The 57,671-nt window shown below is 71.4% G+C and carries 37 protein-coding genes and 15 tRNA genes (1 of these 52 running past the window's edge); 35 read left to right on the forward strand and 17 right to left on the reverse strand.

Annotation, left to right across the window (positions count from 1 at the left end; all coding sequences use genetic code 11):
- The first annotated feature begins 467 nt into the window (after positions 1 to 467).
- Entirely contained in the window at positions 468 to 1,421 is a 954-nt protein-coding gene (locus Aru02nite_RS33145; protein WP_203664258.1) for a phosphotransferase family protein, read from the forward strand.
- A gap of 82 nt (positions 1,422 to 1,503) precedes the next feature.
- Here the strand turns inward: Aru02nite_RS33145 and Aru02nite_RS33150 are convergent, their stop codons facing one another.
- Both Aru02nite_RS33150 and Aru02nite_RS33155 read right to left on the reverse strand, forming a co-directional pair.
- Entirely contained in the window at positions 1,504 to 1,947 is a 444-nt protein-coding gene (locus Aru02nite_RS33150) for a hypothetical protein (protein WP_203664260.1), read from the reverse strand.
- 334 nt (positions 1,948 to 2,281) lie between these two features.
- Entirely contained in the window at positions 2,282 to 2,719 is a 438-nt protein-coding gene (locus Aru02nite_RS33155; RefSeq protein ID WP_203664262.1) for a hypothetical protein, read from the reverse strand.
- A gap of 994 nt (positions 2,720 to 3,713) precedes the next feature.
- Between Aru02nite_RS33155 and Aru02nite_RS33160 the strand changes: the two genes are divergently transcribed.
- From Aru02nite_RS33160 to Aru02nite_RS33175, 4 genes are all read left to right on the forward strand, one after another.
- Positions 3,714 to 4,721 (forward strand): hypothetical protein, encoded by a 1,008-nt coding sequence (locus Aru02nite_RS33160; RefSeq protein WP_203664264.1) that lies wholly within the window; start codon positions 3,714 to 3,716, stop codon positions 4,719 to 4,721.
- A 326-nt stretch (positions 4,722 to 5,047) separates the two neighbouring features.
- A tRNA-Lys gene (locus Aru02nite_RS33165) sits at positions 5,048 to 5,120 on the forward strand.
- 889 nt (positions 5,121 to 6,009) lie between these two features.
- Complete coding sequence (locus tag Aru02nite_RS33170) at positions 6,010 to 9,498, forward strand: LamG domain-containing protein (RefSeq protein WP_203664266.1); 3,489 nt, start codon at positions 6,010 to 6,012, stop codon at positions 9,496 to 9,498.
- Between the two features lie 428 nt (positions 9,499 to 9,926).
- Positions 9,927 to 15,890: an RHS repeat domain-containing protein gene (locus Aru02nite_RS33175; RefSeq protein ID WP_203664267.1), complete on the forward strand. Its 5,964-nt coding sequence runs from the start codon at positions 9,927 to 9,929 to the stop codon at positions 15,888 to 15,890.
- Positions 15,891 to 17,765: 1,875 nt separating this feature from the next.
- Here Aru02nite_RS33175 and Aru02nite_RS33180 read toward each other — a convergent pair.
- Positions 17,766 to 18,353, reverse strand: a complete 588-nt coding sequence (locus Aru02nite_RS33180; RefSeq protein WP_203664268.1) for a TetR/AcrR family transcriptional regulator — start codon at positions 18,351 to 18,353, stop codon at positions 17,766 to 17,768.
- Between the two features lie 48 nt (positions 18,354 to 18,401).
- Here Aru02nite_RS33180 and Aru02nite_RS33185 point away from each other — a divergent pair, with 48 nt between their 5' ends.
- Both Aru02nite_RS33185 and Aru02nite_RS33190 read left to right on the forward strand, forming a co-directional pair.
- Positions 18,402 to 19,457, forward strand: a complete 1,056-nt coding sequence (locus tag Aru02nite_RS33185; protein ID WP_203664269.1) for a hypothetical protein — start codon at positions 18,402 to 18,404, stop codon at positions 19,455 to 19,457.
- A 263-nt stretch (positions 19,458 to 19,720) separates the two neighbouring features.
- The gene (locus Aru02nite_RS33190) at positions 19,721 to 24,301 is read left to right on the forward strand and encodes a DUF5979 domain-containing protein (RefSeq protein WP_203664270.1); all 4,581 of its coding nucleotides are present in this window, start codon (positions 19,721 to 19,723) and stop codon (positions 24,299 to 24,301) included.
- 424 nt (positions 24,302 to 24,725) lie between these two features.
- Here the strand turns inward: Aru02nite_RS33190 and Aru02nite_RS33195 are convergent, their stop codons facing one another.
- Entirely contained in the window at positions 24,726 to 25,715 is a 990-nt protein-coding gene (locus tag Aru02nite_RS33195; RefSeq protein ID WP_203664271.1) for a LacI family DNA-binding transcriptional regulator, read from the reverse strand.
- Positions 25,716 to 25,926: 211 nt separating this feature from the next.
- Here Aru02nite_RS33195 and Aru02nite_RS33200 point away from each other — a divergent pair, with 211 nt between their 5' ends.
- The 4 genes from Aru02nite_RS33200 (at position 25,927) to Aru02nite_RS33215 (ending at position 31,006) form a co-directional block, all read left to right on the forward strand.
- Complete coding sequence (locus Aru02nite_RS33200; RefSeq protein WP_203664272.1) at positions 25,927 to 26,925, forward strand: hypothetical protein; 999 nt, start codon at positions 25,927 to 25,929, stop codon at positions 26,923 to 26,925.
- A 99-nt stretch (positions 26,926 to 27,024) separates the two neighbouring features.
- Positions 27,025 to 29,754: a sugar-binding protein gene (locus Aru02nite_RS33205; protein WP_203664274.1), complete on the forward strand. Its 2,730-nt coding sequence runs from the start codon at positions 27,025 to 27,027 to the stop codon at positions 29,752 to 29,754.
- 104 nt (positions 29,755 to 29,858) lie between these two features.
- Positions 29,859 to 30,392, forward strand: coding sequence for a PadR family transcriptional regulator (locus tag Aru02nite_RS33210; RefSeq protein WP_203664275.1), 534 nt, complete (start codon positions 29,859 to 29,861; stop codon positions 30,390 to 30,392).
- Entirely contained in the window at positions 30,389 to 31,006 is a 618-nt protein-coding gene (locus tag Aru02nite_RS33215; protein WP_203664276.1) for a GyrI-like domain-containing protein, read from the forward strand. The genes Aru02nite_RS33210 and Aru02nite_RS33215 overlap by 4 nt, the downstream gene beginning before the upstream one ends.
- 211 nt (positions 31,007 to 31,217) lie before the next feature.
- Here the strand turns inward: Aru02nite_RS33215 and Aru02nite_RS33220 are convergent, their stop codons facing one another.
- The gene (locus tag Aru02nite_RS33220; RefSeq protein WP_203664277.1) at positions 31,218 to 31,817 is read right to left on the reverse strand and encodes a CGNR zinc finger domain-containing protein; all 600 of its coding nucleotides are present in this window, start codon (positions 31,815 to 31,817) and stop codon (positions 31,218 to 31,220) included.
- Positions 31,818 to 31,907: 90 nt separating this feature from the next.
- Here Aru02nite_RS33220 and Aru02nite_RS33225 point away from each other — a divergent pair, with 90 nt between their 5' ends.
- A complete protein-coding gene (locus Aru02nite_RS33225) occupies positions 31,908 to 32,654 on the forward strand; it encodes a metallophosphoesterase (RefSeq protein WP_203664278.1) in 747 nt (248 codons plus the stop codon).
- Here the strand turns inward: Aru02nite_RS33225 and Aru02nite_RS33230 are convergent.
- The 3 genes from Aru02nite_RS33230 to Aru02nite_RS33240 form a co-directional block, all read right to left on the reverse strand.
- Complete coding sequence (locus Aru02nite_RS33230; RefSeq protein ID WP_239077107.1) at positions 32,636 to 33,259, reverse strand: ATP-dependent endonuclease; 624 nt, start codon at positions 33,257 to 33,259, stop codon at positions 32,636 to 32,638. The genes Aru02nite_RS33225 and Aru02nite_RS33230 overlap by 19 nt on opposite strands.
- A gap of 52 nt (positions 33,260 to 33,311) precedes the next feature.
- A complete protein-coding gene (locus tag Aru02nite_RS33235; RefSeq protein ID WP_203664279.1) occupies positions 33,312 to 33,773 on the reverse strand; it encodes a GNAT family N-acetyltransferase in 462 nt (153 codons plus the stop codon).
- Between the two features lie 296 nt (positions 33,774 to 34,069).
- A complete protein-coding gene (locus Aru02nite_RS33240; protein WP_239077108.1) occupies positions 34,070 to 35,416 on the reverse strand; it encodes an MFS transporter in 1,347 nt (448 codons plus the stop codon).
- A gap of 80 nt (positions 35,417 to 35,496) precedes the next feature.
- Here Aru02nite_RS33240 and Aru02nite_RS33245 point away from each other — a divergent pair, with 80 nt between their 5' ends.
- The 19 genes from Aru02nite_RS33245 to Aru02nite_RS33330 all read left to right on the forward strand — a co-directional run bounded on the left by Aru02nite_RS33245 (position 35,497) and on the right by Aru02nite_RS33330 (position 41,894).
- Positions 35,497 to 37,917, forward strand: a complete 2,421-nt coding sequence (locus Aru02nite_RS33245) for an ATP-binding protein (protein ID WP_203664280.1) — start codon at positions 35,497 to 35,499, stop codon at positions 37,915 to 37,917.
- A 149-nt stretch (positions 37,918 to 38,066) separates the two neighbouring features.
- Positions 38,067 to 38,522 carry a carboxymuconolactone decarboxylase family protein gene (locus Aru02nite_RS33250; protein ID WP_203664281.1) on the forward strand — a complete coding sequence of 152 codons (456 nt, stop codon included), beginning with the start codon at positions 38,067 to 38,069 and terminating at the stop codon, positions 38,520 to 38,522.
- A gap of 216 nt (positions 38,523 to 38,738) precedes the next feature.
- Positions 38,739 to 38,861: a hypothetical protein gene (locus Aru02nite_RS37380; RefSeq protein WP_275408778.1), complete on the forward strand. Its 123-nt coding sequence runs from the start codon at positions 38,739 to 38,741 to the stop codon at positions 38,859 to 38,861.
- Positions 38,862 to 39,036: 175 nt separating this feature from the next.
- Positions 39,037 to 39,104, forward strand: a tRNA-Pro gene (locus tag Aru02nite_RS33255).
- A 137-nt stretch (positions 39,105 to 39,241) separates the two neighbouring features.
- Positions 39,242 to 39,313: transfer RNA gene (locus Aru02nite_RS33260), tRNA-Glu, on the forward strand.
- A 1-nt stretch (position 39,314) separates the two neighbouring features.
- Positions 39,315 to 39,387: transfer RNA gene (locus Aru02nite_RS33265), tRNA-Gly, on the forward strand.
- 37 nt (positions 39,388 to 39,424) lie between these two features.
- A complete protein-coding gene (locus Aru02nite_RS33270) occupies positions 39,425 to 39,868 on the forward strand; it encodes an HNH endonuclease (RefSeq protein ID WP_203664283.1) in 444 nt (147 codons plus the stop codon).
- 39 nt (positions 39,869 to 39,907) lie between these two features.
- Positions 39,908 to 39,979: transfer RNA gene (locus Aru02nite_RS33275), tRNA-Gln, on the forward strand.
- Positions 39,980 to 40,007: 28 nt separating this feature from the next.
- Positions 40,008 to 40,081 (forward strand) — tRNA-Leu (locus tag Aru02nite_RS33280).
- Positions 40,082 to 40,176: 95 nt separating this feature from the next.
- A tRNA-Leu gene (locus Aru02nite_RS33285) sits at positions 40,177 to 40,250 on the forward strand.
- Between the two features lie 29 nt (positions 40,251 to 40,279).
- A tRNA-Ile gene (locus Aru02nite_RS33290) sits at positions 40,280 to 40,357 on the forward strand.
- A 1-nt stretch (position 40,358) separates the two neighbouring features.
- A tRNA-Arg gene (locus tag Aru02nite_RS33295) sits at positions 40,359 to 40,432 on the forward strand.
- A gap of 5 nt (positions 40,433 to 40,437) precedes the next feature.
- Positions 40,438 to 40,512, forward strand: a tRNA-Pro gene (locus tag Aru02nite_RS33300).
- Between the two features lie 92 nt (positions 40,513 to 40,604).
- Positions 40,605 to 40,680: transfer RNA gene (locus tag Aru02nite_RS33305), tRNA-Met, on the forward strand.
- Positions 40,681 to 40,703: 23 nt separating this feature from the next.
- A tRNA-Asn gene (locus tag Aru02nite_RS33310) sits at positions 40,704 to 40,779 on the forward strand.
- Between the two features lies 1 nt (position 40,780).
- Positions 40,781 to 40,853: transfer RNA gene (locus Aru02nite_RS33315), tRNA-Val, on the forward strand.
- Positions 40,854 to 41,027: 174 nt separating this feature from the next.
- A tRNA-Arg gene (locus tag Aru02nite_RS33320) sits at positions 41,028 to 41,100 on the forward strand.
- A 10-nt stretch (positions 41,101 to 41,110) separates the two neighbouring features.
- Positions 41,111 to 41,188, forward strand: a tRNA-Cys gene (locus Aru02nite_RS33325).
- Between the two features lie 136 nt (positions 41,189 to 41,324).
- Entirely contained in the window at positions 41,325 to 41,894 is a 570-nt protein-coding gene (locus Aru02nite_RS33330) for a hypothetical protein (RefSeq protein ID WP_203664285.1), read from the forward strand.
- Here the strand turns inward: Aru02nite_RS33330 and Aru02nite_RS33335 are convergent.
- The 3 genes from Aru02nite_RS33335 to Aru02nite_RS33345 form a co-directional block, all read right to left on the reverse strand.
- A complete protein-coding gene (locus Aru02nite_RS33335) occupies positions 41,792 to 42,856 on the reverse strand; it encodes a GlxA family transcriptional regulator (RefSeq protein ID WP_203664286.1) in 1,065 nt (354 codons plus the stop codon). The two genes, Aru02nite_RS33330 and Aru02nite_RS33335, sit on opposite strands and share 103 nt — an antisense overlap.
- 66 nt (positions 42,857 to 42,922) lie before the next feature.
- Entirely contained in the window at positions 42,923 to 43,831 is a 909-nt protein-coding gene (locus Aru02nite_RS33340; RefSeq protein ID WP_203664287.1) for a M56 family metallopeptidase, read from the reverse strand.
- A complete protein-coding gene (locus tag Aru02nite_RS33345) occupies positions 43,828 to 44,202 on the reverse strand; it encodes a BlaI/MecI/CopY family transcriptional regulator (RefSeq protein ID WP_203664288.1) in 375 nt (124 codons plus the stop codon). Before Aru02nite_RS33345 ends, Aru02nite_RS33340 begins: the two co-directional genes overlap by 4 nt.
- Positions 44,203 to 44,572: 370 nt before the next feature.
- Between Aru02nite_RS33345 and Aru02nite_RS33350 the strand changes: the two genes are divergently transcribed.
- Positions 44,573 to 45,082: an anthrone oxygenase family protein gene (locus tag Aru02nite_RS33350; protein WP_239077109.1), complete on the forward strand. Its 510-nt coding sequence runs from the start codon at positions 44,573 to 44,575 to the stop codon at positions 45,080 to 45,082.
- A gap of 126 nt (positions 45,083 to 45,208) precedes the next feature.
- On the opposite strand, the gene Aru02nite_RS33355 is transcribed toward Aru02nite_RS33350, so the two are convergent.
- Complete coding sequence (locus tag Aru02nite_RS33355; protein WP_203664289.1) at positions 45,209 to 45,853, reverse strand: FMN reductase; 645 nt, start codon at positions 45,851 to 45,853, stop codon at positions 45,209 to 45,211.
- The gene (locus Aru02nite_RS33360; RefSeq protein WP_203664290.1) at positions 45,850 to 46,941 is read right to left on the reverse strand and encodes an LLM class flavin-dependent oxidoreductase; all 1,092 of its coding nucleotides are present in this window, start codon (positions 46,939 to 46,941) and stop codon (positions 45,850 to 45,852) included. The genes Aru02nite_RS33355 and Aru02nite_RS33360 overlap by 4 nt, the downstream gene beginning before the upstream one ends.
- Before the next feature lie 134 nt (positions 46,942 to 47,075).
- Here Aru02nite_RS33360 and Aru02nite_RS33365 point away from each other — a divergent pair, with 134 nt between their 5' ends.
- Positions 47,076 to 47,792, forward strand: a complete 717-nt coding sequence (locus Aru02nite_RS33365) for a YqjF family protein (RefSeq protein ID WP_203664292.1) — start codon at positions 47,076 to 47,078, stop codon at positions 47,790 to 47,792.
- Positions 47,793 to 47,952: 160 nt separating this feature from the next.
- Here Aru02nite_RS33365 and Aru02nite_RS33370 read toward each other — a convergent pair whose 3' ends face one another.
- From Aru02nite_RS33370 to eccCa, 3 genes are read right to left on the reverse strand one after another with little or no spacing between them, the layout of a single operon-like run.
- The gene (locus Aru02nite_RS33370) at positions 47,953 to 48,690 is read right to left on the reverse strand and encodes a nucleotidyltransferase domain-containing protein (protein WP_203664293.1); all 738 of its coding nucleotides are present in this window, start codon (positions 48,688 to 48,690) and stop codon (positions 47,953 to 47,955) included.
- Complete coding sequence (locus tag Aru02nite_RS33375; RefSeq protein WP_203664294.1) at positions 48,687 to 49,205, reverse strand: GNAT family N-acetyltransferase; 519 nt, start codon at positions 49,203 to 49,205, stop codon at positions 48,687 to 48,689. Before Aru02nite_RS33375 ends, Aru02nite_RS33370 begins: the two co-directional genes overlap by 4 nt.
- Positions 49,206 to 49,258: 53 nt before the next feature.
- Positions 49,259 to 53,209 carry a type VII secretion protein EccCa gene (eccCa, locus tag Aru02nite_RS33380; protein ID WP_239077110.1) on the reverse strand — a complete coding sequence of 1,317 codons (3,951 nt, stop codon included), beginning with the start codon at positions 53,207 to 53,209 and terminating at the stop codon, positions 49,259 to 49,261.
- A 171-nt stretch (positions 53,210 to 53,380) separates the two neighbouring features.
- Here eccCa and eccD point away from each other — a divergent pair, with 171 nt between their 5' ends.
- Positions 53,381 to 54,778 (forward strand): type VII secretion integral membrane protein EccD, encoded by a 1,398-nt coding sequence (gene eccD, locus Aru02nite_RS33385; RefSeq protein ID WP_203664296.1) that lies wholly within the window; start codon positions 53,381 to 53,383, stop codon positions 54,776 to 54,778.
- Positions 54,779 to 54,922: 144 nt separating this feature from the next.
- On the opposite strand, the gene Aru02nite_RS33390 is transcribed toward eccD, so the two are convergent.
- A complete protein-coding gene (locus Aru02nite_RS33390) occupies positions 54,923 to 56,782 on the reverse strand; it encodes a type VII secretion protein EccE (RefSeq protein WP_203664297.1) in 1,860 nt (619 codons plus the stop codon).
- Positions 56,783 to 57,042: 260 nt separating this feature from the next.
- On the opposite strand from Aru02nite_RS33390, the gene eccB reads away from it, so the two are divergent.
- Positions 57,043 to 57,671: the 5' portion of a type VII secretion protein EccB gene (gene eccB / locus Aru02nite_RS33395; protein ID WP_203664299.1), read on the forward strand. It continues 790 nt past the right edge of the window; the window shows 629 of its 1,419 coding nt (coding positions 1–629); its start codon is at positions 57,043 to 57,045; its stop codon lies beyond the right edge, outside the window.

A 57,671-nucleotide genomic window follows, 5' to 3' on the forward strand; every position in this document is an offset into this window, starting at 1 on the left:
GGGCGTCCAGGCCGGTCGCGTACCGCATCCCCGGTGTGGTCGCCGTCCTGGCGGCCACCGCACCCACCCCGACCAGCGCGGCCAGCGCGGCCGTTCTCGTCGGGCGGGGTGGGACGGCGGTCGTCAGGCGATGACCAGCGCGGTGACCAGAGCGAACAGCAGGTGCAAGGACTGGTCCAGGTGGGCCAGGCCGCCGTGCTCGTGCAGCCAGGTGGGGTGCTTGCGTAGCAGCCGGGCCATTGTCGGCAGGTTCGGATATTCCTGTGTGCGGAATAGCCCCGATGGCGACTGATGACTGAGGCAGGACCGGATCGGCGGCGCACTTCGGGGTGAGAATCCGACAGTGCTCCAGGGGCTGGAGGCCGGGATACTTGGTGCTGCTGGTGGATGATCCTGCTGTGCAGAGACTGTTGGAGCTCTCCTGCATATACTTTCGCGCGTGCCACTCCGGATGATGAGGTGGCTCGGTGACCAACCACGATGGGGCGGCGGCTGTCCTACCGTTGACACTGGTTTGGGTGAGTCGGCACTTGGAGGCCGGCGAACGGATCGTCAGGACCGAGGTGCTGCACGGCGGCATCACTGCCGAAATGCGGAGGCTTGCCATCGGCACGCGGGATGGAAGCACCCGTGACCTGGTGCTGCGGAGCTTCGTCAACATGAAGCACGCCGGGGACTGGCTGAACAGGGAGGCCGGCGCCCTGTCCCTGCTCACGGGCACCGGCGTGCCGGCTCCTGGACTGGTCGCGGTTGATCCGACCGCCGCGCATTGCGAGTATCCATCGCTCCTGATGACACATCTGGCAGGCCGCACGGTCCTCGACAATGAGGGCTTGGAGACGCGCGTTCCTCTGCTGGCCCGTCAACTCGTGGCGATCCACGCGCTGCGACCCGCCGAGCGGCCTCAGGAGTTTGTGGCGTTGACGACCGCCGACACCGTCGTGACTCCTAAGGGCGGCGACGCGGCGGCATGGGCTGCGGCGATCGACGTGATCCGCAGGCCCGCGCCGCCCTATGAAGGGCGATTCCTGCACCGGGACTTCCAACCCGGCAACGTGCTGTTCGACGTGCCGCCCTCAAGCCCGGCAGATGCCCGGATCACCGGCGTCGTCGACTGGGCAGCGAGCTCCTGGGGCCCGGCGGATCTCGATGTGGCGCACTGCTCCACCAATCTCGCGCTGCTGCACGGCCCGGCGTGGGGTCTGCGGTTCGCTGAGGCGTATGAGGAGGCCGGCGGGGTGCTGGCCGCGGCTGCGAGCGAGCGGCTGTACTGGCAGGTGCGGGACGGGCTGGCGTGCTCAGAAGAAGTGGAGTTGGTGGCGCAGCCATGGCGGGAGGCAGGGAGGACAGAGCTGACGACGCGAGCCGTGGAGGAACGGCTGGATGCCTATGTCACCGCCCTGATGGACGCGCTGGGCTGAGCCAAGGCGGTCCGGGGCGCTGCCTGGACCTCATCGTTCACCGCTCGACCAAGCGGAGAATCGAGGTTCGGTAGCGGCGACGTCATGATCGGCGGGCCACCTCGGCGGCGTAGGCCGTCCTGACGGCCCCGGCGGCCCATCGTTCGGCTGCCGCGGGACTGACGCCGAGTAGGCGTTGGAGGACGGCTGGCGGCATCTGGGTGCAGAGGTCGAGCAGAGCCGCGCATCGTCCGGATTCGCTGGCCAGTCCGATCCGGCGGAGGCGGGTGGCCAGTTGCTTGCTGCTCAGCGGCTTGCTGGGACGTTGGGAGGGGAACAGCCAGGGCGCGTTGTGCTCGTTCGCCATCACGGCGTGTTGGTGTTCGTGGGCGGTGTCGGCGAGTTGCAGGATCAGCTCGTCCAACGGCGGCGGTAGCCGCAGGGGTGTTGTGTGAAGGCGGAGGGCGACGCCGTGCTCGTCGTGGATGACGTGTGCGCTGTTCAGGCGGCAGGTCCGGGCTGGGGTCTGGCCATAGAGCAGGACCATCAGTCCGGCGACTCGGTCCTTGGTTTCGAGGGAGTCGTCGTTGAGTAGTCGTCGAGCGATGTCCCAGCGGTCATCGGCGTCGAGAGGGCGGTGGGCGGCTCGTCGTGGCCGGGTCGGGATGTTGATCGCGAAGGCCAGGTCGCTGCGGATGGCCCACGCGACGAATGGCCGGGCGGCGTAGGTGCCTTGATGGCTTTGGGAGGTCAGCCAGCGATCGACAAGCGGCTGTCGGCAGGTGGCGAGTGTTTCTCCAATGTATTGGTGGTGCGTGCCCCGGGCGGGAGTCGATCCCGCGCCCTCGCGGCAGACTGCCAGGGCGTTCTGATCAGCGTTGTCAGCCCTCCTCGATTTGCTGCAGGGCGATGGTGAAGGTGGGAAGCAGCTCGTCGGGCATGGTGAACGCGAGTGCGCGCTGGTACGAGCGGATCTCGGGGTCGTACTCGGCTCTCACCGGATGCTCCAGCCCCTCGCGCACGCGGCCGGCCCTCTCCAGTCGAGTCATCGCCTTGGTGATGGGACCAGTCAGCCCACGAAGCGACTGGTCGCCTTCAGGCCCGCGCATCACGTCGGCCTCCACCCGGCCGCCCCGGCGCACAAGCTCGCGCAGCAACTGCAGTGCGCTGGCGCGCAGGTCGCGGAAGAGTTGCTCTGCCTCGTCCACGGTCCACGTCGGCTGCGGCACCTCCAACAGCTCGGGCTTCGTCGGCTCCAGCAGCTTGATGATTTCCGGCAGCTTGGCCGGGTCTACGTCACGGAGGATCACGTCTACCATCAGCACCTCGCTCTAGTTAAACCCGAACTGTAGGTCTAGATCCAAGATAGTTTTACTTAGACCCGATGTCAACGTCTAATTTGAACTCGGCGACTGTTGCTCACCCGACCTCCGGGGACACAGGGCGCGGTGGATCCGGCCGGGGTGGTCGGCCGCGGGGTCACGTCCGGGCCGCTCGTGTGGCAGCCGCCGACGCAGGACACGTGCCCGTCATCGGGGGGTTGGGTCGAGGCACGCTGGCGACGCTGCAGCCCGAACTCGTCTTGGCGCGGGCCCCCGGGCCTGCGGCCGTCTGGGGTTCACCACGGCGATCTGACGCCGTTTCCGCTGGTAGAGATAGCGGTTCGTCTGCCGATGGTCTCCGCGGTCATGGCAGCCGGCGGGCCGTGGGATGGAGAGCGTGTGCGGAGCTCGGTCGGCTCCGCCATGAGGGAGGATGAGTGCTGGTGAGCCTCTTCGCGCCTCCTACACAGATCAGTGAGGTGGAGGTTCGCACCCGCGGTCCACGCCGGTTGTTGGCAGGTTGGCAGGTTCGGCACTGTTGCGGGATGAATTTTTCTCCTATGGGTTGGATCGCCCGGTGTGAACCCCCTGCCCGCTTCACTATCTTGCAGGTGCGCTCGTTCGATCCTGATGACAACACCGCGCTGGTCGTCGACGAACGCGTCGGCGTACTCAAGGCTGCTCGTTCGATCGCCGGTTTCGCCGGGCTAACGCTGTGCAGCCGGGTTGCGGCCGTCGCGGTCGCCCAGCCGGGCTGGCGGCTGCGGATCTGGGAGAAACGCGACCGCAGCGGTGAGAGTCGTGGGCGCGGCCGGCGGCGCGGTCGCCGGCCAGTTCACCGACGTGGGCGTGGACACCGTGGTGCGCCTGACTAATCACCTGCACCGTGGACCCTTCCTCAGCGGTTCGTTGGCGTAGCCGAGCCGCAAGGATCGAAGGAGCGGTCATCCGGCCCACGGGGAAATGCGGCCATCGCAGGGATAGTTGGCAGGTGGAGTTCGACGGCTACATGATCCACGGTTCATGGGACGGATCGACGCTGCGGATCCGTGGGACCAACCGAGCTGCCCACCTTGCCTTGGCCGGGCATGGCCGTACCGAGGAAGTCGCTGTTCAGACGAGCCAGATCACCGGTCTAAAGCTTCGCGACGCCCGCCGATTGATCAACGGAGAACTGGTCATTACGACGTTAACTGGCCAGAAGTACAAGCTTCACTTCCGCCGGAAGCAGGCGGAGACCTTCAGACGGCTTGAGGCTGCCTTAGCCGAATCGAGGAGTGCAGACGAGCCGACCCGATCGGCGCCCGCCGGCTCCGACCTGAAGCTAGAGCCTGAGTCGGGGGATCGTGGTGGACCAGGCGATTCCCCGGCACCGAAGCTGGGACGCTCACAGCGGGGGGTAGCGCGGAAGCAGGCTAAGGAACTCGCCCAGCGACGTGAGCAGTGGGAGCGTGAATACGAGCTCCTGCAACGGCTTGCGCACGCGACTATCGCCATGGGCCATGGCGCCCACTGGGATGGCGGCTTGGCACTGCGGCCGGGTGAACTGGGGGTGTGGACGGGTATCGGTGATCTTGTCGAGCCTCGCTCCACTGGCGGGGCCTACACGAGCGGGACGCGCGGAGCAAGCATTCGGGTCCCTGCTGGCGTGCGGGTACGCGTAGGTGGCGTTCGCGGCAAGTACGCACCGGGCCAGGTCGCGCAAACCGTCGTCGACCAGGGCGCAGTCGCGGTGACCAGCAAGCGCGTGGTCTTCACAGGCACGACTCGCACCCGGGAATGGACGTACAGCAAACTCGTTTCCGCGAACGTAACTGATGAGCACGTACTTCTACACGTCTCAAACCGGCAGCGCGTCTCGGGGCTCTCTCTTGGGCCTTCTGCGGACGAGTTCGTTGCGTTCCTTCAGCTTGCGATGCTCGTAGATGAGCACGGACTGGCGGAGGCATCACGTGCCGTCGCGCAGGAACTCGCAGCACATCTCCAGCAGCGACCCTAAAGTCCAGCCCCCTGCCGGCACGCACTCAACAACCCGCATCGGGTTGTGAGGCGCGCGGTCATGATCGCGCCGTCCGCACCCCGACACTAGGGTGCTCTGGAGCAGCCCAGGCATCCGTTGCAGTCGGTAACGGGCCTCGCGTTCGCTGTCGTCGAGTCGTGGTGCTCGACTTGGGTGCTCGATGGGTGCTCCGCCAAACTTGCCGCGCGTTGCCTCTACCTGCCGCTCTGCTCACTGTCCGGAGTGTGTCGGCTGTCGGCTATCATGACCGACTGGCGACGGCTGCGGGCAGCGAGGGGCAACTGGCGGCACGTAGCGTCGATGCCGGGGTGCTAGCTCAATTGGCAGAGCTGCGGACTTTTAATCCGTAGGTTGTGGGTTCGAGTCCCACGCGCCCCACCTCTGACCTGCGAAAACGCTGTTTTGGGCCGGTCTTTTGGGTGCTCCTACGTCGAGTCGGTGTCCTATCTCATCCGCTTTAATGCGAATTAACGCTGAGTAGCCCACTGTCCTGACCTGCGAAAACGCTACGCGTCGACTGTTCGCCCACGGACTTTCAAGCGTACGAATGGCGTCCTGTTCATCCTGTTCATGGCGGGTGCTGCTACGAGCAGACAGCCCAGTTGCAGGCCCCAATCTCGCTGACTGTGATGGCCGCTTGCTGCAGTCGGGCGCTATCCCGCCTCTACCGCTCGGTGGTGCCCGAGCGACGGTCGTCTCGCGCAGGCGCCCGCCCAGTACGGTCTGCTGGTGGATCGGAACCAGCGTGCCGAGTTGCTCGACATGATGACCCCGCCGCCGCCCGGTGCCGGCACGCCGTACTGGCCGGCTCCGAGTACTCGGTCAGCGACACCGGCCACCCCACGTCCATGTTCGAGCAAACCTACGCGGGACGCGACATACACCCGCCGCACTGGCGCCCCCCACCATCGGGTTTCCCGAGCAGCAGGCGCCCAGGCGGCTTCCGGCTGGCGACGCTGGATCGCCCGTGCTTGAGTTGGCTCATCTTCGCGTCGTTTGATGTGGTGCGTATTACATGGATGTAAGGCGCTTGTGGGTATGCCTATTTAGGGTCAAAACCACCTGTCGATGTTGGCCGCTGTTCACGAGCCGTGAGACCGCCGCGTCTTCTCGAAGGCTTGTGTCCCGTTTTGGATGGTCGCTGAAAGTTATTGTCACCCGTGTCTTCCGCGCGGCTGTGGGTGATCGCTAGCCTTCCTTCGCTCTGACTCGGTTTTGCCGTCTTCTTGCCGACGGTCGCTGAGTGCTGCCCTGAGGGAGGAGTCACGTGAACGGTCCCGGCTGCCATTTCCCGGTGGGGTTCGGTGTCGTTCAGTGTGCGCTGAAGGCTGGCGCGCGGCTGAAAGTGGGGGCGCTGATGGCGGTGGTTGCCCTTACTGCCTCGCTGTTGCCGGTGACCGTGGTGACAGGGCGGGCGTCGGCGGAGCCGGCATGTTCCTCGGAGGCGCCGGATGAGGCGTCGGCGGTGGAGATGGCTGTCCGATGTGGACAGCGGGTCGAGGTCGCTTCGGGTCGTACCGAGTGGTCGCAGGTGTTTGCGGAGCAGACGGGCCGGTTGTCGTTGGAGTCGGCGGTGGAACCGGAGCGGGTGCACAAGCCGGATGGGTCGTGGACGGCGGTGGATCCGAGCCTGCATGCCGGCCCAGACGGCCGGTTGGTGCCGGCGGCATCAGTGGCGGATGTGAGCTTCTCGCCGGGAGGCTCGGGGCCGCTGGTGGAGTTGGCGCGGGGCACGCACACGTTCACGATCTCCTGGCCGCAGGCGTTGCCGGTCCCGACAGTGTCGGGTGATTCGGCTACCTACACCGAGGTGCTACCCGGCGTGGACCTTCGGGTCACGGCGACCTCGACCGGGTTCCGTCATGACCTGATCGTCAAGACGCCGGAAGCGGCGGCGAACCCGGCGGTAAAGACGATCCGCTACACGCTGGGCGGCGACGCCATCGCGGGGCCGTCGCCAGAGGGCGGCGTGCGGGTTGCGGCGGGCGGTCGTCCGATGGCCGAGGCCGGCGGCGCGGTGATGTGGGATTCCAGCCCACAGACGACGAGCCTGGCGCCGAAGATCGCGACCGAGCAACCGTCGGACGGAGCGCAGAAGGCCGCGGTCGATACCGATGTGGTGGACGGGCATCTGCAGTTGACGCCGGATCTGGCCGTGCTGGCCGGCTCGGACACGGTGTTCCCGGTGGTGGTGGATCCGTACTTCGCGAACGTGGACGCGGTGAAGTGGGCGTGGGCGAACAGTTCCAACGCCAACTGGACGGTGGACGACGCGTGGGTGGGGGTGAACCCCGCCGCGTACGGGGGTGACGGGCGGCTGTACCGGTCGTTCTTCCGGTTCCCGACGACCTCGGGCGGGATCACGATCCGGAAGAAGTACATCTACTCGGCCAAGGTGTCGATGAACATGCATCACTCGTACTCGTGTGATGCCACCGCCGTTTCGCTGTACCGCACCTCGGCGATCACCGCCACGCCCCGCTCGACGTGGGGATCGATGGTGCTGCAGAAGTACCTGGACACCACCTCGGGGCACGCGAACAAGGACGCCTGCCCGCAGCCAGACTCCACAGTCCAGTTCACGGGCGCGCTCAAGTCGGATCTGCAGTACGGCGTGAGCAAGGACTGGACGGCATACACGGTCGGGCTGGTGGCCAACGACTCCAGCCATTCGGGGGAGACGCTGGACTACCGGTGGAAGACGTTCTGGCCGAAGGACGCGAAGCTGATCGTCGACTTCGACTCCTACCCCGGGGTGCCCTCGTCACTCACGACCGCGACCGTGGGATGCACGTCCGGCACGCAGTTGTTGGGGACTGCGACTCCGGCGTTGAAGGCGAAGTTCTGGGATGCGGACACCACTCAGGATCTGACCGCGTACTTCGAGTGGCAAGAGATTCCGACGGGCGGCGCCCCGGATCCGTCGCGTGCCCCGCTGGGCAACAAGTCGTATGCGACGGTCCGGAATGGCCAGTACGCGAGCGTGACGATCTCGTCGGGACTGATCTCGGGTCACAAGTACGCATGGCGGGTCCGCGCCAAGGACCCTGCGCCGTACAGCCAGTACGGCGGATGGTCTGGATTCTGTACGTTCACCGTGGACACCACCAAGCCCGATCCGCCGAGTGCGACGTCCGCCGACTACGACAACACCGACGATGCCCCCCACGGAGGACCGGGCATCGCCGGCACTTTCGCGGTCGCCTGGACCGCGAACGACGTTGTCGCGCTCAGGTACGGATGGTCGACACCGCCGGCGAAATCGAAGGCGGTCCCGCTCAAGTCCACCTCGACCACACTGACGATGACGCCGCCGCGGTACGGGACCAACGTGCTGTATCTGCAGAGCGTCGACCAGGCCGGCAATACCAGCGCGGTCGGGTCGTACAACTTTGAGGCAGCGGCAGCGACCGGCCCGAAGGCATCCTGGCGGCTGGAGAAGCGGCCGGACGGCAAGGACCCCTTCGCCTCTGGTGTAGCCGGCGGGCCGATGCTGACACCGACGGCGCTCGACTGGGCACCAGACGCCCGTCTGATCGGATCGGACACCGCCTCGTTCAGCGGATCAGGCTCTGCGGCGGCGACAACGGCTCCTGTGGTGGACACCAGCAACAGTTTCAGCTTCACCGCGTGGGTACTTCCTGGCGCCCTGTCGGGGTCTCGGACAGTGATGGCGCAGGACGGGACGGTGATGAGCTCGTTCCGCCTGCAGTACCGCGAAGACCAGGGCGGCAAGTGGTGTATGATCGCCCGGGACGCCGATGCCTCAACGGGTGCGTTGACGTTCGCGTGCGGGGCGGCGCCGGTCGCGGGCCGCTGGACGCATTTGGTCGGCGTCTACGACCATGCTGAGGGTGAGATCTGGCTGTATGTCAATGGCACCCTGTCGGCGACCGCCACATACGCGAAGGGCTGGAACGCGACCGGTCCGACCACGGTCGGCCGGGCGAAGGACAACGGGAACGCCGCGGACCGATTCCCAGGCCAGATCGCAGATGCCAGGGTCTACGACCGGGTGATCGTCGGCGAGGACATCACCACGGGAACGGACAACTGGCCCGCACTGATGAACCCGATCGAGGTCGGCAACTGGGCCTTCGAGGAAGGGTTCGGCGAGGAAGCTGCCGACTCCATCGGCTGGGGCCGGAACCTGACCTGGCCCGCCGACGGAGCCGTGAGCTTCGAGCAGACTACCGACCTTGGCTATGCCGGATCGTTCAACGGAACCAGTGGGTACGCGTCCACGTCCGGGCCGGCGGTGCGTACCGATCAGTCTTTCTCGGTGGCGGCGTCGTTGAAGGTCACGACCTTCGGTGACACCAACCAGACCGCCGTTGCTCAGTCGGGTTCCGCGATCAGCGGGTTCTACCTCGGGTTCCGGCCGAGCACTGGCAGCCCGGCATGGGGCTTTGCCGCAGTGGATGCCGACGCCGACCACGGCGCGACCTGGCGAACGGCACAGTCGCCGACGCTGATCGATGAGAACGACAAGGACTCGTGGGTGCAGCTGGTCGGCGTGTATGACGCGGCGGCCGGGAAGCTGATCCTCTACGTCGACGGTGAACGCGTACGCGACGTCGACCGGACCACGAGTTGGAACGCCACCGGCCCGCTCACGGTGGGTGGCGGCAGATGGGCGCCGACCGGCGGCACGTCGAGTGTCACCGACTTCTGGAACGGCGCGATCGACGACGTGCACCTGTACGCCGGTGCGCTGACTGATGCGCAGGTGTCGGCGATGGCCGACAGCGGCTGACTCGTGCTCTGTGATGCGGCCCGGCTGCTGGTGACCGGGCCGCACCACCGCGCGATACCGCAAGGCATCCCCAGCGATCCCCCTGGTTCGGCGTGCGCGTGCGGAGGACAACCATGAGGACTGGCAACAGATGGTGGGAACGACTCGCCCGAAACCGCGCTGGGCAGCTGATCGCTGCGGCGGCCAGCGGCGTGCTCATCGCGACGATGCTCGGGACGGTGCCCGCGGTGGCGATGCCCGCCCCGGCGGGCGCGCCAGCTGTGGCGCCCAGGCACGGGAAGCCAACGGGCAAGAACGTGCGTGGGCATGCCCGCAAACTGGACTCGAGGCAGGCGCGGGCAGCGAAGCAGACCGCCGCATTCGCTGCCCCCCGTTGGCCCGCCGCTGGTCACGCCGACGCCGCTGTCCCCGCCCGGGGGAAGCCGCGAGTGAAGGTCGGGAAACTACCGGTGTCGGTCGGCGCGCCGTCGCGCAAGACGACGGCGCCAGCGAAAACCTCCGTGCGGATCCTGGACCACCAGACCGCGGTCGCGACCGGCTACAGCGCCGGTGTGCTGTTCCGGGTGGCCCGTGCCGACGGCAAGCGGGCGAAGACGACCGCGTCGGTCTCGATCGACTACTCCGCCTTCCGGCACGCGTACGGCGGGGGATGGGCCTCACGCCTGAAGATCGTCCAAGTTCCGGAGTGCGCGCTGGATGCCAAGCGTCGCAAGGACTGTGGCCGGGCCGTGCCGCTGGGGACCCGAAACAATGTGACGGCCGGGACCGCAACCGCTGACATCCCGATCGACGCTGCCAGCCCGATGCAAGGCACCCTGTTCGCGCTCACCGCAACGCAGTCCGGGGTTGTCGGTGATCTCAAAGCGACCGCGTTGTCGACGTCATCGACCTGGTCCGCTGGCAACAATTCCGGTGACTTCTCCTGGTCATTCCCGGTTGACACGCCTGCGGCACCGGGTGACCTTGCCCCCGAGGTGAACCTGTCGTACTCGTCGTCGTCCGTGGATGGCAGGTCCGAGGCGAGCAATAACCAGCCGTCCTGGCTGGGGGAGGGATTCGAATACTCGCCGGGCTATGTCGAGCGCAGGTACAAGGCATGCTCCGACGACATGGGCGGCACCGCCAACAACAGCAGCAAGACAGGCGACCTGTGCTGGGGCACCGACAACGCTTTTCTGACCTTGGACGGGCATGCCGGTGAACTCATCCGCGACGACACTTCGGGCGCCTGGCGGTTGAAGGACGACGACGGGACGAGGATCGAACGGAAAACCGACACGGTCAACGATGACAACGACCACGAGTACTGGAAGATCACGACCCCGGACGGCACGCAGTACTTCTTTGGCCTGAACCGGCTGCCCGGCTGGGCGTCGGGTAAGGACGAGACGCAGTCGGCGTGGGCGGAGCCGGTGTTCGGTAACAACAGCGGCGAGCCGTGTCACGAGTCGGCGTTCGCGGACTCGTCGTGCCAGCAGGCGTGGCGGTGGAACCTGGACTACGTGGTCGACCCGCACGGCAACACGATGTCGCTGTGGTGGGCGCCGGAGACCAACAAGTACGCGGCGAACAACACCGACTCCAACGTCAAGTCCTACACCCGTGGCGGGACGCTGAGCCGGATCGACTACGGCACCGACAACCGGGACAGCACCGAGTTCGCGGGCAGCGCGCCGGCGCAGGTCGTGTTCGGCACCGACGACCGGTGCCTGTCGGACTGCACCACGCACGACGAGGCGCACTGGCCAGACACTCCGTGGGACCAGAGCTGCACCGGCACGACGTGCGCGAACAAGTATTCGCCGACGTTCTGGTCGACCAAGCGGCTGACGTCGATCACCACGAAGGTGTGGAACGCGGCCACTTCCAAGTACACCAACGTCGACCAGTGGACGTTTGGCCATACGTTCCCCAACCCCGGCGACGGGGCGCAACCGGGGCTGTGGCTGAACACGATCACCCGCACCGGTCTGGTCGGCGGCAGCACCGCCTTGCCGTCAGTACGGTTCGAGTGGACCCAGCTGCAGAACCGGGTCGACCCGCAAGACGGGTCCGGCACCATGAACTGGATGCGGATCGGGAACATCTTCACCGAGTCCGGCGAGCAGATCGGCGTCACCTACACCCCGCAGCAGTGCATCACCGGCACCACCATGCCCTCGGCGCCGGATTCGAACACGCTGCGCTGCTTCCCGGTGAAGGTCCCCGACCCGGCCAACCCGGACAACCTGAAGACGGACTGGTACCACAAGTACGCCGTGGCGCAGGTCAGCGAGTACGACCAGTTGACCGGCAACAACGCCACCATCACTCGCTACACCTACGGCAGCCCGGCCTGGCACCACGACGACGCTGACGGGCTGACCCCGGCGTCGAAGCGGACCTGGTCGCAGTTCCGTGGCTACGATTCGGTTACCACCAAGGTCGGCGAGACCGGCTCCGACACGCTCAGCATCGCGACTTACTACCAGGGCATGGACGGCGACAAGAAGGCCGACGGCACGACCCGCCGCGTCAGTATCCCGGCAGGGATCGGCTCCGACCAGCCCGACGCCGACGCCATGTCCGGGATGATGCGCCAGCAGACCGTCTATAACGGCACCACCGATCAGCCGGTGTCCCGCACCGTCAACGAGGGCTGGCAGTCTGCGCCGACCGCCACCCGCACGATCTCTGGCGACAGCGCCTACGCCCGCCACACCAGCATCAAGACCGCCTATGCCCAGACAGCGCTCGACGCGAACCGAGGCTGGCGCACCACGAAGACAGTTACAGGCTACGACTCGTACGGCATGCCCAGCCAGGTCGACGACGCCGGTGACATCGCTAAGACCGGTGACGAGAAGTGCACCGCCACCACCTACACCCGCAACACTTCAGCCAACATCCTTTCCACCGTCGGCCGGACCCTAACCACCGCGCTACCGTGCGGAACCGACCCGGCCGGGGTCGACGACGTGATCAACGATCAGCGCACCAGCTACGACGGTCAGGCTTACGGCACGGCCCCCACCAAGGGCGATGCGACTCGCACCGAGCAGGCCACGAACTGGAACGCCTCCGGCCCGGTCTACGCCATCACTGCGCACTCGACGGTCGACGCCTACGGCCGCACCGTCGACTCGTGGGATGCCCGCGAAGCAAAGACACACACCGACTACATCCCGGTCACCGGCGGTCCGGTGACGAAGGTGACTACAACAACTCCGCTCGGCTGGACCACCACCACCGAACTCAACGCCCGCGGCGACACCACCGGCGCCGTCGATGCCAACGGCTACCGCACCGACACCGAGTACGACCCGCTCGGACGCGCCACGAAGATCTGGAAGGCGCCGCGGGTCAAGGGCACCGATGATCCGAACGCGACCTTCACTTACGTCATCTCAAGCAACGGCAACAACTCCGTCACCACCAGCATCCTCAACGCCGCGACCACCACAACGGCGACGAAGTACACCACCACCTACACCATCTACGACGGGCTACTCCGCCAACGCCAAACCCAAACGGCGGCGGTTGGCGGCGACGGCGGTCGGGTCATCACCGACACTATCTACGACTCCGCCGGCCGGAAACACCTGGAGAACGCCGCCCACTTCGACCCGCTCGCCCCGAGCGCCACGCTGTATGTGGACAAGAACTGGGTGATCCCGCAGCAGACCCGCACCGACTACGACCGCGCCGGCCGCGTCACCGCCTCCGTGCAGATCTCCAAGGAAGTCGAGCAGTGGCGCACCACCACCAGCTACGGCGGTGACTACACCACGGTCGCTCCTCCCCAGGGCGGCACACCCACCCGGACCGCGACCGACGCGGAAGGCCACACCACGGAACTGCGTCAGTACCACGGCACCGCACCCAGTGGCACCGACTACGACGCCACCAGTTACACCTACAACCGCAAGCAGCAGCTTCAGAAGGTGACCGACGCCGCCGGTAACACCTGGTCCTACGGCTATGACCTACTCGGCCACCAGACCTCGTTCACCGACCCAGACAGCGGCACCACTACCGCCACCTACAACGACGCCGGGGACAAGCTCACTACCACCGACGCCCGCGGCAAGACCCTCGCCTACGCCTACGACACACTCGGCCGCAAAACCGGCCTCTATGACGACGCGGTTGCCGACGCCAACAAGCGGGCCACCTGGACCTACGACACCGCCGTGAGCGGCAAGGGCCTCATCGCCAACTCCGACCGGTGGATCGACGGCAACGACTACAAGACCTGGATCCGCAACTACAACGCCCTCGGCAAACCCGTCACCGTCGACTACGTCATCCCCACCAACGAAACCGGCCTCGCCGGCACCTACCGCTACGTCTACGGCTACGCCGCCGACGGCACACCCCAATCCTTGCGCTACCCGACCATCTCTGCCGACGCCCCCGACGGGTGGAACGAGACCGTCACCACCAGCTTCGATTCCACCACCGGCCTACCCGCCGAGCTGGCTAGCAGCGATAACACCATCCCGCACTACGTCACCCAAACCAGCTACACCGCCTTCGGCGAGCTCGAAACCGTCACCTACCACGGCACCGCGCTCACCTACGTGACGCAGTCCCGTTTCTACGATGATGCGACCCGCCGGCTCACCGAAACCAAAACCACTACTGCCGCGACACCGGCTACCGTCACCGACGCTCACTACACCTACGACCCCTCCGGCAACATCACCAGCACCCAAGACACCACCACCGGCGACACCCAGTGCTACACCTACGACTACCTCCAACGCCTCACCCAAGCCTGGACTCCCAACGCATCGGCCACCTGCGCCAGCACCCCCACCACCGACAACCTCGGCGGCCCCGCCGCCTACTGGCAGAGCTACCAGTACGACGCCACCGGCAACCGCACCCAACTCGTTAACCACGCCTCCCTCACCACCGCCGGCAAAGCCAGCACCACCACTTACACCTACCCCAAGCCCGGCGGCAAACAGCCACACACATTGTTGTCCGCCACCACCACCAACAGCACTGGCGACACCACCGCCACCTATAGCTACGACCCCGCTGGCAACACCACGAGCCGCCCAGGAGCCACGGGGGACCAGACCCTGACGTGGGGTCCGGAAGGCAAACTTTCGTCAGTGACTGATGGGCAAGACATGAGTTCCTACATCGACGATGCCGATGGCAACAGGCTCCTGACCCACGACAAAACTGGCACCGTTCTCTACCTGCCCAACCAAGAAGTCCGTTACAAGGCAGATACGCAGAAGACTGCCTGCACTAGATACTACGAGTACAAGGGGCAGACGTTCGCCGTACGTCATGATGGTGGCCAATACACATGGATCCTTGAGGACGCGCAAGGTACAGCCCAAGTAGCCGTTGAAGACTCTCTTTCTCATAAGACGACATGGCGGCGACAAGACCCCTTCGGCAACTCCCGTGGGGCCACCGTCGAAACGTGGCCCACACGTCGCGGATTCCTAGGCGGACAGCAAGATGTCACTGCACTCACGCATCTCGGAGCTCGCGAATATGACCCCAGTATTGGGCGATTCGTTTCCGACGATCCCATCACTGACACCACCAACCCTCAGCAAATAAACGGATACGCCTACGCCAATAACAGCCCGATTACTTTCAAGGATCCTGATGGGAAGCGTCTAGGGTGCAGTCGCGACACGCCGTGTGGGGCAATTGATGGTCACCACCCGACGGGAATCTACGCAGGGGACAGTCGATTCACGGGACCATCGAATTGGGGAGGAGGAATCGTTCCCCATGGCGACTCGTGGTCCCTCGATAACCCGCGCCTGACGATTAGCCGGTTCGCCGCCATTGAGGCAATCTTCGCGCGATGGGAACGCCTGTCTGTGACTATCGACGCTGCCATGACGTACGGTCAGAAGCTGGGTATCGATGCACGACTCCTCCTGGCAATCGCGCTCAAGGAGCTCTCGGGTAAAGCGGCCCGTCTTGGTCCTCTGTACGATCCGTACGAAGTAGCGGCGCAGATCGGCACATCTCTTGGTATGTGGCCGCATGGTGGCGCATCTCTTGGGCTCAGCAACATCAAGCCGGACACTTTCAAGCTCCTTCAAAAGAAATATCCAAAGGAGTTCGGAAACCACCGTTGGAACGATCTTGCTGACGATGACGACTTCAACATGAAAGCCGAAGCCTACTATGTGAAGCACTTGCAGGAGGATTACGTAAGCAGTGCTCCCGATGTCATCAGAAAGAACTACACGCCGGATGACGTTGTGTATGGCATCTATAATGGCGGAGAAGAAAACTACAAGACGCGAGCGATGCAGGGTAACGGATGGGGCCCGAATACGACCAAGCACATGGGTGACATGCCTTACTACCTTGCTATGGCAAACAATATCTACTGCGCGTCTGGGATGTATAAATGTTCGTAAAGGCGGGCGTAAGGCGAGTTCCGCGGAGAACCAAAATTGCCATCTTGGCAGGTCTGCTCGGCGTGCTGCTCGTGACGTTTGTGGCAATAGTCACTATTCGTAAAGTCTACGGGCCGACGAAGGCTGAGCGCTTCTACTCTGCGAATGTTGAGATGGATCATCGGTTCCAGAAGGCTGGTACCAATGACCAAGAACAAGGCGGAAACGTTTCGTACTCCGTTGCGTTCGTTGGGCCCGTCCTGAGTGATGATGAGCTGCTGGGCGTCGCCTCAGCGCCAAAGGTTCGGATGCGCCCGGCGACTCCTGTAAACGATGATGCGCCACGGCTTGTCGCGGTCGGAGATGCGTCGAATGGCTGTGTTGTGTCGGTGGCTAGGCATGTCCAAGGTGCACCGTTTTCTGTCTGGTGGAAGATACCTAGCCACGCTTTGCGCCGTGTGCAGGATGGTCAATCGAGCGTCGTTATCGTTAGTGTTCTCTGCTAATGTACGCGTTTAGGCACTGGCTCACAGGATCTGGAGACATCGTTTGCGCCATGGGGATCGGAGCCTGAACTTCGAGCCCGTTTGCAAGGGCGCAGGGTGCAGTTGTTCTGCGCATGGCGTGCCCGATTTCGCTGCCGGACGGTCTGGGCCGTAGCCAATGCCTGACCATCGATGGCGTGGTCGACATCGCTGCCCGGCAGGCAGTGGTCGTCCCGCGAGCTGGCTTCGACCAGCAGCACACTGCACCTCTTCCGCGGTCGCGAGGTTAGTCGAACTTCGCTGTGCGGGGCCTTCTCGGATGATGGCATGAAACTACGCTCCGTGATGTCACGGCCGGCGTCAGGCGAGTGGTGGGTGCTCGACTTGGGTGCTCGATGGATGCTCCGGCAAACCATCCCCGTATTGCCCGTACCTGCCGCACCGGTCACTGCCCGGAGTCGACCGGCGGGAGGCAACGGTGGCTGATCAATGACGTCTACAGGAAGGGTCCGGAGACTAGCGGAAAGTAGGCTATTCAAGTCGAGACGGCCTATAGGGCGGGAATACGGACTTTTAATCCGTAGGTTGTGGGTTCGAGTCCCACGCGCCCCACCACCCCCGCCGCCCCGGCCCCGTCGCCGGGCGGCCAGTCGGCCGATACTCCGATGTTCGCGCGCCGTCGAGCACGAGATCCGGGTACTTCGCCGGCCCGGCTGCCGCGGGTGCGGCAGCGCTCGGGTGACGTCGACGGGAGACATGACGACCTCGGCGTACATGTCGTGGCGCATGGTGCGTTCGGTGCCCGTACTCCGCCGCCGCAGGATTCCGTGCGCGAACGCGGTGACCCGGCTTCGGGGCCGCGACGCGCCAGTACCTTTGATCATGTTCGAGCACTTTCGTACCGATCAGGTACGGATCGCGATGGTCGGGACGTTCGTTGTCACGGCCAGCACGGCCAGCGCGGCCAGCGCGGGCGACGGCGGTACCTGGGCCGGTCACGCCGAAGTACGACGGCTGCTGGCGAGAGGTGGTGCGTGGCAACGCGCGCTGGTGGACGTACCGCATGGAGTCCGGCAGCACGCCCAACCTCGCCGAGCGGCCGGTTCAGTCGCCAAGGGCTCCGGCGTGGCGAGTACGCAGGAGCATCTGGACGGACGGTACGAGTTCGGGCGACGGCGCCGGCACGTACCGGACCCGCCGGACGCGGACGTCATCGTCCCGTACACGTGCCGTCGCGTCGATCCGAGTCGGGCCAGCGGAATGAGCGGATTCCGTTGCGCCGCAACGGATACACTGCTGCGCGGGGTCAGGTGGCGGCGTCGACCGCGGCGAGCAGCGCGGCGGTCGGCGGCGGTGAGCCGACCGCGCGCGTACCGGAGTCCGGGAACCGTGCGGGCGTGCCGCAAGCCGCTCAGCGGCCGGCGAGCCAGTGCGCGATGCGGCGCAGTTCCCGCGCGGTCCGGGTACGTGGACCGTCGACGGCGCCGAGGTGGCCGGCGTCGACGAGGCCGCGGATCCAGCGCGCGGCGGACGCGGGCGGCAACGGCAGGCTGCGCCCTCTGGTACGCCGGGCGCGCCGGAGCAGCGTGGTCAGGGTGGTGTGGATCCGCTCGTCGGCGGCGGCGAGGATCGCGGCGAACTCGGGGTCGCGGCCGGCCTGGAGTGTCGCGGCGGTGGCGAGGCCGGGGGCGAGCGGGTCGGCGAGTTCGGTGAGCAGGTGGTCGATGACCGCGTCGAGGCCGCGGTCGGGGTCGTCCTCGGTCAGTGCCCGCGCGCACAGCGCGTCGATCCGGGGCAGGTCGTCGGCGAAGACGGCGTGCACGATGTCGCGCTTGGTGGGGAAGTAGTGGAAGAGGGTGCCGGAGCCGATGCCGGCGCGGCGGCAGATCGCCGCGGTGGACGTCGCGTCGATCCCGCGTTCGGCGAACTCGACCGCCGCGGCACCGATGATCTGCGCCCGTCGCCGGGCGTGTTCCTGCGGGTTCACCGTCCGGGCCACGGATGTAATACTAGAGTGGCTACTCCATTAATTGCGAGGAGGCCCCGGATGGCCACGTGGTCGCGCCGCTGGACCGCCGACCCGACGCCGCGCCGGAGCCGGTGGCGTGGCCGGCTGCTCGCGCTCGCGCTGTTCGGGTTCAGCCCGTTCGTGGGGGAGTTCGTGCTGGGCAACCAGCCGATCACCGCGATCGCCTGGGTCCTCGTCCTCGCCACCATGTACGGCGGGGGCGCCGTCCTGATCCGCGAGGTGGTCCGCCGGACCCGCGGCGGCTGGCCGGTGATCGTGCTCCTCGGCGCGGCGTACGCGCTGGTCGAGGAGGGGATCGTGGACCAGATGCTGTTCAACCCCGGCTACCTCGGCCTGCCGAGCTTCGACGGGTACGCGCCGGTCCCCGGGCTGGGGATGAGCGCCGGCCTGACCGAGGGTTCGCTGATGCTGCACACGGTCTGGAGCATCAGCGTGCCGATCGCGGTGATCGAGGCGTTCGACCGCGACGCGCCGCGGCCGTGGCTCGGCCGACCGGGCCTCGCGGTCGTCGGCGGCGTGTTCGTCGTCGGCTGCGCGGGCCTGACGGCCATGCAGTACGAGGAGTTCCGGTTCCTGGCGAGCCCGGTGCAACTCGGTGTGCTGGTCGCCGCGGTCGTCGCCCTGGTCGCCGCCGCCGTCGCCGTTGCCTTGCGCCGCAACCGATCCGCGGCCGACGCTGGTGGTCGGCGCGCGCCGCGGCCGTGGCTGGTCGCCGTGGTCGCGTTCGCCCTCTCCGGTGGGTACTGGGCGATCGAGTTCGCGGTGCCGCCGTTCGCCGGCGCCTGGGGAGTACTGCCGTGCGTGGCGGTGTGGGTGGCCGCCAGCCTGGTCCTGCTCGCCCGGTACTCCCGGCGTCCCGGCTGGTCCGCGACGCACGTGTTCGCGGTCGGTGCCGGGCTGCTGCTCACGTACGTCTGGGTGGGTTTCGTGCAGGCGGCGTCGTTGCCGGTGTCGCGGCCGGTCGCGCTGCTGGGCAACGTGGTCTGCGGTGTCGTCGCCATCCTGGTACTCCGGCTCGCGGCGCGGGTCCGCCGCCGTGCCGATGCCCGTACGCCCGCGCCCGCCCGGGTGTGAGTCAGCGTTCCAGCCGTCGGTCAGCCGGTCGAAGACCCGTTCCTGCCAGTGGTACGCGCGGGTCAGCAGGGCGCGCCCGGCGGCGGTGACGGTCGCGTGCCGGTGGTCTCCGCCGCCCGCAGGTCCAGGTAGGCGTTCACGCCCGGGTGCCACTCCTCGCGCGGAAGTTTCTCGAAGAGTCCGCGTGTCGTTACTCACGGTAGAAGTTCGGTACCGCAGGATCGACGGGGTCGTGGGTGGTGCAGTCCAGTCCTGGGGGCGTCGTGCCTGGCAAGTCCGTGGTTCTCCGCCGCGTCACCGCGGCCTTCGTGGCGCTGCTGCTGGCCACCCTCGGGGTACTCGTGACCTCGGTGCCGGCCGCCGCCGCCGTCGTCGCGCTCGACAAGTCGACCACCGGCGTACCGGCGGGCGGGGTGGAGCCGGGCGGGTCGTTCAACTACGTCCTGCGGGTCGACTGCACCTCCCTGTCCGAGGACTGCCGGAACGTCACGGTCACCGACACGCTGCCGGCCGAGTTCACCGCGAACGTCGTGCCGGGCACGTACACGTGGTCGGGTGGGCCGGACACCAGCCCGCCCGGCGGCACCGTCTTTCCCGGGATCAGCCAGTACACCTACACGTACGACGCGCAGACGCGGGAGCTGACCGTCACCGTCGCCACCGTGCCCGCGGGGTCCTCGACGTCGGTACAGGTCGGCATGACGCTGCCGAAGGACACCACCGTCCCCGACGGCACCCGCGTACCGAACACCGCGACGGTCACCGCGGACAACGCGCCGTCCGCCAGCGCCAGCGTCGACGTGCTCGTGCACGTACCGGTGACGGTCGGGGTGCGCGCCACCAAGGACTGGTCGGACGGCTCGGCACTGGCGCAGTCCGGCGAGAGCAGCACCGTCACGCTAGGCGTCACGAACGACTCGACCGGCGCCGCCGACGTCACGAAGCTGACCCTCACCGACCAGACCAACGGCGACCCCACGAACGACCCGTGGAACTACTTCGACCTCACCGGCTTCGGCGCGGTCACGTACCCGGACGGCGCCGACCAGGTCCAGGTCCAGTACTGCACCCTGCCGTACGCGCAGGCGTGCGGGGCGTGGACCGATGGCGCGGTACAGACCGGCTCCCCGATCCAGGCCGATCCGGGGGTCGACCTGAGCGAGGTGACCGGGGTGCGGTTCGTGTTCTCCAGCTCCTCCGGTGACCCGATCGCCAACGACGGGTCCGGCAGCGTCACGTTCACCCTGAAGCTGCGGGACACCGAACGGATCGACGGCTCGAAGGTCGAGCCGACCACGACGAAGACGCTGACGAACTCGGCGACGCCGGCGGCGACGAACGCGGACGGCACCACCGACGGCGATCCGGCGAGCGACACGTACCAGATCGTGCCGGACATCGCGACGGTGGACGTCTCGAAGAGCTGGTTCGCCGACAAGGACGGCGACTACACGGCGGACAACCCGGCGTCGGCGCCGGCGCAGCGCCGCTGGCCGGTCTCGGCCACGGTCACCGCGCGGAACACGTCTCCGTTCCCGGTGGAGACGATGACGATCCGGGAACCGTCGCGTACGGATCCGGAGACCGGGCTGTCGGTCGTGGACCTCACCCAGGTACGGCTGCGCTTCCCGGACGGAGCGACGACCGCGCACGTGACGATCAGCTGCGCGGACGGGTCGCAGACGAAGAAGGACCTGACCAGCCCGCCCGCGACCGTGGAACTGAACCGCCCGGACGACTTCACGTGCCCGGCCGGCGGCCCGGACGACGCGCGGATGAAGGTCACCGGCATCGAGGTCGTGTACGCCAGCCCGGCCGGTACGGCGGCGATCGACCCGAACGCGACCGCCGGCCTGGACTTCCACGGCACGCTCGACAACAACGCCGTACCGGCGGACTCGCCGTACACGAACTGCGCCGACGCGAACGCCGTCAACACCGGGAACGGCTCGACCTCCGCCACCGCGACCGCCTGCGGCAACCTGACCGTCACCGCCGGCCACGGTCCGTCCGGCCCGGGTACCAAGACGGTCAGCCAGACGGAACTGCCCGAGGACACGCCGCTGGACTACACCCTGTCGTTCCACAACGACGGCGGCGACCTCAACGACTTCGTGCTCGCCGACCCGCCGGCGGACAACCTGACGGCGGACACCCAACCCTTCGCGACGGTACGGATCGTGTCGATCGACGCGACGTGCCCCGGCAGCCCGGCCGACGTCGTACTCCTGATCCCGGACCCGCCGAACGCGCCGCAGCAGGTGCCGTACGCGTCGGCGACGGCGAGCCAGCTGGACGCGGCCCGCGGGTTCCTCGTCAAGGCCGACCCGATGCCGGCCGGCGGCGACTGCACCGTGCATCTCGAAGTGGAACGCCGCGAGGGCATCCCGGACGGGGTGCACATCGACAACTGCTACATCGTGCTGTCCGGCGGCGGTCCGGCCGTGAACGGCGATCCCGACGCGTCGACGAGCTGCGCGCCGACGGTCGTGACCACGCCGCCGCACAGCGCGGCCAGCCTGCAGAAGTTCATCGAACCGGGTGAGGTGGCGCGCCCGACGGCCGGGCTGGATCCGCAGATCGCCACGGTCAAGCTGCGCATCGCCAACACCGGCAACACGCACCTGAAGTCGTTGACGGTCACCGACTCCGACGCCGACGGGCAGGGTTCGGACTTCTTCCGCTCGTTCGACTTCGTTGCCATGCAAGGCGTCTCGTACCCGCCGGGCGCGGACCGGGCCCAACTCGACGTCTGTACGACGGGCTGCGCCAGCGGTACGTGGATCACCGGTACGCCCACGGCCGCCAACCCGCCACCGCTGCCCGCCGGCGTGTCGGCCGGTGACGTACGCGGGGTGCGGGTGACGTTCACGTCGTCGGATCCCGCGCACGGCGGCTACAACCTGACGCCGGGCACGAACTTCCCGGAGAGCGGCCCCTGCCAGCAGGCGTCGGTGTGCTTCTCGGTGACGCCGCGGGCCACCGACCGGGAGACCGGCGACCCGGTACTCGGCACGTACACGGACACGGCGGGTGGGCACGGCGAGGCGCAGTTCTCGCACGGCGGCGGGTTCGACATCCCGGACGTCACCGCGGACCTGACCGTCACGAAGGGCCGGCCGGCGATCGACGTCGACAAGGCGGTGGTCGGGTCGGCGAGCCTGGCACCCGGCCAGACCGGCTACCTCGACCTGACCGTACGCAACACGGGAACGGCCGCGCTGCCCGATCTCCAGGTGTCCGACCCGATCCCCGCGACGCTGGAGTTCGACGAGACGGGCGTCAACGGCAAGCCGTACGAGATCCAGCGGTTCGACGTCCCGTCCGGTACGACGGCGCCCGGCCCGGCGGAGTTCACCGCGGAACGGGACGGCAGCGGCCGGGTCACCCGGCTCGTGTGGCACTTCCCGGGCAACTTCCAGCCCAGCAGCGTGCTCGTCATCCGCATCGGCGTACGGATGGCCGCCGGTACCAGCGCGGGTGTCACCGCCACGAACGTGATGGGCGCCGGATCGGCGAGTACGCAGGACTTCGACTGCAGCGACAGCCCGCCGGACGGCGAGACCACCGGCGACCCGTTCCTGGCCGGGAAGAACTGCACGTCGTCGGCGAGCCTGACCACCACGCCGGGCGCGGCGTTCCAGGCGGGCAAGTGGGTCGCCGGCAACCCCGACCTCGGCCTGTACGACACGGCGACCAAGAAGTACACGTCGCTGGACGACCCGGCCTGCCCGCGGCTGACCCGCGACGGCGTCGCGTACACGCGGTACCCGTGCGTGGCGCTGGTGTACCCGGGGCAGAACTTCACGTTCCTGGCGCGGATGACGAACAACGGCACGTACCCGGCGCTCGACTCGCGGCTCGTCGACGTACTGCCGGCGCCCGGTGACACCGGCGTCGTCGACCCGGCCGACCGCGGCACCATGTGGAACGTCCGGCCGACGCTCGTGTCCGCGCCCACGGTCGCGCCGGTCGGCTCCGGCGGCGCGGTCAACGCCGACCTGACGTACACCACCGACGATCCGGCCTGTACCAAGGATCTGTACCCGCCGGACAGCTGCCCGGCCGGTGCGTGGCGGTCCGGGTTCGATCCGGCGGCGACCGGGTTCGAGGTGCACGCCACGTTCGACGATCCGGGCCTGGCGCCGGGGTCCTCGTTCGACGTGGTCTGGCAGATGACCTCGCCGGCCGATCTGGACAAGCCGGCGGACCCGTCCATCGCGTGGAACTCCTTCGGCCACACCGAACTCATCGACACGCCCGGCCAGGCCACGCAGCTCGGCGCGGTCGAACCGCAGAAGGCCGGCATCGGCCTGGTGTTCGGCGACGTCAAGGTCAGCAAGAAGACCGTCGCGCCGCCCGGTGCGTCCGCGTCCGACGGGCCGTTCCCGCTGGCGTACCGGTGCGTGGTCACGCCCGACACCGGCAAGCCCGTCACCGTACGGGAGGGGACGGGTGAGTTCTCGCCCGGCCACCCCTGGACGCTCACCGGCGTCCCCGCGCACGCCACCTGCACCGTGTACGAGACGGACAGCCTCGGCGCCGACAGCGACCACGACAAGAGCGACCCGCTGAGCATCCTCGTACCGTGGAACGCCACGGGCGAGCCCGCCACCGCGCAGATCACCAACACGTTCGGGCCGCCGACCACGCCCACGACACCGCCCACCACGGCACCGCCGACGGCACACCCGACCTCGCCGAACGGCCCGAACGGGCACGCGTCCGGGTCCGGCGGACTCCCGCAGACCGGCGGCCGGCTCGCGCTCGTCACCGCCCTCGGCCTCCTCGCCGTACTCCTCGGCCTCGCAGTCCGGGTCGTCGCCCGCCGCCGGGCCCGCTGACCCACCGCACCGCCGGGACGTCGTCGTACGCCCCGGCGGTGCGCGGCCCGTACGGCGGTGACCCCGCGGCGTCGCCCCGCGTACTGCCGGCTGACGCGCGAAGCGTTGGCCAGAGCCGAATCCGGTGCCCCGGCCGATTGCGGCTCCGGGCGGCTTCACCGCGTCCGGTGGGTGCGCACCTCCGTCGTACCGAGCGCAACTCCCCCGGCGCAGCCAGCGACCCGGGCGGACAGCCGCGACCGGCGCCCGGCGGCCCGACCCTCGGGCCACGCTGAGCCGAGCCCGCCGGGGAGCCTCGCGCCGTCGTACGACGGAATGTTCGTCGAGACCAATGTGCGAAACTGTTTTCGCAAGCAATTTTCGACATTCTTTCGACGCATGGAGAATCGCTTTCACGATCCGTGCGGGCGACTCGCGGCGGTGGTCAGCGCCGGCTCGACGGGCCGACGACGAGCGTCGGTGTCACGTAGTGCTCGCCCGGCGCGTGCTCCGGGCTCAGCAGGCTGGCCGCGCCGCGCCGCCCGAGCTCCATGAGTTCGAGGTCGACGGAGGTCAGCTGGTCGGCGCCCCGCTGGTCGACGACGATGCCCTCCCAGTTGTCGACGCCGACCAGCGCCACGTCCTCGGGGACGCGCACGCCGGCCGCCGCGCACGTCTCGATCGCGCCGAGGGCGATGTGGTCGTTCCCGCAGAACACCGCGTCGAACTCGGCGCCCGACGCGAGCAGCTCGGCCATCAGCCGGGCGCCGCGCACCCGCGTCCAGTCGCCGTGCCGGACCCGGCCCACCAGGTCGAGGCCGGCGGCCTCCAGCGCCTCCCGCATGCCGGCCTTCCGCCGCTGCGCCGCGATGCTCGTACGCGGCCCCGTCAGGTGCGCGATCCGGGTGTGGCCCGTGTCGATCAGGTGCTGGGTCGCCATCCGCCCGGCGCGCTGGTTGTCCGGCAGGTACATCACGTCGGTGGGGTCGCTGGACGCGGTGAACACGTACGTCACCGGGACGTCGAAGTGGTGGGTCAGCGACGGGGACGCGTGCTCGTGGCCGTCGCCGATCACGAGCAGCCCGTCGATCCGCCGGGCCTGCAGCTCGCGCACGCTGGTCGCCATCGCCCGGCTCTCCGTGACGTCCCCGTCGTACACGAGGGCGGCCTGGTTCTGCTCGCCGAGCTGGAGGACGGCGCCGATGGTGACGGACCGGGCGAACGTGTTCTTCGCGCGGTGGGTGAGCACGCCGATCGTGCCGCTCTGCCCCGACGCGAACGACCGGGCCAGCGCGTCGGGCCGGAAGTCGAGCCGCTGCGCCGCCTCGTGCACCCGGTCCCTCGTCGCCCTGGAGATGCGGGTGCTGCCGTTGAGGGCCTTGGACGCCGTGGCGATCGAAACGCCCGCGACGGCGGCGACATCGCTGAGGCGCACTTTTCTCACGCTGCGCACACGCAAAGTGTATCGCCCGCAGGAAAGGGTTGACGCGACCCTCGTGTGCGGTCCACCATCGACGCGATGCGAAACCGGTTTCCCATATCCGCATCGTTGAGCGTCCGCGGGTTCTGTGGTCCGTGCGCGGCCGTGCGCCGGCGTCCCCCGGATGCGTCCGGAGTGGGTTGACGCCCGAAAGGGGATCCACATCATGGTCCAGCGTCGTACGGTTCTGAAGACCGTGGCGGGCGCCGCCGTCGCCTCCGCGGTGTCCCTCGCCGCGTTCACGCCGCAACGCGCCGCCGCGTCCACCACCCTCACCGCGTGGGGCGTCTGCGGGCACCCGCCGATGATCGACGACACGTCGTACCCGGCGCACGGTGCGCCGGACGACATCGCGCTCGCCGCCGAGCTCGGCGCCGGCTACTACCGGGTCGACTTCCTGCTGCCCACCGGCGACTCCGGGTCCACCGACTGGAGCTGGTACGACGCGATCGTGGCGGCGTCGCACGACCACGGCATCGGACTGATGGCCATCCTGACCGTGCCCGACGCGATCGCCGACCGCGACGACGGGTTCATCCAGGGCCAGGTGTCGATGCTGGTCTCCCGGTACGCCGGGCAGATCCCGCTCTACCAGATCCAGAACGAGATGGACGGCGTCTGCATCAACGGTCCCGGCGTCGACGGCTCGTCCGTCAACGACTACAACCCCGACGTGTACGGCCCGGTCCGCGACCGGATGGCCGCCATCTGCGCGGGCGTACGCGCGTCGGACTCGCAGGCCGGTCGGGTCGTCAACATGACCTGGAAGCACACCGGGTTCCTCCAGCTGCTCAACAACGACGGGCTGGAGTACGAGGTGAACGGCCTCGACTGGTACTGGGGGACGGACGACATGCTCGCCACCCTGGAGGTCATCAACCGCTTCCCGCAGAGCGAGATCCTGCTGACCGAGCTGGACATCGCCGACGGTACGCGGTCGGCGTCCGAGGCCGACCAGGCGAACTACCTCGCCACCGCCATCGACACGCTGCGCGCCTCGGCGCCCGACAAGGTGCACGGCGTCTACGTGTACGAGCTGCTGGACCAGCCGGCGTGGGACGACTCGCAGGCGCACTACGGCCTGGTCCAGGTGTACTCCGACGGCAACTGGGGCCCGCACAAGCAGGCGTTCGACACCTTCCACCGGTACGCCACGGGCGGCTGACGGCGCGCCGTTCCCCGTACCCCGGCGGCCGCTGCGCGGCGGCCGCGTCACCGCCACATCGGTTGCACCACAGGCGATTCCACAGATTCGGAGTACACGATGAAGCGCAGAACCTTCCTCGCCGCGTCGGCGGCGACGGCGGGCGCCGCCCTCGCACCGGCCGTCGGCCTCGACGCGGGGCCGGCCGCGGCGCAGGGTACGGGCGCCGGACCGTTGGCCGCGTCGAACGTCTTCGTCGAGCCGGCGGTACCGCGGCTGACGGTGCCGAAGGCGCAGGCCGGCGACCGGATCGCGGTGACGGTGTCGGCGCCGGGCGGTGACCGCGTCTGGTCGGGCTCGCTGACGGCCGGGTCCGGCGACACGGCGGTCACCGTACCGGTGGGGCGCGGTTTCTACGGCGTCACGTACACGATCGGTCGGGCGTCGGGGACGGTCACCGCGACCGACTCGTTCTGCGTACTCGGCAAGATCGGTGGGGTGCTGCCGGGCCTGGGGGTGAACACGCACTTCGGGTTCGGCCCCGACCCCTGGGATCCGGCGGTACTCGTGCCGTTGGTGGCCGCGGCGGGCATCGCCACCGTGCGCGACACCGAGGAGTGGTGGGGCGCCGAGCCGACGAAGGGCACGTACGACTTCTCGCTGTACCGGCAGTACCGCGGGGTGCTCGGCGCGCACGGCGTGACCGACATGCCGGTACTCAGCTTCAACAACGCGCACTACGACGGCGGCGCGACGCCGTACACGGACGAGGGGCGCGCCGGGTTCGCGCGGTACTCGGTGGAACTGGTGCGGCAGAACCCGACGGTGGCCGCGGTCGAGGTGTTCAACGAGTTCAACATCCCGACGTTCGGCGCGCGCGGCGACAGCCCGGCGAACTGCCAGCCCGACTACTACTACGAGCTGCTCAAGGCGACCGTCACCGAGCTGCGCACGCACTTCCCGCACCTGCGGTACGTCGCGCCGGCCACGTCCGGGGTGCCGATCGACTGGCTGAAGGCGGTCTTCGACCGCGGCGGGCTCGACTACGTCGACGCCGTGTCCGTGCACCCGTACTGCTACCCGGCGGCGCCGGACCAGCTGGTACAGCAGGTCGAGGCGGTGCGCACGCTGATCCGGTCGTACGGCGTGGAACGCGAGATCTGGATCAGCGAGCTGGGTTGGACGAGCGCGACGACCCAGCTGTCCGTCGACGCCCGCACCCAGGCGTCGTACGCGGTGCAGGGCGCCGCGACCGCTTACGCCGCAGGCGTTCGCGACTTCTTCTGGTACGACTTCATGAACGACGGTACGGACGCCGGCGAGCAGGAACAGAACTTCGGCATGGTGCACATGGTGGCCGACGGCGCGACCCGCCCGAAGCCGTCGTACGTGGCGTACGCGAACCTGGCGCGGCAGCTGGGGACCGCGTCGACGCCGGCCGGCCCGTCCGGGCTGAAGCACGACACCCCGGCGGACGGCGTGTCCCGCGTGGCGATCCCCGGCGGGTCCACCGTGAACTGGATGCTCTGGGCCGCCACCCCCACCCCCTTCGCGGTACGCACGGCGCGCTCGGCGACGTTCACCGACACGTACGGCGGGGTGACGCAGGTGGACGGGGCGGCCGGCACCGGCGCGTTCTCCCTGACCCTCGGCCCGGAGCCGGTGTACCTGTCGTCGAGGGGCGCCCTCGCCATCGCCGATTCCGTACGCCACCGGCTGACCGCGCACGACGCGAAGCGGGGCGACGACCTCACCGCGACGTGGCTGGTCGACAACGCCGACGGCACACGCCCGGCGGTCGCGAAGCTGCGTACCGGGGACCGGGTCGTCGCCCAGGTCACCGTCGCGGCCGGCGCGAAGAAGAGCACCGACGTGTCGTTCGGTACCGCCACCGCGGTGGGCCGGCGCACCGTGCACGCCGCCGTCACCGAGGCGGACGCGGTCGTGGCGAAGCTGTCCGCGGAGTACCACGTGGCGGAGCCGCTGGCGCTGTCGGTGCGGCATGTACGCAAGGACGGCACGGACCAGCTCCGCATCCGGGTCGCCAACACGAGCGGTACCGCGCAGACGCTGACGTCGCTGGTGTGGACCGTCGGCTCGGTGCGCGGCTCGGTGTCCAATGTGGACATTGCCGCGGGCGGGGTCGACGAGCGCTTCGTGTCGCTGGCCGGCCTCACCGACAAGACGCCGTACGACGTGACCGCGACGATGGGCGACGGGACGACGCTGCCGGCCACCGGCGACGTCGTCGTGGTCGCCGACTACCTCCACGTACCGCGGCGGACCGTCACCATCGACGGCGTCAACGAACTCGCCGGTACCGCGAAGACCGGCGATTCGAGCGCGGGCACCGTCGTGATGACCGGGTACGCCGGGGCGCAGGACCTGTCGTTCGACTTCTGGCTCAGCCACGACGACGACCGGCTGTACCTGACGGTCGCGGTCACCGACGACGTCCAGTACGGGCAGGCGATCGGCGACCAGATCTGGCAGGACGACGGCGTGCAGTTCGCGGTGAGTTCGGGCACCCCGGGCGAGGCGCAGACCTGGAACGAGATCGGCGCGGCGCTCGTCGGCGGCACCGTGTCCACCTGGCGCTGGTCCGGCCCCGCGACCGGACCGCTGCCGGCGGGTGCGGCCGCCGCCGTACGCAGCGGCACGACCACCACGTACGAGATCGGGGTGGCCTGGACGGATCTGGGCATCGACCCGGCGGACGGCCTGGTCAGCTTCTCGATGCTGGTGAACGACAACGACGGGCAGGGCCGCAAGGGCTACGTCGAGTGGGGTTCCGGCATCGGCAACGGCAAGGACTCCGCCCTCTTCAAGCCCTTCGTACTCGACGCCTGACCCGCCGAACCCCCGCGGCCGGTACGGTCCCGACGAGGCCCCGCAACCGCCCGGTTGCGGGGCCTTCGCCGTCGCCGCTTCTATTCTAGTACTAGAATAGTGGCATGGACGGGGAGCTGACGCCGGCCGAGCTGACCGTGCTCGGGCTGCTGGTCGAGAAGCCGAGGCACGGGTACGAGCTGGAGGAGGTCATCGCGACCCGCGGGATGCGGGAGTGGACCGAGATCGGCTTCAGCTCCATCTACTACCTGCTCGGCAAGCTCCGCGACCGCGGACTGATCGCCGCCGCCGACGCCTCGCGCGCCACCGGCGGCACGTCCCGCCGGGTGTACGAGGCGACCGCCGCGGGGCGTCGGGCGTGCGCGCGGGCGGCCGAGGCGGCGGTGGCGGAGCTGCGGCCGGTGTACCCGCCGCTGCTGGTGGGCCTGGCCAACGAGCCGGCCATCCCGCCGGACCGGCTGCGCGACGCGCTCGACCGGCGGGCCGCGGCCCTCGCCGACCGCATCGCCGCCGTCCGCGCCGCCCGCGCCGCGCAGCCGGACGCGCCGCGCTTCGTCCGCGCCCTCTTCGACCACGCGCTCGGCCAGCTCACCGCGGAACGCCGCTGGCTCGACGACTACCGGAAAGGTGACCGGTGACCCGCTACGACGTCAAACGGGAACTCCGCCCCTACTACGCGCCGCGCAACACCGACTGGGCGCTCGTCGACGTGCCCGCGCAGCGGTTCCTCGCCGTCGACGGCAGCGGCGACCCCAACACCAGCCCCGCGTACGCACGCGCGGTGCAGGCGCTCTACGCGGTGGCGTACACGGTGAAGTTCGCGAGTCGGAACGGGCTGGGGCGGGACTTCGTGGTCGGGCCGCTGGAGGGGTTGTGGTGGTCCGACCGGCCGGAGGTGTTCGTCCGGCGCGACAAGGACGCCTGGTGCTGGCGGATGCTCATCAGCCAGCCGGACTGGGTGACCGACGACCTCGTCGACGAGGCCCGGGGCACGGCGCTGGCGAAGAAGGGCCTGCCGGCGATCGCCGACGTACGGGTCGCGGAGCTGGCGGAGGGCACCAGTGCGCAGGTCCTGCACGTCGGGTCGTACGACGACGAGGGGCCGGTGCTCGCCCGGCTGCACGACGAGTACCTTGCGGCGCACGGGTTGCGGATGACCGGGCGGCACCACGAGATCTACCTCGGCGACCCCCGCCGCACCGAGCCCGCACGGCTCCGTACCGTCCTGCGCCAACCCGTACGACCGGCCTGAACCCGTTACGTACCAAGGGAACGGGCGTGCGGAACGTGGCGGTGCCGGTGAGGTTGTCGTGATCTTGGTCGGCGTTTCGCTATCGATTGTTCAATTGTGCACCTGTCCAACAATTGGACACGTGCACAATTGAACAATCGATTTGTGACGCCTCAGCGTGGCGCCCAACGGCGGACCCCCTCGCCCTGACGCTCTCGACCCGGCCTCCGGGTCAGGGGTTGTGGCGGCGGTAGTGGCGGGCGACGCGGGCGCGGTTGCCGCAGGACGGCCGGCACCAATGCTGGCGCGCGCTGTCGGCGACGAAGTACCGCACGCAGCGGGGTGCGGCGCAGGCGCGGAGCCGTTCGCGACCCGGGCCGGTGAGGAACGCGAGGGCGGCGCGCGCGAGGCCCGCGGTGAGCCGGGACCGGGCGTCGCCGCCCGTACCGCGCCAGGTGACGGTGGGTGCCGCGCCGTCCGGCCAGTCGAGTACGGGATGGACGGGGACGGCGGCGGCGGCCTCGTTGAGCCGGGTGACGGCCTGCTCGGGCGGCAGGAGCGTGGTGGCGTCGGCGCGGCTCGGCGGCCCGGGCCGTACGGCGACCGCGAACAGGCTGCGCGTGGCCCGCCGTACGGCGAGCACGTCGAGCCGGGTGGGTTCGTCGACGGTCGCCGGGTCGAGGCCGGTGACGCCGACGTCCTCGCGCAGCGGGTCGGCTTCGGCGCGCAGCCAGGCGGCGAGCCCGGCGAGGTCGGCGAGGTCGTCGGCGACGCCACCGTTGCCGTCGTGCCGGATCGTCGCGGCGAGCGCGAGCGCGAGGCGCTGGGACATCGACTCCTCCGTACCGGCTTGTGGGTGGGTGGCCGCTCGCGTAGCGTACCTAACGGTTTGATGGCTGCCAACCATTAGGGGGATCGTGCCGTGCTGGTCATCGCGCACCTCAGTGACACCCACCTCGACAGTCACCCGCGTTCGGCCGAACGGACCGCGCGAGTGCTCGACCACCTGCACGCCCTGCCCCGGCCGGTCGACGCGATCATGATCACCGGGGACATCGCCGACCACGGCGACATCGCCGAGTACGAGACGGCCCGGAGGTTGTTCGACTCACCCGTGCCGGTGCTGCTCTGCCCCGGTAACCACGACGTACGCGACGCGTACCGGAAGGGGTTGCTGGGCGACGACCGCGGCGGCGACGACCCGGTCAACACCCGGTACGACGTGGCCGGCGCGGTGTTCCTGCTCGCCGACTCCTCCGTACCGGGGAGCGACGACGGGCATCTCGACGACGCCACGATGGCCTGGCTGCGCGGACAGCTCGCGACCGTGCCGACCGGTACGCCGGCGTTCGTCGCGTTCCACCACCCGCCGATCGCCCTGCACCACCCCGTCATCGACCCGACCCGGCTACTGCCCGCCGAGCCGCTGGCCGCGCTGGTCGCCGAACACCCGCAGGTGGTGGCCGTACTGACCGGGCACTTCCACACCGCCGCCGCGGGGACGTTCGCCGGGCGGCCGCTGCGGATCGCGCCCGGCGTGGTGTCCACGCTGCGGATGCCGTGGGAGGGCGAGGGTCCGCTCGCCACCCAGGCCCAGCCGCCCGGCGTCGCCTTCCACGTGTACGACGAGAGCGGTCAGCTCACCACGCACTACCGGGTCGTACCGTGACGGGTCGGGTGCAGGTGGGCGAGCAGGGCGTCGAGCGGGTCGGGCAGCAGGTCCGGGTCGAGCGCGCCGGCGAGCAGCGCCGCGTACCGGAGCTTGCGGCGCGCACGGGTGCCGATGAACCGGCGCAGGATCCGTACGTCGGGCCAGTCGCGCTGGGCCGGCTGCCGCCGCAGCGTACGCAGCGAGCGGCCCTCGCCCTCGGCGTCGATGATCCGCTCCACCGCCGGTACGCCGAGGCGCCGGATCAGCTCGCCCTCCAGGTCCTCGACGCAGGCGAAGAAGCCGAGCCGGGCCAGCCCGTCGCGGGTCAGCCCGGCACCCAGCCCGGTACGGGCCAGCGCGCCGGCCACCACGTGCTCCTCGCCCACGTCGTACAGGCCGGTGCGGGTGAGGCCGGGGTCGAGCAGGCGCAGGAAGTGCCCGAGGTTGGTGATGCCGCCCATCGGGACCACGGCGACGCCCTCCGCGCGCAGGTCACGCCCGCGCCGCGCGGCCACGATCGTCACGGCCGCCTCGTCGCTGTCCCCCTCCACCAGCACCGCGGTACGCGTGCCCGCCGGTATCCGCGCCGCCGCGGCGGCCACCACCTCGGGTCCGGCGTCCATGACCCCATCGTGCCCCGCCCCGTCGTACCGGCACCAGCGGCTTTCCCGCCGGTCAGGCGCGCGCCGGGCGGTACATGGTGACGTCGACCGGGTCCTCGTCCTCGACGACGAAGCCGTGCCGCGCGTACAGGCGGCGGGCGGCACTGCCCTGGAGTACGACGAGGGCGACGGTGGCGCGGTCCTCGTCGGCGCGGGCCAGGACCGCGCGCAGCACGGCCGATCCGAGCCCGCGGCCCTGGTGTTCCGGCGCCAGGTAGAAGTGCTCCAGCCACCGGCGGCCGCCGGCGGGACGTACCGTGACGCAGCCGGCGAGCGCCCCGCCCACCACCACGAGCGACGTGTACCCGGGGGCGAACGTGTCACGCATCCGCTGGCGTACCCGGTGGTCGTCGTAGCGGCCGAGGCGGGTCAGGTCCGGCCGCATGACGGTGGCGCGCAGCTCGGCCAGCGCCGGTACGTCCGCGTCGGACGCCGGTCGGAACTCCCAGGTCGACGCCGGTGCGGTGGAGTCCATCGAGCCTCGCCGATCGCCGTCGTCGCATGCCGTCGCGAGCACGCTAGCCGCCCCCGGCGACCGGTTCCGCCGTGGGTCGCCGCACCGTGACCTCGCCCGCAACGGTCCCGGGCGGAGGTGGGCGACCAGCCCGATCACCGCCGGGTACGCCTGGTACACGGTCACGGTGGACGCCGTGCACCGGGCGCGGATCTGGTACGTCGGCTCGGTCGCGCCGACCAGCCTGCGCCACCGGATCCCCGTGCGCCACCGACATGTCCGGGCGTCAGCGCGGGCCCCGGGCTCGTCTCCACGGGTCACGCCCGCCGGCCCGACCCCACCCGACGGGTACGCCCGGCGACGGTGAGCGCGGCGGCCGCGGCGAGGGCGACCGTCGCCAGCGCGGAGACGAGCAGCGTGGCGCGCGCGCCGAGTACGGCGATCAGCGGGGCGCCGAGCAGCGTCCCGGCGGGCACGGTGACCACGACGATCGCGCTGCGCGCGGCGAGTACCCGGGGGAGGAGTGCCGGGTCGGTGGTGGCCTGGTGCAGGGCGAGGCTGGTGGCCGGGTAGGGGGCGTAGATCAGGCCGCCGAGCGCGTACGCGGGGAGTGCCAGCCAGCCGGGCGCGCCGAGCCCGATCGGCAGCAGCGCGAGCCCCCAGCCGGCGACGATGCCGATCGTGGTGGGCCACAGCGGCCAGCGCCGCAGGTACCCGGCGAGCAGGCTGCCGGCGAGCGCGCCGATCCCGAACACCGTCCAGTACGTGCCGAGCAGGGTCGCGGAGCCGTGCAGGTCGGTGGCGACGTGCACCGGCAGCGCCACCTCGACCGGGCCGTACAGGGCGTAGAAGCCGACGGTGAGGGCCAGCAGGGCGAGCAGCCGCCGGTCCGCCCGGATCACCCGCCAGCCGGTACGGTCCGCCCCGGTCCCCGCCGTCGGTGCGGCCCGCCCACCCGGTGCCGGGAACGCGAACCGCATGGCCACGGCGAGCAGCAGGTAGCTGACGGCGTCCGCGCACAGCGGCGCCACCGGGCCGGCGACCGCGGCGAGCAGCCCGGCCGCGACCGGCCCGACGAGGATCCCGAACTGCCCGGCCGTGGACAGTACGGCGTTGCCGGCGAGCCGGTCGGCGTCCGGCAGCACCTCCGCGATCATCGTGTACTGCCCGGCCTGGCCCCAGGAGTGCAGCAGCGACGAGGCGGCCAGTAGCGCCACGTACCCGACGACCGGGAGCGTGCCGGCCAGGTACGCGACCGCGATCGTGCCGAACGCCGCGGCCCGCAGCGTCGCGTCCCAGGACACCAGCCGGGCCGCCGGGCGGGAGCGGAGGAACCGGCCGAACAGGGCCACCCCGGCCGCACCGGGCAAGGTGTACGCGGCGACCGCGAGCGCCACCCACAGGCCGCGCTGCCCGACCGGCGCCAGCCGCAGCGCCAGCCAGCTCACCCCGACCATGCTCATCCCGTCGCCCAGCGCCGACACCGCCACCGCCGGCAGTACGCCGCGGAGCGTGCGGTGGCTCAGCACCGGCCAGTACGGGGAGGACCGGAGCCGCCAGGGTCGCGTACGGGTGGCGCTGTGCATGGTGACCTCCGGGGAGTCGCTGCCGTCGCCGCCGGACTCTGCTCCGCGCCGGCCCGCCGGACCAGCGCGGTGGGACACCGTGGGACACCGCGGCCACGCATTGACCTGCGGTAATGTCCCAGCCGGCGACGTGGGGCGGGCCGGGACGGAAGGTACGCATGGATCCGGGCGAGGAACTGGCCGGCCGGCTGCGCGCCGTGCACGAGCTGAGCGGCCGCAGCCTGCGCACCCTGGCCCGGGACGCCGGGATCAGTTCGTCCTCGCTGTCCCGGTACCTGTCGGGCCGGACCGTACCGCCGTGGTCGGCGGTCGTGGCGTTGTGCCGGGTGGTGGGGCGCGACCCGCGCCCGCTGCGCCGAACGTGGACGGCGGCGTCGCAGCGCCCGCCGGCCCCGCCCGCGCCGACCCGCCCCACCGGGACACCCGTACGGGCCGCCGCGCCGAACCAGCTGCCGTTCGACGTCGCCGACTTCACCGGCCGGGAGCGCGAACTCGCCGAGGTGCTGCACCTGGCCGGTACGGCCCGCGCGGTGATCGTCGACGGGATGGCCGGCGTCGGCAAGACGTGCCTCGCCGTCCACGCCGCGCACCTGCTCGCCGACCGGTACCCGGACGGCCGGCTGCACCTCGACCTGCACGGGTTCACGCCGGGCCGCGAGCCGCTCGCCACCGCCACGGCCCTGCGTACGTTGCTGACGGCGCTGGACGTACCGCCGGGTCGGATCCCGGACGACGTCGAGGGCCGGGCCGCCCGCTGGCGTGCCGAGCTGGCCGAACGCCGGGTGCTCGTCCTGCTGGACAACGTGGCCGGCGTCGACCAGGCGCGGCTGCTGCTGCCCGGCGGCGGGGCCAGCGCGGTCCTGCTGACCAGCCGGAACCGCCTGGTCGGCCTGGCGGGCGTGCCACCCGTCTCCCTCGACGTACTGCCCGAGCGCGACGCCACCGAACTGTTCGCCCGCGCCGGCGACGCGGACCGGGAGGCCCGCGAACCCGAGGCCGTCGCCGAGGTACTCCGACTCTGCGGTCGGCTTCCGCTGGCGATCCGGCTGGCCGGCGCCCGGCTGCGGCACCGCCCCGGCTGGACCGTCGCCGTACTCGCCGACCGGTTGCGGGCCGGCAGCGACCACTTCGACACCGCGTTCGCCATGTCGGTACGCCAGCTCGACCGGCCGCAGCGCCGGCTGTTCGGGCTGCTCGGCCTGCTGCCCGGACCGGACTTCGACGAGTACGCCGCGGCGGCGCTCGGCGGGCTGCCGCTCGCCGGTGCCGCCGCGATGCTGGAGGACCTGCTCGACGCGCACCTGGTGCAGCAGCCGGCGGTCGGCCGGCACCGCCTGCACGACCTGGTACGCGAGCACGCCCGCCGGCTCGCCGCCACCGACCTGCCGGAACCCGAGCGCCAGCGGGCGCTCGCCCGGCTCCGCGCGTACTACCTGCACGCCGCGGCCGCGGCGGACGGGGCGCTGCCGTTCCTGCACCGCAGCCGGCCCCCGGCCGGCGTACCGGCGCCGCGCGAGCTGCCGGTGTTCGACGGGCGGGACGCGGCGCTCGGCTGGTTCGACCGGGAGTACGCGAACCTGTTGGGGTGCTTCGATTCCGCGGTGGCGGCGGGCGACGACGCGCATGTCGGGCAGCTGCCCCGCTTCCTCCGCTCGTACTTCTTCCGCCGGGCGGGGACGGCCGTGCAGGAGCGGATGGTACTGGCCGCGCTGGACGCCGCGCGCCGGCTGGACGACCCGCTGCTCGTCGCCGAGGCCCGCACCGACGTCGGCTTCGCGCGGTACGCGGCCGGCCGCACCGCGGAGGCGGACGCCGAGTACCGGGAGGCGTCGCGGCTGGCCGCCGACGTCGGCGACGCGGGCCTCATCGCCGAACTCACCCTCCAGCGCGGGTACCTGCGGCAGGACCGGGGCGAGATCGGCGCGGCGATGGCGGAGTACCGGCGGGCCGCCGACGAGTTCGAGCGGGCCGGCCGCCCGATGGGCCGGGCGTACGCGCTGGCGTACCAGGGGTGGGCGTTGGCGCAGCTCGGCCGGTACGCGGAGGCGGCGGAGCTGGCGCGCGCGGCGCTGGCCGTACCGCACGGATCGGCGGTGTGGCCGCCGAACCTGACGGCGCTTGTCGCGCTCGGCGTGGCGGTCGCCGGGGACGATCCGGACGCCGCGGTCGGGCACATGTGGCACGCGCTGCGGCTCGCCCGCGAGGACGGCAACCGGCACAACCTGGCCTGGTGCCAGCACTACCTGGGCGTCGCGCTGCGCCACACCGGCCGGTACGACGAGGCGCTGGCGGCGCACCGCCAGGCGTTCGACGTACTGGCGGAGCTGGGCGAGGACCAGTGGGCGATCGACTTCCTCAACGGCTACGGCGACACGTGCCTGGCCGCCGGCCGGCCCGCCGACGCGGTGCGCTGGCACCGGCGGGCACTCGACCTGGCGCCGCGCCTCGGGTACCGGTTCGAGGAGGCGCTGGCCCACCGGGGGCTCGCCGCGGCGCTGCGCGACACCGACCCGGCGGCCGCGGCGGGCCACGACGAGGCGTACCGCGGGCTGCTGCGCGAGCTGGGCGTGTCCCGCTGACCTGCCACCCCGTTTCCCGGCGTACGCGCAGGTCAGGGGTGTTGCGGGTGTCCCGGGGCGTCCCATCGGCGTGGAGCCGGCACGGGCCCGCGTGCTCCGCTCGTGCCGCACCCGGAACCACCGGGGCACGCACCGGAAGGAACGATCACATGCAGCCCAGGATGGGTAACCCGGCGATGGTGTTGCCGGCCGCCATGCAGCCGATCCAGGCCGTACTCGCGGCCACGCGGACGGGCGGCGTCGACGGCGAGACGCTGGAACTCGTACACCTGCGGGTCAGTCAGATCAACGGGTGCAGCGCCTGCGTCGACGGCGGCGTCAAGACGGCCCGCAAGGCGGGCGTCGCGGAGGACAAGCTGGCCACGGTCGCCGCATGGCGCGAGACGCCGTACTTCACCGACCCGGAGCGCGCCGCGCTGGCGCTGGCCGAGGCGGCGACCCGGCTGGCGGACCGGCCGGACGCCGTCGACGACGCCGTGTGGGACCGGGCCGCCGCGCACTTCGACGAGCAGCAGCTCGCCGCGATCATCCTCATGATCGGCATGACCAACCTGTTCAACCGGCTCAACGCCACCACCCGGCAGATCGCCGGCGCCTGGGGCTGAGGTACCCGGTGCCGGGTCGCCCGCCGACCCGGCGCCGGGCGCCCGCGATGCCTTGCGGTACCGGGGATCCGGCCGTCGGACTCCCGGAAACCGTTGCAGCAACGGGGAAACCGCCCACCTGGTACGAGTGCGGCGCGATAAACCGTTGCCCCGCGGGAACAGTCGTCCTAACCTCGACGTTGCACAGAGCACGACGCAACGAAACGGAGCAGCCCGATGTCCTTCCGGTCGAACCCCACGCACCCGCAGCGCCCGGCGCTGTGCGGGCGTTCGACCGTGCCGTACCTGGGCGGCATCGAGCGGACCGGCACCGTCGTCGAGACGGGTGGGTGGGAGTAGGACCGACGCGAGCCACGCGCCTGAGCCGCCCACCCGATCCCGGGTAGGGCGGTTTTTGTTGCGCAGCAACGGATGTAGGTACGGGCAGGTCCCCGGCCACGGCCGGCGGAACGGGATTCTTGGCAACTCCACAGTGGATGGCATGGAAGGTCGGCCCGGTCGGGCCGGCCGATCTGGTGCGGGGGAGACGGGAACCCGCCTGCCTTGGAAGCAGGAGACACCGCGTTCGACTCGCGGGCACCAGACGGGGAGGTCGCCACGACCTCCGACGGGCCGTACGCGCCGGTGCGCGGCGCCGCCTGGCGGGCGGCGTACGCGGGGTTCGACACCCCGACGGTCCACGTGGTACTTCCTCTGCGCGGCAAGGGAAGTACGCACAGGGCGAGTTCGGCCAGCGGTCAGGCCGCCGGATCCTCAGTCCGGAGACACGGGTTCGACTCCCGTACTCGCTGCGCGGTAGTGGCGCAGTCGGTAGCGCACCTGCTCGCCACGCAGGAGATCGCCGGTTCGAGCCCGGCCTACCGCTCGCATGCACAGTGACAGTACGAGAAGGGAGGTGCCCGGTGGACGCGGTTCTGGTACTCAACGCGGACCTGGGGCCACTGCACCGGGTACCCGTCCAACACGCGATCCGGATGCTGTGCCGCCGGGTCGCCGTCGTCCACGAGGCGGTGCCCGACCGGCTGCTCGGCGTGTACCCGCTGCCGACGGTCGTCCGGCTCGTCCGGTACGTCGTCACCCGCTGGCGTTTCACCGCCGGCCCCGGCTGGTCGCGCCGCGGCCTGATGGGACGCGACAACCACACCTGCGGGTACTGCGGCCGGCCGGCGAGCACCGTCGACCACATCCTGCCGCGGTCCCGCGGCGGCCCGAACACCTGGCGCAACACCGTCGCCGCGTGCGGGCCGTGCAACCAGCGCAAGGGCGACCGCACCCCGGAGGAGGCCGGCATGCGACTGCGCGTCGTACCGCGTCCGCCGGTCTGGGCGCAGGTCACGTGGCGCTGAACGACGGCCGGCGGGACCACGGGGCCCGCCGGCCGACGGTGCGGGCTGATGTAACCGGCAGCATGGCTGGCCCTGACCCAGTTCGTGGAGGTTCGAATCCTCCGCCCGCAGCGACACCACTCTCCCGTAGCGACACCACGCCCTCGTAGCCCAACGGGTAGAGGCAGCAGGCCAAGAACCTGCGCAGTGCGCGTTCGAATCGCGCCGGGGGCACGCGAGCGCAGCGCGGCGGTCGTGCGGCCGCCTCGTGCGCGGTCGGGCCCTGGCGCTGGCGCTCCCGGCGCGGGATCCCCGCGCCCGCCTCACATGCCCGGCTGGCCCAACTGGCAGAGGCGCCACGCTCAGACCGTGGAGGTTCGGGGTTCGAATCCCTGGCCGGGTACGCACCACCGCCGCCGTCCGGCGGTACTTCCTGCCGCAGCTCGCCCAGGTTCGAGCAGTGCCCTGATACGGCACCGGTCGCAGGTTCGAATCCTGCCGGCAGGACCATGCCCCCGTAGCTCAGCGGATCAGAGTGTCTGGCTACGAACCAGAAGGTCGCGCGTTCGAATCGCGCCGGGGGTACGCATCGGGTTGTGGCGCAGCCAGGCCAGCGCGCCGCGTTCGGGACGCGGAGATCGCGGGTTCGAATCCCGCTAACCCGACTGTCAGCGCGCAGGCCACGGTCGGCGAAAACCGTTGGGGAACAACGGGTACGTCGGCCATCGGTGTCGACCGGTGCGGTGTGCACCGGCGCAGCGCGGTAGGGGAGTTCGGCCGTCCCCGCGGGCCTCATGAGCCCGAGACCGCCGGTTCGAATCCGGCCCGCGCCACCGTTTCCCCGCAAGGGGACCGTTCTGGAGTAGCTCAATCGGCAGAGCAGCCGGCTGTTAACCGGAAGACCGCAGGTTCGAGTCCTGCCTCCAGAGCCACGCCCGGGTAGCTCAGCGGCGAGAGCAGCTGCCCTACAAGCAGAGGAGCGGGGGTTCGAGTCCCTCCCCGGGCACGACGACCACGGACCGCCACCGTGGTCGACCACCGCCCCCGGGTACGACACCGGGTGGCGGCTCGCGCGTCGTGGACGGCGGCACGTCCAGCAGCCCGTAACGCTGCCGCCTTCGGGCAGACCTGGGCCAGGGACGCGCACCCCACGCCCCGCGGTACGCCGCGGTGCGGTTCCGCGCCCGTAGCTCAGCGGAGAGAGCACCGGACTCCGACTCCGGAGGTGGCTGGTTCGAATCCAGCCGGGCGCACGCTTTCCCTGGCCCCGTGGACGTTCCCGGCGGAGCGGCCTGTCCGCAAAACAGGTGACCACGATCGGTTCGACTCCGAGCGGGGCCTCGTACCTGCCGTCCACTGTGGAGTGTCGCGCCGCCGCGCCGTGGCGGCCCGCTGGTCGGACGTGGGCCCCAGGATTCCCGCCACGTCCGGCCCGCGCCCTCGACCGTACGGCGGCGGTTGCCGCACCGTGGACGGCATGACTGCCGAGACGTACGAGCCGGTCGCGCGGCGCAACGCGGGCCGGTGGCTGCTGCACCGTTGGCCGACCGCGCTGGGACTGCTGGCCGGCGGCGCCGCCCTCGCCGCGAACGTGGGCCGGGCGTCCCTCTCGATCACCGTGTGCGTCGCGGTGCTGTGCTACCTGGGCGCCGCGGCGCTGGGCCGGAAGTGGATCGCGTGGGTCGGCGTGTTCGCCGCCAGCCTGGTACCGGTCGCGGCCGCGCTGACCGGGTTGCCGTGGTGGGTGGGGATGGCGGTGGTGGCCGCCGCGCTCGTCGTACTCGGCCTCGTGCTCGGGGTGCCGCGCCGTCCGCTCACCGCACAGTTCCTCGCCACTCTCGCCTACGGCGGGCTCGCGGTGACCGCGCTGCTGCTCGCCCCCACCATCGGCCTCGTACTCGCCGGGGCGGTGCTCGTCGCGCACGGCCTCTGGGACGTCGTGCACTACGTCCGCGACGCGGTCGTGTCCCGGTCGCTCGCCGAGTTCTGCGTCGCCCTCGACGTACTGCTGGGCGGTGGCGTGCTGGTGCTCGCCGCGGTCGGCTGACCGGTGGTGGTCTGCGTGGCCCGGTAGCGCGACGGCGAGACCCCGTACCGGTCGGCGAACGCCTGCCGGAGCGCCTCCGCGGACCGGAACCCGCAGCGCGCCGCGATCCGCGCCACCGGCAGCGTGGTCGTGACGAGCAGGTGCGCGGCGGCCTCCAGCCGCGCGGTCCGCACGTACCGGGCGGGTGTCTGGCCGAGGTGCCGGACGAACAGCCGGGTCAGCTGCCGCTCGCTGACCCCGGTACGGGCGGCGAGCGCGGCCACGCCGAGGTCCGCGTCGAGGCGCCGACCGATGTCGGCCACCAGGTCGCGCAGCAGCCGGTCGTCCGGCGCCGGCGCGGCGACGAACATGCTCATCTGCGCCTGGTTCCCCGGCCGTTGCAGGTACGTGACGAGGCCGCGGGCGACGCCCCGGGCCATCCGCGCGCCGTGGTCCTCCTCGACGAACGCGAGCGCCACGTCCAGCGCGCTGCTCACCCCGCCGCCGGTGGTGACGCCACCGTCCCGCACGTACAGCGGGGCGGGGTCGACGTGCACCGCCGGGTACTGCGCGGCGAGCGCGTCGGCGAACATCCAGTGCGTCGTGGCGCGGCGATGGTCCAGCAGCCCCGCCGCGGCCAGTACCGTCGCCCCGGTGCAGACCGACGCGACGCGCCGGCACCGCCCCGCCAGCCGCCGTACGTGGGCGACGAGCACGTCGTCCGCCGCGGCCTCGGTGTGCCCGTCGCCGCCGACCACGAACAGCGTGTCGTACCTGCCGCGCAGCCGTTCCAGGGTGTCCTGCGCGGCCAGCGTCAGCCCGGACTGCGACGCGATCGGCCGCCCGCCGCGTGACACCACCCGCGTCCGGTACGCCGGCGTCGCGCCGCCCCGGTTCGCGTAGTCGAAGGTGGTCGTCACGCAGGCGATGTCGAGCAACTCGGCCCGCGGGTAGCCGACGACCACGACCTCCCGCTCGTCCATCCCGAAACTGTAAGCGGTCCCGGCACCCGTACGGCCAGGGTCGGACGGCCCGGCGGACAGGTGGCGCTAGCGGTCGGCGGTCGCGACGGACGCGTGGTCGAAGAGGCTGTCGCCGGCGCGTTCCACCCCGACGGCGCCGACCGCACCGGCCAGGAGTACCAGGACGAGCGTCACGGCGAGCAGCGGGCGGCTGCGGGGCGGCGGCGCGAGCAGCGCCCGGACCCGCTGCGGCACCAGGCCACCCGTCGCCGCCGGTACGGGACCGCGCCGGCGTCCGGCGAGTGCCGCGGTGGCCACCGCGCGCGCGACGAGACGGCGGTCGCCGACGGTCGCGGCGGCGTCCTCGTCGGCCCACCGTTCGGTGGCCTGGGCGACGGTGGCGGCGGTCGGCCGGAGCAGCGGGTTGACGGCGGCGGCGAGGTCCGCGGCGAGCCGCCACCACGTGTGCCGGTGTACGACATGGGACCGCTCGTGCGCGATCAGCGCCCGCTGCTGGTCCGGGTCGAGCGCGGACAACAGCCCGGTGGTGACGACGATCCGGCCGACCAGCCCGGGCGTGGTGAACGCGTCCGGTACGGCCGAGTCGACGACGGCCACCTGCCCGGGTCCGGCCAGCCGCCGGCAGTCCCGGTGCACCCGTACCAGCGCGCGGCAGCGGGACGCGGCGAGCCGCAGCCCGAGTACGGCGAGGGGCAGCAGCAGCGCGCCGGCCACCGCCCCCACCACCGCCGGTACGGGAGAGTCGGCGTGCAGGGCGACCGGCGACCAGTGACCGAGCTCGGCGACCTCGCCGATCTGCCCGATCCAGACGGCCGCCAGGACGGCGAGGACGAACCCGCCGCAGCCGGCGGCGACGACGGCGCCCGCGGCGAGCAGCCGGGTGGCGGCGGCGGGCGCGAGCCGTCGGCCGGCGGCGGGCGCCGCGGCGGCGTACGCGAGGCAGGCGCCCAGGCAGACGGCGACGGCGGTGATCACGGCCGCTCGTCGCCCTGCGTACCGAGCAGGTCCAGGAGTACCTTCTCGTCCTCGTCGCTGAGCACGTCGACGAAGCGCGCGAGCACCGCGGCGCGGTCGTCACCGGCGTCGAGCAGCCGGTTCATCCGCCGGGCGGTCAGCTCCGCCCGGTCCGCCACCGCCGTGTACGCGTACGCCCGGCCGGCGCGCTGCCGGGTCGCGAGACCCTGCGCCACGAGCCGGGACAGCACGGTCATGACCGTCGTGTACGCCCAGTCGCCGCCGAGCGCGTCCCGTACCTGCGCCGGTGTCATCGCCGTGTCGGCGGTGGCGAGGACCTGCCACACCCGCCGGGTCAGCCCCGCCGGCCGCTGCCGCTCGTCCGTGCCCATGCGTCGCCACCTTCCGCTCTACGACACCGAGTGTAGTAACGCCTGCGGCGTCCGCGCACGGTCGAGGACCCGGTCGGCGCCCACGCTCCGCCCGAACGGCCGACCCCGCGCGTACGTAGGACAGCGCTTTCCCGGGTCGAGTCCGGTGCGGGGCCGGTGCGAGCCCGGCCAGGCCCGCGACGTCGAGTACGTGGACCCGCCGGGTGGGCACTGGCCGCAGCTCAGCCGGTCGGCGAGGCTCGCCGACCCTGCTCGCCGCCGCCGGGCGCACCTGAGCCGGTAGCTGTGGACGCCCGCGTATGCGGGTGAGCGGCTGGACCATGGCCGCGCGCGGCGCGCTCCGGTTGACTCGTGGGCGGAGGTGACGGGGATGGACACGACGCTGATGATGTCGGCCCGGGGTGTGTCGCTGGCGCTCGCGACGGTGGCGTTCGGCCTGGTGGCGGGGCTGTTCTACGCGTTCGCGGTGGCGGTGATGCCGGCGTTGCGGCCCGCGGACGACCGGACGTTCGTGGACGTGATGCAGCGGATCAACACCGCGATCCTGAACGGTTGGTTCCTGACCGTGTTCGTCGGCGCGCTGCTGCCGGCGGGGGCGGCGGTGGCCCTGCACGTACCGGCGGGTGGGCGTGGGGTGCTGCCGTGGGCGGTCGCCGGCCTGCTGCTGTACGTGGTGATGTTCCTGATCACCGGGCGGGTGAACGTGCCGCTCAACGACCGGCTCGCCGCGGCGGGGGATCCGGCGACGCTGACCGATCCGGCGGTGGTACGCGCCGGGTTCGAGGCGGCGTGGGTGCGGTGGAACGTGGCCCGCGCGGTGGTGTCGACGGCGGCGTTCGGTTGCCTGGTCGTCGCGCTGGTGCTGGCCACCCGCGCCTGACACGAAGGCCCGCACCGCGCCTGGGGTGGCGCGGTGCGGGTTCGTCGCTCCGCCGCGCGCGCCGGGTACCGTTCGGTCCGTCCCCAGGGGGTGTGGCACGGACCGGAGCGGGCGCGCGTCGGGGGGTCAGCGGCGGAGCAGGTCCTCGAACGAGGCGGTGCCGGCGAACGGGTCGGCCGGCGCGGCCGGTTCGCGGGTGGCGACGAGGGCGGCGAGTTCCGTTGCGGCGCGGTCGATCCGGCTCACCAGGCCGGTACCGTTCCCGGACACGCCCCAGTCCTCGGTCGCGGCGTACACGGCGGTGGGGACGACGACGGCGTGCAGGTAGCTGAACATCGGCCGCAGCGCGTGTTCGAGCGCCAGCGAGTGGCGTCCGGTGCCGCCGGTGGCGCCGAGCAGGACGGGCCGGTCGGCGAGCGTGTCCGGCTCCACCAGGTCGAAGTACGTCTTGAACAGCCCGGAGTACGAGGCGTTGAAGATCGGCGTCACCGCGATCACGGCGTCCGCGGTACCGAGGGCGTCGAGCGCCGGGCGCAGCCGGGCGTTGGGGAACCCGGTCAGCAGGTGGTCGGCCAGGTCGTGCGCGTACTCCCGCAGCTCGACGACCTCGACGTCGGCCGCGATCCCTTGCGCGGAAAGGGAAGTGACCGCGGCGGAGCTGAGCCGGTCGGCGAGCAGCCGGGTGGACGACGGTTCGCGCAGGCCGGCGCTGACGACGAGGATCCGCCGGCGCGGACCGAGATCCGCGCCGCGGGGCGTGTCGGTGCTCACGCGGTCACCTCCGTGGTCTCCCGGGCGGCGAGCAGGCCGGCGTGGGTGGGCGCGTCCGGCACGTGCGCCGGGCGTACCGCGGCGAACTCCTTGCGCAGCACCGGAACGACCTCCTCGCCGAGCAGGTCCAGCTGCTCCAGTACGGTCTTCAGCGGCAGCCCGGCGTGGTCCATCAGGAACAGCTGGCGCTGGTAGTCGCCGACGTACTCGCGGAACCCGAGCGTACGGTCGATGACCTGCTGCGGGCTGCCCACGGTCAGCGGCGTCTCGGCGCTGAACTCCTCCAGCGACGGGCCGTGCCCGTACACCGGCGCGTTGTCGAAGTACGGCCGGAACTCGCGGACCGCGTCCTGCGAGTTCTTGCGCATGAACACCTGGCCGCCGAGCCCGACGATCGCCTGGTCCGCGGAACCGTGCCCGTAGTGCTCGAACCGCTGGCGGTAGAAGTTCACCATCTTCTCGGTGTGCTCCTTGGGCCAGAAGATGTGGTTGGCGAAGAAGCCGTCGCCGTAGTACGCGGCCTGCTCGGCGATCTCGGGGCTGCGGATCGAGCCGTGCCAGACGAACGGCGGCACCCCGTCGAGCGGCCGCGGCGTCGAGGTGAACCCGCGCAGCGGCGTGCGGTGCTTGCCCTCCCAGTCCACGACGTCCTCGGTCCACAGCCGGTGCAGCAGGTGGTAGTTCTCGATGGCGAGGTCGATGCCGTCCCGGATGTCCTTGCCGAACCACGGGTACACCGGGCCGGTGTTGCCGCGGCCGAGCATCAGGTCGACGCGGCCGTCCGCGACGTGTTGCAGCATCGCGAAGTCCTCGGCGATCTTCACCGGGTCGTTCGTGGTGATCAGCGTGGTCGCCGTCGACAGCACCAGCTTCTCGGTACGCGCGGCCACGTGCGCGAGCATCGTCGTCGGCGAGGACGGTACGAACGGCGGGTTGTGGTGCTCGCCGAACGCGGCGACGTCCAGCCCGACCTCCTCGGCCTTCTCGGCGATCGCGAGCATGGCCTTGATGCGCTCGCGCTCGCTCGGCGTACGGCCGTTGGTCGGGTCCGTGGTGACGTCCCCGACGGTGAAGATCCCGAACTGCATGTCCCACCGTTCCCTGCTCGCGTTTGCCATTAGTTGACGTCGCAACTATCTCCCTCAACGGTACCGCCGCCCAGGTATTCCCCGCCGCCCCGCCCGCACGTCCCGGCCGCGACGTACCGGTCGATCATGGGGTCATGGGCAGCGCTGTCGAACCCGTGACGGACCGGACCCCGCGGCCCGTCCGCCACCCGGTCCTCACCCAGGACTGGCGGGACGTCTGCTTCGTGCACTGGACGCTGGACCCCGACACCGCCGCCCCGTTCCTCCCACCCGGTACCCGGCCCGACGCGGTCGACGGCGACACGTACGTCGGGCTCGTCGCGTTCCGGATGGTCGGCACCGGACCGCCCCGGCTGCCCGTTCCGTACCTGGGCACGTTCTGCGAGACCAACGTCCGGCTCTACGCCGTCGACCGGTACGGCCGGCGCGGCGTGGTGTTCCTCTCCCTCGACGCCGAACGCGCCCTGCCGGCGCTCGTCGGCCGCACCGTCGGCCTGCCGTACCAGTGGTCGGCGATGCGGCTGACCCGCGACGGCGACCGTTGCACGTACTCCTGCCGCCGGCGCGGACCGGACGCCGCCGGGGCGTACGGCCGGATCGTGGTGCGGGTCGGTGCGCCCGTGACCCGGACCACCCCGCTCGAACGGTTCCTCACCGCCCGCTGGGGCCTGTACGCTCGCGGCCGGTACCTGCCGAACGAGCACCCGCCGTGGCCGCTGCACCGCGCCGACCTCCTCGACCTCGCCGACGACCTCGTCCCCGCCACCGGCCTTCCGGTACCGGTCGGGCCGCCCGTCAGTGTGCTGTGGTCCCCGGGTGTCCCCGCCCGGTTCGGCCTTCCCCGGCGCTGACGGCCCACCGCCGCGCCCGGTTCGGTCGGGTCCGCGGCGGCTCCGCCTAGGTCCGGTCAGCTGCTGCGGGGTGGTCCGGGCCTGGCCAGCGGGGTCCGGCCGCCTCCTGCCGCGACGGCGGCCGGCTCCGTGGCGGCGGCCACCGAGCGGCGCGGCGCGTTCAGGTGGATCGGCACAGGTCGCGGGCGGCGTCGACCAGGGTGCGCAGGGCGTCCGGGTCCGGCGTCGCAGCCGCGACCAGGCCGTCGACCTCGGCCAGGCCGGCGCGGGCGAGCAGCGCCTTCTCGTTCGTCGGCCACTCGCCGCGGGTGGCCAGCACCGCGTGCCCCGCGTACGTGGTGGCCTGCGTGACGAGCGCCGCGCACTGGGCGAGCCGCCCGTACGGGGCGTGGTTGGCCGCCGCGTACGCGAAGGTGGCCTCGGCCCTGTCCCGCCACACGCCGGGCGCCGCGGCCCGCAACGCCGCCGGGTACCCGGGGCGGGGCAGGGTGCCGCGCAGCACCCGGTTGACCGCCAGCTCCCCGACCACCAGGTACGACGGGATGCCGGCGAGGTGGAACATCAGCGGCTCGATCCGGAACCGCCCCGCCCGCGCCTCGGCCGTCTCGTACTCGACGACCGCGAGGTCCCGGTAGTGCACGTCGACGGGACGGCCGTCGATCCGCAGCCACGCGCCGCCGTTGAACACCCCGCCGCCCCAGCCGCCGATCGCGGACACCTCGCCGGGCCAGCCGATCGCGCGCAGGTCGGCCGGGTCGAAGCCGTCGCGGTAGTACACGGCGAGGTCCCAGTCGCTGTCCGGCCGGTGCGTCCCGGCGGCGCGGGAACCGCCGAGCGCGACCGCGCGTACGCCGGGCAGGGCGGCGAGCCGGTCGGCGACCGCGTCGGGGAACGTCATGCCGGGTCCGTGAGGTCCGTGGCCGGGTCGATCACCCAGTCGTTGACACGCATGGGAACCCCGGCGTACACGAGGTCGCGCTCGCCGAGCAGCCGGAACCCGACGGAGCGGCAGATGCCGTTGGACGGCCCGTTCGTGACGGCGGGCGTGGCGTGCACCAGGCCCCAGCGCCCGTCCGCCGCGGCCAGCGTCAGCAGCATCCGCACCGCGCGCTTCCCCATCCCGCGCCCCTGGTACTCCGGCAGCACCATCCAGCCGATCTCGGAGATGACCTCGCCGTCGCTCTCGTGCGCCCAGAGCGCGACCGTACCGGCGACCTCGTCGGGACGGTCCGGGTCGGGCACGATCATCCGGATCCAGCTCAGGTCCGCCGCGTTGTCCGCGACGTCGCGGCGTACCTTGTCCGGCAACCGGTCGGGCGGCACCGGACCGCCCAGCTCCGCCATCATCACCGGGTCGCTGCGCATCCGCACGTACGCGTCGAGGTCGCCGAGAGCCACATCCCGCAGGTCCATTCCCCCGGTGTACCACCATGTCCCGCCGCCGCGCCCGGACGGCGGGACGGCCGTCACTCCGGCGGCGGCTGGTACGCGAGCTGCACGAGCTGCGCGCCGTCCCGCCGGCGTACCAGCCAGCCGCGGCCCGGGGGCAGCGGTTCGGGCCGGCGGTTGCCGTAGAGGACGCCCTCGTCGCGCGGGCCGGACAGCATCAGCGCCGGCATGTTCAACTCCCGCAGCGACTGCACGACCGGCTCGTACATGGCGCGGGCCATGCCGCCGACGCGGCGGGTGAGGATCAGGTGCAGGCCGATGTCCCGGGCCTGCGGGAGCACGTCGCCGAGCAGCGCCACCGGGTTGCCGGACCCGGTGGACACCAGGTCGTAGTCGTCGACCAGCAGGTACAGCTCCGGGCCGTGCCACCAGGACCGGTCCCGTAGCTGGGCGGGCGACACGTCGGGGCCGGGCAGGCGGCGGCGCATCACGTCCGCGACCGACGCCAGCGCCGTCTTCAACGCCTCCGACGACGCCGCGTACTCCAGCAGGTGCTGCTCGGGCACCGCGCCGAGCAACGTACGCCGGTAGTCGGCGACGATGATGCGCGCCTGCTCCGGCGTGTGGCGGGCGGCGATCCGGCCGGCGAGCAGCCGCAGGAACGCGGTCTTGCCGGACTCGGTGTCGCCGACCACGACCATGTGCGGCTCGGCGGCGAAGTCCAGCCGTACCGGGGAGAGGTCCTGTTCGGACAGTCCGACGGGGATGCCGGGGCCGTCGGTCGGCAGGTCCGCCGCCGGGTACGCCCGGGGCAGCAGCCGTACGGCCGGGGCCGGCTCGTGCTTCCACGCGTCGCCGACCGTCTCGACCAGCCCGGCCACCCCGTCGGCCAGATCGTCCACAGTGGACAGACCGTCGATCCGCGGCACCGCGACCAGGAACTGGCGGCTCTCCGCCGACACGCCCCGGCCCGGCGAACGCTCCGGTACCAGCGCCGCCGCCCGCCGGTCGATCTCCGACTCGTTCGGGTCGCCGAGCCGCAGCTCGTACCGGGTGCCGAGCAGGTCGCGCAGGTTGAGCCGCACCTCGGCCCAGCGCGCCGCCGTGATCACCACGTGGATCCCGTACCCCAGGCCGCGGGCGGCCAGCTCGGTGATGCGGTCCTCCAGCTCCGGGAAGTCGGCCCGGACCGCACCCCAGCCGTCCACCACCAGCAGCACGTCACCGAACCGGTCCCCCGGTACGCCGCCGGCCTCCGCCAGCCGCCGCCGGAACGTCGCCATCGAGTCGATGCCCAGCTCCGAGAAGCGCGCCTCGCGCTCGGCGAGCAGCGACGTCAGCTCGGCCACCGTACGCCGCAGCAGCTCCGGGTCGCGCCGGGTGGCGACCCCGCCGACGTGCGGCAGCCCGCGCAGCGACGCGAGCGACCCGCCACCCAGGTCGATGCCGTACACCTGGACCTCGCGCGGGGTGTGGGTGAGCGCGAGCCCGCCGATCAGCGCCCGGACCAGCGTCGACTTGCCGGACTGCGGGCCGCCGACCACGACCGCGTGCCCGCCCGCGCCGGCCAGCTCCGCCCACAGCACGTCCCGACGCTGCTCGTACGGCCGGTCGACGACGCCCAGCGGCACCCGCAACCGGCCGCGGTCCGGCCACCCGGCCGGCGCCAGACCGTACGCGGGGTCGGGGGCCAGCGGGGGCAGCAGCTCGGACAGCGGCGGCGGATCGCCCAGCGGCGGCAGCCACACCTGGTGCGCCGGCCGGCCGTGCCCGCGCAGCCGGCCCACCAGGACGTCGAGCACCGTCGTCTGGTCCTTGACCGCCGGTACCGCGGGGGCGGGCGGCTCGGCCGGCGGCGGCCCGCCCAGCACCGGCCCGCCGGTCAGCTCGCCGCGCACCGGTGCCGGCGCGTCGATCCGGAACGGCACCACGGTACGGCCGGCGCGCCGCTGCGCCTCCCGCCCCGGCTCGACCCGCGTGTACGGCCCCGACACGTACGCCGCGCGGAACCGCAGCTGCGTGCTCTGGTCGGTCTTCAGGTAGCCGTGGCCCGGCGCGTTCGGCAGTTCGTGCGCGGCCGGGTTGCCCAGGACGATCCGGGACTCCATCGCCGAGAACGTCCGCAACCCCACCCGGTACGACAGGTGCGTGTCCAGGCCGCGCAGCTTGCCCTCCTCAAGCCGTTGCGACGCAAGGAGAAGGTGCACGCCGAGCGACCGGCCGAGCCGGCCGATCATCACGAACAGGTCGATGAAGTCCGGCTTGGCGCTCAACAGTTCGGAGAACTCGTCGCAGATGACCAGCAGCGCCGGCAACGGTTCCAGCGGCTCGCCGGCCCGCCGGGCCCGCTCGTAGTCCCGCTGCGACACGTAGTTCCCGGCCGCGCGCAGCAGCTCCTGCCGGCGGACCAGCTCGCCGGACAGCGCGTCGGCCATCCGGTCCACCAGCGGCAGCTCGTCCGACAGGTTCGTGATGACGGCGCTGGTGTGCGGCAACCCGTCCAGCTTCGTGAACGTCGCGCCGCCCTTGAAGTCGACGAGCACGAAGTTCAGCTCCTCGGACGAGTGCGTCGCCGCCAGCCCGAGCACGATCGTACGCAGCAGCTCGGACTTGCCGGAGCCGGTCGCGCCGATGATCAGGCCGTGCGGCCCCATGCCGCCCAGCGCCGACTCCTTGAAGTCCAGCTCGACCGGGGCGCCGTCCGGCCCGACACCGATCGGGATGCGCAAGCGGTCCCGCTCCGGCCGGGTACGCCAGGTGATCGTCGGGTCGAGTCCCGCCGCGTCACCGATGCCGAGCAGGTCCGTCAGCTCGAACGTGGTCGCCAGCGGCTCGTCCGACGCGCCCGAACCCGCCATCCGGTACGGCGCAAGGTAACGCGCCAGCGCCTCGGCCTGCCGTACCGTCAGGGTGTCGGGAACGCCGAGGGTCTCGTGCGCGAGCCCGCTCAGGTCCGTGTCGCCCGCCCGGTACGCGCTCTGCTCGCCGCGGAACAGCGTCACCAGCTGCGGGCTGACGTCGAGTACGAGCAGCCAGGCGTCGGCGTCCCGCGGGATCTGCCCGGACAGGTCCACCACCGTCGCACCCTGTACGCCGGCGCCGTGCAGCTGCGCGTCCTGGCTGACCTCGCCGCCGTCCAGGACCACCAGCAGGTGCGGCCGGTCCGGCAGCGGTTCGGCGGTCTTCGAGTGCCGCGGCCGGCTCCCGATCTCCTCGCCCAGCAGGGTTTCCAGCTCCCGCAACGATCCGGCGACCAGCAGCCCGCCGCCGGGCGCCTCCGCGTGCGGCAGCCACTTCACCCAGTCCCACGTCGCCCGCCGGTCCGGGCTCGCCACCACCGCGACCCGTGCGTCCTCCGGCGCGTGCAGCGTCGCGAACTGCGCCACCATCGCGCGGACCATCCCGTACATGGCGGTGGTGTCGCCGCGCAGCGAGATCCGGCTGAACGCCCGCACCGCCACCGCGACCGGTACGTTCAGCGCGTTGGTGTGCGCGGTGGTGAAGCGCCGCAACGCGATGGCGGACAACGGTTCCAGGTCCTCGACCGGCTTGGTCTCCGGGGTCGCCAGGTGTACCGACATGCGTTGGGTGCCGACCGCCAGCCGCAGCGCGCCGAAGTCGTTGTCGGTGGGCCGGCGCTCCCACAGCCGGCCGCCGGCGGCCACCGACCACAGCGCGTCGGGCGCCGGGTGGGCCCAGATCAGCGCCGCCCGCTGCTGCGCGGCGGCCCGCCGGGCCCGCCGCCGCATCTGCCCCAGGTACCGCAGGTAGTCGCGGCGCTCGGCGTCGAGCTGCGCGGCCCGGTCCTGGCCGAGGCCGGACATCGACCCGAAGAACATGCCGAGCATCGACACGCCGAACAGGCCACCGGCCACATAGGACAGTGTGCCGCCGCGCCCGGTGTACAGCATGGCCATGGCGCCCGCGCCGGCCAGCATCGGCAGCAGCATGAGCAGCTGCCCGACGCCGCGCGGCAGCTGCTCCGGCACCTCCGGTGGCGCCTCCAGGGCCAACTCGCCCTTGGGCAACGACGGACCGTACCGCCGGGCCGGTCTGGACCAGACGATCGTGCTTGACACCGTGGACGAACCTCCCCGACCGGTACGGACCGATGTGTACCGGGATACCCAGCGTTGGCCATCGTAGGTACTCTGCACACCGCATCGGAATGCCCATCCGGCACGGGAGGAGACCGAAAGGTGACAGTACTGGCCGGAGCGGGGCTGACCAGGGTCACCATCGTTGCGCCGAAGACGCGCGTCGACCTGTCCGTACCCGACGACGTCCCGCTCGCCGACCTGCTCCCCACCCTCCTCAAGTACGTCGGGGAGGACGTGGCGCGCGCCGGCACCGCGCACGGCGGCTGGGCGCTGGCCCGGCTCGGCGGCCGGGCCCTCGACACCGACCGCACCCCGGCGCAGCTCGCCATCAAGCACGGCGAGGAGCTGCACTTCGCGCCGCGCGAGGAGCTGGCGCCCGAGGTCGTCTTCGACGACGTGGTCGACGCGATCGTCGGCGGTGTCGAGGCGCACGGTCGGCGCTGGACGCCCGGCACGACCCGGCGGTTCGGGCTCGGCGTGCTCGCCGGGGCGGCGCTGCTCGGCGCGGTGCTGCTGGCGGTCGCCGCGCCACCGCTCGCCGGCGGCCTGACGGGCCTCGGTCTCGGCGCCGTCCTGCTGCTGGCGTCCGCCGTGCTGGCCCGCGCCGTCGGCGACGCCCGCGCCGGACTCGTCGCCGCCGCCCTCGCCCCGGCGTACGGGTTCGTCGGCGGGATGCTGCTGCTCGCCACCGCCACCGACCGGTACGCTGCCGGTCCGCTGCTGCTCGGGACCACCGCGGCGCTGCTGTGCACGGTGCTCGGCGCGGTGGCCGTGGCGTACCAGGTGCCGGTGTTCGTGGGGGCCGGGACCGCGCTGGTCGGGACCGCCGCCGCGGCGCTGGTCGTACTCGCCGCGGGGGTGTCACCGGCCGCCGCCGCTGCGGTGCTGGGCGCGGTGGCGTTGGCCGTGGTGCCGGCGGCGCCGATGGCCGCGTTCCGGCTCGCCCGGCTGCCGGTGCCGACCATCCCGACCACCGCCGAGGAACTGAAGGCCGACGCGGTCGAGGTCGCCGGCGCCGAGGTGCTCACCCGTACCGTCGTCGCAGGTCACTACCTGACCGCGCTGGTCGCCGCCGCCTCCGCGGTCGTGGCCGGCTGCGTCGTCGTGGTGGTCGCGACGGGCGGCTGGGCCGGCGCGCTGCTCGCGCTGGTCGTGTCGCTCGTCCTGCTGTGCCGGAGCCGTTCCTTCGTCGTCCTCGCGCACCGGATGCCGCCGCTGCTCGCCGGCCTGGTCGGGCTGGCGGCCCTGGCGACGGGTGTCGCGCTGGCCGGGATCCCTTCCGTACCACCGGGTGTGGCGCTCGCCGTCGCCCTCGCCGTGGTACTGCTCGCCGGTGCCGGCGCCGCCGGGTACGGCCTGGCCAACGCCGGCCGGCGTACCACGCCGGTGTGGGGTCGGGTGCTCGACATCGTCGAGGTGGTGCTCGGGCTCGCCGTGATCCCGCTCGTCCTCGCGGTCTGCCAGCTGTACACGCTGATCCGCGCCCTGAACGGCTGACCGGGGCCGGATCGCCGCTCTGCCAACGGAATCCGGGCCACGTGACCGGTGCGCCGGTGGGTCGCGGTGACCGGGTCCGTTCCCTGCCAACGGATCCGTCGTCCCGGCGGCCGGATCGGTGCGCCGGCAACGGATCCCGACAGGTCAGCGGGGTGGGCGGCCGAGGGCGGGTCGCTCCTGGCGGGGCGGGGTGAGCACCTCGCGCTCGACCGGCGTCGGCGTCGGCCACGCGAACCGTACGCTGCCGGGTTCGACGACCGCGACCATGTCGTCGTACATCCGGGACAGCAGGTTCGTCGACTCGGCGCTCAAGCCGTACGTGCCGGCGACGAGCTGCGCGTCGGCGGGCAGCAGCTTGCCGGTGACGACGAGGTCGGTACCGGCGAGCAGCGCGGCGGTCGGCCGGGTGCAGGTGACGGCGGTGGTCTGCCACGCGACGGGCGGCGGCGCCATCCCGGTCGGATCCACCGACACCAGTACGGGTGCGGCGGGGTGCGGCGGCAGCACCGTGGCCGGCGGGAGTACGCAGTGGTCGACGCCGGTGGCCCAGCGGCCGAGCGACACCCAGTCGGGTTGCCCGGGCGAGGAGACGACGCGGGCGCCGACGGCCAGGCAGCGCAACAGAACCAGCCGGGTGGGCCAGATCCCGCCGACGAGGACGAGCCGGGTCGGCCGGTGCCGAAACACGTCGACGAGGACGGGTTTCTGGTCGGGGTCGCGGCCGAGCAGCACCCCGCCCCGGGGTACGGGAGGGGCGAGCGCGTCGAGCGCGCCGACCGGGCAGGCGTGCGCGGCGGTACCGACGGCGGGGGAGCCACCGGTCGGCACGGTGGCGTACGCGGCGGGCCCCTGTTCACCGTCGAGCCGGCGCACCGTGATGCCGTGCAGTTCGGCGGAGTGGGCGAGCGCCTCGGTGGCGGCGGCGAGCGCGTCGGGCGGCGCGCCGAGCCGCACGTACCCGCGGAGCGGCACCTCCGCCGGCCCCACCAGGTCGGTACGCGGGCCGAGGACCAGGGCGACGGTGGTCCACGCGGCCGGGCCGGCGGACAGCAGTGCGCCGGTCCGCCCACCCCGCGGCGGCCACCCCGTCACCTGGTACGACACCTGCGCGTACCCGTCGGCGGTGAACCGGTCCCAGGTCTGCGCCGTACGGCGGCCGCCGGCGGCGAGCGGGCCGAGACCCAGCGTGGAGGTGAGGACGGCGAGCAGCTCGTCGGCCCCGAGTGTCCGATGTGGAACGTCCGATGTGGACAGTGTGCGGCCGACCCGGCGCAGCGCCGCCGCCAGCGCCCGGCGTACCCCGGCCGGTCCGCCGCCCCGGCTGGCCGCCGCGTCCACCGCGTCCACCACGTCCAACCGCACGCACACGTACGTCCCGGCCAGCGCCGGCGGCACCTGACCCGCCAGCCGGGCCCCCACGTCCTGGTACGACTGCGCCGCCGGCGCCCACGTGGTCAGCCGCGGCGTCGGCGCCGGCGCCACCCGCGTCACCACCTGGAGCGTGGACAGCCCGCCGTCGACCAGCGCGGACAGCTCGCGCAGCGGCAGCGCGTCGCCGCCGTCCACGGCCACCGCCGCGAACCACCCCTCCCCGTCGTACGCCAGCCCGAACGTGGCGTCCCGCTCGGTCACGTCCACCACGCGCAGTTCCGGGGCCAGCTCACGCAACGCGGCGCGCCGCGGCTCGCCCTGCCGCGCCGTGCCGCCCCAGCGCCGGAACCGCCACCGCAACGGGATCTGCTGGTACCACCAGCGTCCGCGCCACCGGCCGAGCAGCAGCGCCGTCACCGCCACCGCGACCGCGGCCACCACCGGCAGCAGCCACGCGACCCGCCCGACCGCGACCGCCACCGCGAACGCCGCGACCTCCACCACCACCAGCTGCGCCAACAACGGCCCGGTACGCCGGCGTCGGCCACCCGGCAGCGCGCGCAACGGGGGCACCGCCGGCCCGGCCGTACCGCCGGCGAGCCGGTCGTCCATCGTCGGAGTCGTCGGCGTCACCGCACACCGCCCGGCCGCCGTCCCCGACCACTGCACCGGTACTCACGCCGGTGTGGGCTGCCGGTGCTCATCGTCGTGCGGCTCCTCCACGCTCGCTTCGCCGTCGGACCACCGGCTCCCGGCGCCGGATGCCGGTATCGCACCGGTTGCGGTCGTCCGATACAACACCCAACGGTGCCAGTAGGCTCGGGCGGCCTCATGGTATGTGCCCGGCCCGTCCTGGACGGTACGGGTACGCACATCGACGGGAGGAGTGGGCGATGCGGTCGCGTCGCGAACAGATCCGGGCGTACCGCTTCGTGACCCGGCGCATCGTCACGGCGCTGCTCGGCGGCGACCCCGACTCGACCGATCCGCCCATGCGCCGCGCCGGCCTCACCACGTTCGCCAGCGCGATGATCGGCGCGCTCGTCCTCGCCGGATTCGGCGTGTACGGCCTGGTCCGCCCCGGCGGCAACACGTCGTGGCGGCAGCGCGGCACCCTGATCGTCGAGAAGGACACCGGCACCCGCTTCGTCTACGACAAGGGCGCCCTGCACCCGGTCCTCAACTACGCCTCGGCCCGCCTCATTCTCAAGGCCGCGGACCCTCCCGTCGTCACCGTCTCCGCCGACTCGCTCGCCGGCGTACCGCGTGGTCGGCCCGCCGGCATCCGCGACGCCCCCGACACGCTGCCCACCCCCGACCGACTCACCGGCCTGCCCTGGTCCGTCTGCTCCGCCACCAGATCCGACGCGGTACGGCACGATCCGATGGTCAGCGTCGCACTCGGCCACAGCTTCTCGGGCGGCGCCGCACTCACCGACCGCGGCGTACTCGTCAAGGCCGCGGGCGTGGGCACGTACCTGCTGTGGCACGGCACCCGGCTGCGCATTCCGAGCTCGTCGTT

The sequence above is a fragment of the Actinocatenispora rupis genome (assembly GCF_016861975.1).
Lineage (GTDB): Bacteria > Actinomycetota > Actinomycetes > Mycobacteriales > Micromonosporaceae > Actinocatenispora > Actinocatenispora rupis.

Coding starts and splice junctions, on each gene's coding strand:
- Aru02nite_RS33345 (WP_203664288.1), bottom strand. CDS start 44,202: ATGGGCACGGACGAGCGGCAGCGGCCGGCGGGGCTGACCCGGCGGGTG.
- Aru02nite_RS33350 (WP_239077109.1), top strand. CDS start 44,573: ATGGACACGACGCTGATGATGTCGGCCCGGGGTGTGTCGCTGGCGCTC.
- Aru02nite_RS33220 (WP_203664277.1), bottom strand. CDS start 31,817: ATGTCCCAGCGCCTCGCGCTCGCGCTCGCCGCGACGATCCGGCACGAC.
- Aru02nite_RS33210 (WP_203664275.1), top strand. CDS start 29,859: ATGGACGGGGAGCTGACGCCGGCCGAGCTGACCGTGCTCGGGCTGCTG.
- Aru02nite_RS33205 (WP_203664274.1), top strand. CDS start 27,025: ATGAAGCGCAGAACCTTCCTCGCCGCGTCGGCGGCGACGGCGGGCGCC.
- Aru02nite_RS33365 (WP_203664292.1), top strand. CDS start 47,076: ATGGGCAGCGCTGTCGAACCCGTGACGGACCGGACCCCGCGGCCCGTC.
- Aru02nite_RS33250 (WP_203664281.1), top strand. CDS start 38,067: ATGCAGCCCAGGATGGGTAACCCGGCGATGGTGTTGCCGGCCGCCATG.
- Aru02nite_RS33185 (WP_203664269.1), top strand. CDS start 18,402: ATGGCCACGTGGTCGCGCCGCTGGACCGCCGACCCGACGCCGCGCCGG.
- Aru02nite_RS33370 (WP_203664293.1), bottom strand. CDS start 48,690: ATGACGTTCCCCGACGCGGTCGCCGACCGGCTCGCCGCCCTGCCCGGC.
- Aru02nite_RS37380 (WP_275408778.1), top strand. CDS start 38,739: ATGTCCTTCCGGTCGAACCCCACGCACCCGCAGCGCCCGGCGCTGTGC.
- Aru02nite_RS33330 (WP_203664285.1), top strand. CDS start 41,325: ATGACTGCCGAGACGTACGAGCCGGTCGCGCGGCGCAACGCGGGCCGG.
- Aru02nite_RS33375 (WP_203664294.1), bottom strand. CDS start 49,205: ATGGACCTGCGGGATGTGGCTCTCGGCGACCTCGACGCGTACGTGCGG.
- Aru02nite_RS33230 (WP_239077107.1), bottom strand. CDS start 33,259: ATGGACGCCGGACCCGAGGTGGTGGCCGCCGCGGCGGCGCGGATACCG.
- Aru02nite_RS33335 (WP_203664286.1), bottom strand. CDS start 42,856: ATGGACGAGCGGGAGGTCGTGGTCGTCGGCTACCCGCGGGCCGAGTTG.
- Aru02nite_RS33155 (WP_203664262.1), bottom strand. CDS start 2,719: ATGGTAGACGTGATCCTCCGTGACGTAGACCCGGCCAAGCTGCCGGAA.
- Aru02nite_RS33235 (WP_203664279.1), bottom strand. CDS start 33,773: ATGGACTCCACCGCACCGGCGTCGACCTGGGAGTTCCGACCGGCGTCC.
- Aru02nite_RS33245 (WP_203664280.1), top strand. CDS start 35,497: ATGGATCCGGGCGAGGAACTGGCCGGCCGGCTGCGCGCCGTGCACGAG.
- Aru02nite_RS33200 (WP_203664272.1), top strand. CDS start 25,927: ATGGTCCAGCGTCGTACGGTTCTGAAGACCGTGGCGGGCGCCGCCGTC.
- Aru02nite_RS33150 (WP_203664260.1), bottom strand. CDS start 1,947: ATGGTCCTGCTCTATGGCCAGACCCCAGCCCGGACCTGCCGCCTGAAC.
- Aru02nite_RS33360 (WP_203664290.1), bottom strand. CDS start 46,941: ATGCAGTTCGGGATCTTCACCGTCGGGGACGTCACCACGGACCCGACC.